General features: G+C 50.3%; 63 protein-coding genes and 3 pseudogenes. 36 read left to right on the forward strand and 30 right to left on the reverse strand.

Features of this window, described 5'->3' with window-relative positions:
* Positions 1 to 59: 59 nt before the first annotated feature.
* The 24 genes and pseudogenes from DW922_RS15060 to DW922_RS15180 form a co-directional block, all read left to right on the forward strand.
* A pseudogene (locus DW922_RS15060) lies at positions 60 to 143 on the forward strand (Maff2 family protein); the annotation flags it as partial.
* A 39-nt stretch (positions 144 to 182) separates the two neighbouring features.
* Positions 183 to 1,049, forward strand: a complete 867-nt coding sequence (locus DW922_RS15065) for a VirB6/TrbL-like conjugal transfer protein, CD1112 family (RefSeq protein ID WP_009901636.1) — start codon at positions 183 to 185, stop codon at positions 1,047 to 1,049.
* 41 nt (positions 1,050 to 1,090) lie between these two features.
* The gene (locus DW922_RS15070; protein WP_107001180.1) at positions 1,091 to 1,630 is read left to right on the forward strand and encodes an MT-A70 family methyltransferase; all 540 of its coding nucleotides are present in this window, start codon (positions 1,091 to 1,093) and stop codon (positions 1,628 to 1,630) included.
* Between the two features lie 42 nt (positions 1,631 to 1,672).
* The gene (locus DW922_RS15075; RefSeq protein ID WP_227589684.1) at positions 1,673 to 2,095 is read left to right on the forward strand and encodes a SpoVG family protein; all 423 of its coding nucleotides are present in this window, start codon (positions 1,673 to 1,675) and stop codon (positions 2,093 to 2,095) included.
* 9 nt (positions 2,096 to 2,104) lie between these two features.
* Positions 2,105 to 2,758, forward strand: coding sequence for a hypothetical protein (locus DW922_RS15080; protein ID WP_107001178.1), 654 nt, complete (start codon positions 2,105 to 2,107; stop codon positions 2,756 to 2,758).
* 44 nt (positions 2,759 to 2,802) lie between these two features.
* Positions 2,803 to 3,189, forward strand: a complete 387-nt coding sequence (locus tag DW922_RS15085) for a PrgI family protein (protein WP_016306500.1) — start codon at positions 2,803 to 2,805, stop codon at positions 3,187 to 3,189.
* A gap of 79 nt (positions 3,190 to 3,268) precedes the next feature.
* Positions 3,269 to 5,536, forward strand: a complete 2,268-nt coding sequence (locus DW922_RS15090; protein ID WP_107001296.1) for a VirB4-like conjugal transfer ATPase, CD1110 family — start codon at positions 3,269 to 3,271, stop codon at positions 5,534 to 5,536.
* Between the two features lie 279 nt (positions 5,537 to 5,815).
* Positions 5,816 to 7,483 carry a C40 family peptidase gene (locus DW922_RS15100; RefSeq protein ID WP_107001176.1) on the forward strand — a complete coding sequence of 556 codons (1,668 nt, stop codon included), beginning with the start codon at positions 5,816 to 5,818 and terminating at the stop codon, positions 7,481 to 7,483.
* A 22-nt stretch (positions 7,484 to 7,505) separates the two neighbouring features.
* Positions 7,506 to 7,772: a DUF4315 family protein gene (locus DW922_RS15105; RefSeq protein WP_005927622.1), complete on the forward strand. Its 267-nt coding sequence runs from the start codon at positions 7,506 to 7,508 to the stop codon at positions 7,770 to 7,772.
* Positions 7,759 to 8,406, forward strand: a complete 648-nt coding sequence (locus DW922_RS15110; protein WP_107001175.1) for a DUF4366 domain-containing protein — start codon at positions 7,759 to 7,761, stop codon at positions 8,404 to 8,406. The genes DW922_RS15105 and DW922_RS15110 overlap by 14 nt, the downstream gene beginning before the upstream one ends.
* Positions 8,403 to 8,600 (forward strand): hypothetical protein, encoded by a 198-nt coding sequence (locus DW922_RS15115; protein ID WP_005927616.1) that lies wholly within the window; start codon positions 8,403 to 8,405, stop codon positions 8,598 to 8,600. Before DW922_RS15110 ends, DW922_RS15115 begins: the two co-directional genes overlap by 4 nt.
* Positions 8,601 to 9,002, forward strand: coding sequence for a cysteine-rich VLP protein (locus DW922_RS15120; protein WP_050005650.1), 402 nt, complete (start codon positions 8,601 to 8,603; stop codon positions 9,000 to 9,002).
* Between the two features lie 132 nt (positions 9,003 to 9,134).
* The gene (locus DW922_RS15125; protein WP_227589686.1) at positions 9,135 to 9,725 is read left to right on the forward strand and encodes a hypothetical protein; all 591 of its coding nucleotides are present in this window, start codon (positions 9,135 to 9,137) and stop codon (positions 9,723 to 9,725) included.
* Between the two features lie 12 nt (positions 9,726 to 9,737).
* Entirely contained in the window at positions 9,738 to 9,920 is a 183-nt protein-coding gene (locus DW922_RS15130; protein WP_107001173.1) for a DUF4316 domain-containing protein, read from the forward strand.
* Positions 9,920 to 10,261 carry a plasmid mobilization relaxosome protein MobC gene (gene mobC, locus DW922_RS15135; protein WP_015553878.1) on the forward strand — a complete coding sequence of 114 codons (342 nt, stop codon included), beginning with the start codon at positions 9,920 to 9,922 and terminating at the stop codon, positions 10,259 to 10,261. The genes DW922_RS15130 and mobC overlap by 1 nt, the downstream gene beginning before the upstream one ends.
* 160 nt (positions 10,262 to 10,421) lie before the next feature.
* Entirely contained in the window at positions 10,422 to 10,760 is a 339-nt protein-coding gene (locus DW922_RS15140) for a hypothetical protein (RefSeq protein WP_016306492.1), read from the forward strand.
* Between the two features lie 3 nt (positions 10,761 to 10,763).
* On the forward strand, positions 10,764 to 11,132 hold the full coding sequence (gene vapD, locus DW922_RS15145) for a VapD family protein (RefSeq protein ID WP_016306491.1): 369 nt from the start codon (positions 10,764 to 10,766) through the stop codon (positions 11,130 to 11,132).
* Between the two features lie 161 nt (positions 11,133 to 11,293).
* Positions 11,294 to 11,584, forward strand: a complete 291-nt coding sequence (locus DW922_RS15150; protein ID WP_023042378.1) for a CD1845 family protein — start codon at positions 11,294 to 11,296, stop codon at positions 11,582 to 11,584.
* Positions 11,585 to 11,663: 79 nt separating this feature from the next.
* Positions 11,664 to 13,079 (forward strand): relaxase/mobilization nuclease domain-containing protein, encoded by a 1,416-nt coding sequence (locus tag DW922_RS15155; protein WP_107001172.1) that lies wholly within the window; start codon positions 11,664 to 11,666, stop codon positions 13,077 to 13,079.
* A gap of 635 nt (positions 13,080 to 13,714) precedes the next feature.
* Positions 13,715 to 14,251 carry a hypothetical protein gene (locus DW922_RS15160; RefSeq protein WP_107001171.1) on the forward strand — a complete coding sequence of 179 codons (537 nt, stop codon included), beginning with the start codon at positions 13,715 to 13,717 and terminating at the stop codon, positions 14,249 to 14,251.
* A gap of 808 nt (positions 14,252 to 15,059) precedes the next feature.
* Entirely contained in the window at positions 15,060 to 15,482 is a 423-nt protein-coding gene (locus DW922_RS15165; RefSeq protein WP_107001170.1) for a sigma factor-like helix-turn-helix DNA-binding protein, read from the forward strand.
* 490 nt (positions 15,483 to 15,972) lie between these two features.
* Positions 15,973 to 16,173: a hypothetical protein gene (locus tag DW922_RS15170; protein WP_107001169.1), complete on the forward strand. Its 201-nt coding sequence runs from the start codon at positions 15,973 to 15,975 to the stop codon at positions 16,171 to 16,173.
* Between the two features lie 400 nt (positions 16,174 to 16,573).
* The gene (locus DW922_RS15175; RefSeq protein WP_107001168.1) at positions 16,574 to 18,082 is read left to right on the forward strand and encodes a recombinase family protein; all 1,509 of its coding nucleotides are present in this window, start codon (positions 16,574 to 16,576) and stop codon (positions 18,080 to 18,082) included.
* 278 nt (positions 18,083 to 18,360) lie between these two features.
* Positions 18,361 to 18,564, forward strand: coding sequence for a hypothetical protein (locus DW922_RS15180; protein WP_118727016.1), 204 nt, complete (start codon positions 18,361 to 18,363; stop codon positions 18,562 to 18,564).
* 57 nt (positions 18,565 to 18,621) lie between these two features.
* Here the strand turns inward: DW922_RS15180 and DW922_RS17825 are convergent, their stop codons facing one another.
* The gene (locus DW922_RS17825; RefSeq protein WP_147353387.1) at positions 18,622 to 18,813 is read right to left on the reverse strand and encodes a hypothetical protein; all 192 of its coding nucleotides are present in this window, start codon (positions 18,811 to 18,813) and stop codon (positions 18,622 to 18,624) included.
* 268 nt (positions 18,814 to 19,081) lie between these two features.
* Here DW922_RS17825 and DW922_RS15190 point away from each other — a divergent pair, with 268 nt between their 5' ends.
* The 5 genes and pseudogenes from DW922_RS15190 (at position 19,082) to DW922_RS15205 (ending at position 20,489) form a co-directional block, all read left to right on the forward strand.
* Positions 19,082 to 19,315, forward strand: a complete 234-nt coding sequence (locus tag DW922_RS15190; RefSeq protein ID WP_118727018.1) for a hypothetical protein — start codon at positions 19,082 to 19,084, stop codon at positions 19,313 to 19,315.
* A pseudogene (locus DW922_RS15195) lies at positions 19,293 to 19,660 on the forward strand (hypothetical protein). Before DW922_RS15190 ends, DW922_RS15195 begins: the two are co-directional and overlap by 23 nt.
* Entirely contained in the window at positions 19,657 to 19,824 is a 168-nt protein-coding gene (locus tag DW922_RS17750) for a hypothetical protein (protein WP_182436853.1), read from the forward strand. Before DW922_RS15195 ends, DW922_RS17750 begins: the two are co-directional and overlap by 4 nt.
* Positions 19,825 to 19,917: 93 nt before the next feature.
* The gene (locus DW922_RS15200) at positions 19,918 to 20,178 is read left to right on the forward strand and encodes a type II toxin-antitoxin system RelB/DinJ family antitoxin (protein WP_118727019.1); all 261 of its coding nucleotides are present in this window, start codon (positions 19,918 to 19,920) and stop codon (positions 20,176 to 20,178) included.
* Positions 20,179 to 20,285: 107 nt separating this feature from the next.
* A complete protein-coding gene (locus tag DW922_RS15205; RefSeq protein ID WP_118727020.1) occupies positions 20,286 to 20,489 on the forward strand; it encodes a hypothetical protein in 204 nt (67 codons plus the stop codon).
* 34 nt (positions 20,490 to 20,523) lie between these two features.
* Here DW922_RS15205 and DW922_RS15210 read toward each other — a convergent pair whose 3' ends face one another.
* From DW922_RS15210 to DW922_RS15245, 7 genes are all read right to left on the reverse strand, one after another.
* Positions 20,524 to 22,206, reverse strand: a complete 1,683-nt coding sequence (locus DW922_RS15210) for a recombinase family protein (protein WP_046438251.1) — start codon at positions 22,204 to 22,206, stop codon at positions 20,524 to 20,526.
* 118 nt (positions 22,207 to 22,324) lie between these two features.
* Positions 22,325 to 22,591: a DUF6870 family protein gene (locus DW922_RS15215; protein ID WP_007884026.1), complete on the reverse strand. Its 267-nt coding sequence runs from the start codon at positions 22,589 to 22,591 to the stop codon at positions 22,325 to 22,327.
* A 469-nt stretch (positions 22,592 to 23,060) separates the two neighbouring features.
* Positions 23,061 to 23,471, reverse strand: a complete 411-nt coding sequence (locus DW922_RS15220) for a sigma-70 family RNA polymerase sigma factor (protein ID WP_118727021.1) — start codon at positions 23,469 to 23,471, stop codon at positions 23,061 to 23,063.
* A 580-nt stretch (positions 23,472 to 24,051) separates the two neighbouring features.
* Complete coding sequence (locus DW922_RS15230; RefSeq protein WP_117536013.1) at positions 24,052 to 26,562, reverse strand: ABC transporter permease; 2,511 nt, start codon at positions 26,560 to 26,562, stop codon at positions 24,052 to 24,054.
* Between the two features lie 15 nt (positions 26,563 to 26,577).
* On the reverse strand, positions 26,578 to 27,243 hold the full coding sequence (locus DW922_RS15235) for an ABC transporter ATP-binding protein (RefSeq protein ID WP_005335790.1): 666 nt from the start codon (positions 27,241 to 27,243) through the stop codon (positions 26,578 to 26,580).
* 141 nt (positions 27,244 to 27,384) lie between these two features.
* Positions 27,385 to 28,416, reverse strand: coding sequence for a HAMP domain-containing sensor histidine kinase (locus tag DW922_RS15240; protein ID WP_117461331.1), 1,032 nt, complete (start codon positions 28,414 to 28,416; stop codon positions 27,385 to 27,387).
* Positions 28,413 to 29,096 (reverse strand): response regulator transcription factor, encoded by a 684-nt coding sequence (locus DW922_RS15245; RefSeq protein ID WP_117461330.1) that lies wholly within the window; start codon positions 29,094 to 29,096, stop codon positions 28,413 to 28,415. The genes DW922_RS15240 and DW922_RS15245 overlap by 4 nt, the downstream gene beginning before the upstream one ends.
* Before the next feature lie 246 nt (positions 29,097 to 29,342).
* Here DW922_RS15245 and DW922_RS15250 point away from each other — a divergent pair, with 246 nt between their 5' ends.
* Positions 29,343 to 29,702 carry a helix-turn-helix domain-containing protein gene (locus DW922_RS15250; protein ID WP_054754179.1) on the forward strand — a complete coding sequence of 120 codons (360 nt, stop codon included), beginning with the start codon at positions 29,343 to 29,345 and terminating at the stop codon, positions 29,700 to 29,702.
* Between the two features lie 201 nt (positions 29,703 to 29,903).
* On the opposite strand, the gene DW922_RS15255 is transcribed toward DW922_RS15250, so the two are convergent.
* From DW922_RS15255 to DW922_RS15350, 22 genes are all read right to left on the reverse strand, one after another.
* A complete protein-coding gene (locus DW922_RS15255) occupies positions 29,904 to 31,250 on the reverse strand; it encodes a relaxase/mobilization nuclease domain-containing protein (protein WP_195715088.1) in 1,347 nt (448 codons plus the stop codon).
* Between the two features lie 158 nt (positions 31,251 to 31,408).
* Complete coding sequence (locus tag DW922_RS15260; protein WP_003020363.1) at positions 31,409 to 31,756, reverse strand: plasmid mobilization relaxosome protein MobC; 348 nt, start codon at positions 31,754 to 31,756, stop codon at positions 31,409 to 31,411.
* Positions 31,753 to 31,917: a hypothetical protein gene (locus DW922_RS17755; protein ID WP_172749917.1), complete on the reverse strand. Its 165-nt coding sequence runs from the start codon at positions 31,915 to 31,917 to the stop codon at positions 31,753 to 31,755. Before DW922_RS17755 ends, DW922_RS15260 begins: the two co-directional genes overlap by 4 nt.
* Before the next feature lie 12 nt (positions 31,918 to 31,929).
* Entirely contained in the window at positions 31,930 to 32,514 is a 585-nt protein-coding gene (locus DW922_RS15265) for a hypothetical protein (RefSeq protein ID WP_118727023.1), read from the reverse strand.
* Positions 32,515 to 32,527: 13 nt separating this feature from the next.
* On the reverse strand, positions 32,528 to 33,487 hold the full coding sequence (locus DW922_RS15270) for a hypothetical protein (protein ID WP_118727024.1): 960 nt from the start codon (positions 33,485 to 33,487) through the stop codon (positions 32,528 to 32,530).
* A 179-nt stretch (positions 33,488 to 33,666) separates the two neighbouring features.
* Positions 33,667 to 34,020, reverse strand: a complete 354-nt coding sequence (locus DW922_RS15275) for a cysteine-rich VLP domain-containing protein (RefSeq protein WP_110104219.1) — start codon at positions 34,018 to 34,020, stop codon at positions 33,667 to 33,669.
* A 4-nt stretch (positions 34,021 to 34,024) separates the two neighbouring features.
* A complete protein-coding gene (locus tag DW922_RS17760; protein WP_014080211.1) occupies positions 34,025 to 34,201 on the reverse strand; it encodes a hypothetical protein in 177 nt (58 codons plus the stop codon).
* The gene (locus DW922_RS15280) at positions 34,198 to 34,947 is read right to left on the reverse strand and encodes a DUF4366 domain-containing protein (RefSeq protein ID WP_118727025.1); all 750 of its coding nucleotides are present in this window, start codon (positions 34,945 to 34,947) and stop codon (positions 34,198 to 34,200) included. The genes DW922_RS17760 and DW922_RS15280 overlap by 4 nt, the downstream gene beginning before the upstream one ends.
* A 2-nt stretch (positions 34,948 to 34,949) precedes the next feature.
* Positions 34,950 to 35,201 (reverse strand): DUF4315 family protein, encoded by a 252-nt coding sequence (locus DW922_RS15285; protein ID WP_015563850.1) that lies wholly within the window; start codon positions 35,199 to 35,201, stop codon positions 34,950 to 34,952.
* A 14-nt stretch (positions 35,202 to 35,215) separates the two neighbouring features.
* On the reverse strand, positions 35,216 to 36,934 hold the full coding sequence (locus tag DW922_RS15290) for a C40 family peptidase (RefSeq protein ID WP_118727026.1): 1,719 nt from the start codon (positions 36,932 to 36,934) through the stop codon (positions 35,216 to 35,218).
* A complete protein-coding gene (locus DW922_RS15295) occupies positions 36,915 to 39,185 on the reverse strand; it encodes a VirB4-like conjugal transfer ATPase, CD1110 family (RefSeq protein ID WP_003020346.1) in 2,271 nt (756 codons plus the stop codon). The genes DW922_RS15290 and DW922_RS15295 overlap by 20 nt, the downstream gene beginning before the upstream one ends.
* A 46-nt stretch (positions 39,186 to 39,231) precedes the next feature.
* Positions 39,232 to 39,621 (reverse strand): PrgI family protein, encoded by a 390-nt coding sequence (locus tag DW922_RS15300; RefSeq protein ID WP_097786401.1) that lies wholly within the window; start codon positions 39,619 to 39,621, stop codon positions 39,232 to 39,234.
* 3 nt (positions 39,622 to 39,624) lie between these two features.
* A complete protein-coding gene (locus tag DW922_RS15305) occupies positions 39,625 to 40,194 on the reverse strand; it encodes an MT-A70 family methyltransferase (protein ID WP_257319276.1) in 570 nt (189 codons plus the stop codon).
* Positions 40,195 to 40,196: 2 nt separating this feature from the next.
* Positions 40,197 to 40,976 (reverse strand): site-specific DNA-methyltransferase, encoded by a 780-nt coding sequence (locus DW922_RS15310; RefSeq protein WP_118727027.1) that lies wholly within the window; start codon positions 40,974 to 40,976, stop codon positions 40,197 to 40,199.
* Complete coding sequence (locus tag DW922_RS15315; RefSeq protein ID WP_087989533.1) at positions 40,966 to 41,697, reverse strand: septation protein SpoVG family protein; 732 nt, start codon at positions 41,695 to 41,697, stop codon at positions 40,966 to 40,968. Before DW922_RS15315 ends, DW922_RS15310 begins: the two co-directional genes overlap by 11 nt.
* A gap of 15 nt (positions 41,698 to 41,712) precedes the next feature.
* On the reverse strand, positions 41,713 to 42,579 hold the full coding sequence (locus tag DW922_RS15320) for a VirB6/TrbL-like conjugal transfer protein, CD1112 family (RefSeq protein ID WP_055228200.1): 867 nt from the start codon (positions 42,577 to 42,579) through the stop codon (positions 41,713 to 41,715).
* 11 nt (positions 42,580 to 42,590) lie between these two features.
* The gene (locus tag DW922_RS15325; protein WP_044963257.1) at positions 42,591 to 42,803 is read right to left on the reverse strand and encodes a Maff2 family mobile element protein; all 213 of its coding nucleotides are present in this window, start codon (positions 42,801 to 42,803) and stop codon (positions 42,591 to 42,593) included.
* A 95-nt stretch (positions 42,804 to 42,898) separates the two neighbouring features.
* Complete coding sequence (locus DW922_RS15330; RefSeq protein ID WP_118727028.1) at positions 42,899 to 44,734, reverse strand: VirD4-like conjugal transfer protein, CD1115 family; 1,836 nt, start codon at positions 44,732 to 44,734, stop codon at positions 42,899 to 42,901.
* On the reverse strand, positions 44,721 to 45,143 hold the full coding sequence (locus DW922_RS15335; RefSeq protein WP_347560328.1) for a PcfB family protein: 423 nt from the start codon (positions 45,141 to 45,143) through the stop codon (positions 44,721 to 44,723). The genes DW922_RS15330 and DW922_RS15335 overlap by 14 nt, the downstream gene beginning before the upstream one ends.
* Positions 45,144 to 45,243: 100 nt before the next feature.
* Positions 45,244 to 45,957, reverse strand: a complete 714-nt coding sequence (locus DW922_RS15340) for an antirestriction protein ArdA (RefSeq protein ID WP_118727030.1) — start codon at positions 45,955 to 45,957, stop codon at positions 45,244 to 45,246.
* Positions 45,957 to 46,298, reverse strand: a complete 342-nt coding sequence (locus DW922_RS15345) for a hypothetical protein (RefSeq protein WP_003020223.1) — start codon at positions 46,296 to 46,298, stop codon at positions 45,957 to 45,959. Before DW922_RS15345 ends, DW922_RS15340 begins: the two co-directional genes overlap by 1 nt.
* Positions 46,299 to 46,580: 282 nt before the next feature.
* Positions 46,581 to 48,026, reverse strand: coding sequence for a ParB/RepB/Spo0J family partition protein (locus DW922_RS15350; protein WP_118727031.1), 1,446 nt, complete (start codon positions 48,024 to 48,026; stop codon positions 46,581 to 46,583).
* A 215-nt stretch (positions 48,027 to 48,241) separates the two neighbouring features.
* Here DW922_RS15350 and DW922_RS15355 point away from each other — a divergent pair, with 215 nt between their 5' ends.
* From DW922_RS15355 to DW922_RS15380, 6 genes and pseudogenes are all read left to right on the forward strand, one after another.
* Entirely contained in the window at positions 48,242 to 49,990 is a 1,749-nt protein-coding gene (locus tag DW922_RS15355) for an ATP-binding protein (RefSeq protein ID WP_118727032.1), read from the forward strand.
* A gap of 96 nt (positions 49,991 to 50,086) precedes the next feature.
* A pseudogene (locus tag DW922_RS15360) lies at positions 50,087 to 50,350 on the forward strand (hypothetical protein); the annotation flags it as partial.
* A 409-nt stretch (positions 50,351 to 50,759) separates the two neighbouring features.
* Positions 50,760 to 51,497 carry a hypothetical protein gene (locus DW922_RS15365; RefSeq protein WP_118727033.1) on the forward strand — a complete coding sequence of 246 codons (738 nt, stop codon included), beginning with the start codon at positions 50,760 to 50,762 and terminating at the stop codon, positions 51,495 to 51,497.
* 23 nt (positions 51,498 to 51,520) lie between these two features.
* On the forward strand, positions 51,521 to 51,742 hold the full coding sequence (locus DW922_RS15370; protein WP_118727034.1) for a hypothetical protein: 222 nt from the start codon (positions 51,521 to 51,523) through the stop codon (positions 51,740 to 51,742).
* A gap of 41 nt (positions 51,743 to 51,783) precedes the next feature.
* Positions 51,784 to 52,014, forward strand: coding sequence for a hypothetical protein (locus DW922_RS15375; RefSeq protein ID WP_118727035.1), 231 nt, complete (start codon positions 51,784 to 51,786; stop codon positions 52,012 to 52,014).
* Between the two features lie 132 nt (positions 52,015 to 52,146).
* A complete protein-coding gene (locus tag DW922_RS15380) occupies positions 52,147 to 52,467 on the forward strand; it encodes an ATP-binding protein (RefSeq protein WP_279221154.1) in 321 nt (106 codons plus the stop codon).
* Positions 52,468 to 52,502: the final 35 nt, after the last annotated feature.

Here is a 52,502-nt window from a genome sequence, read left to right on the forward strand (position 1 = left end):
CCATATAGATTTTTTGTACGCCGCCGCCCGCCATCGAGCAGAGTTTTTACACCTAATTGGGGATGAAACAGCTCATGGCTGGCGGCGGTGTCGTTCTGATCGGCCTTCAGCTTATCCCTCTGCTGTCCGGTCTGTTCAGCTAAGTGTCACCCGTTGTCCCTTTTTCCAGAAGGAGCTGATGTATGGACTTTATCATCGACGCAATCGTTGAATGGCTGAAAGGTCTGCTCGTCGATGGTATCATGGGAAATCTGGACGGCCTTTTCGATAACGTCAATCAGAGCGTTGGCGAGATCGCCACACAGGTCGGCACGACCCCGGCGGACTGGAACGCCGGGGTCTTTTCCATGATACGACAGATCTCTGAAACTGCCATCCTGCCAATCGCCGGGGTCATCCTCACTTTTGTAATGACCTATGAGCTGATACAGATGCTCATAGAACGCAACAACCTCCATGAAGTTGACACATGGATGTTTTTTAAGTGGGTGTTCAAAACCTTTGTGGCTGTGATGATCCTGACGAATACCTTCAATATCGTGCTGGCGGTCTTTGATGTGAGCCAGCATGTGATACAGCAGTCAGCGGGCATTATCCAGAACGGGACAGAGATCACGCCGGATGTGCTGGACAGTCTACGGACAGAACTTGAAGCGATGGAGTTGGGTCCTCTGTTCGGACTCTGGCTACAATCCTTCCTGATCCAGCTTACCATGATTGCCTTAAATATCGTGATCTTCGTCATCGTATATGGCCGTATGACTGAAATCTATTTACTCACAAGTTTAGCGCCTATCCCGTTTGCCACAGTCCCCAACAGGGAAACCGGACACATGGGGCAGAACTATTTCCGCTCCCTCTTTGCGGTGGGCTTTCAAGGTCTGTTGATCTTAGTCTGTGTCGCAATCTATGCGGTGCTGATCCAGAGTATCGCCACCGACGGCGACCCCATCGGGGCGATCTGGGGCTGCGTGGGATATACGGTGCTGCTGTGTTTTACCTTATTCAAAACAGGCAGTCTTGCAAAATCCATCTTCGGCTGCCATTAAGAGACTTCGGGCCATGCTGACCCGAAGCGGAAAGGAGGATCATGCCGAAAGAAAAATTTTCGATAATCTATGCAGATCCACCGTGGCGGTATGAGCAGAAAAACAGGCAGGGATCAGCAGAGCTTCATTATCCCACTATGAGTATTGAAGAAATTTGTTCCCTTCCAGTGGCCGACTTGGCTGCAAAAGACAGCGTTTTGTTTCTGTGGGCAACATTCCCACAACTGCCGGAAGCCTTAAAGGTCATTAAAGCATGGGGCTTTTCTTATCGTTCTGTGGCTTTTGTATGGATAAAGAGGAACCGGCGCTCCTACTCATGGTTTTACGGTCTGGGGTATTGGACCAGAGGCAATGCAGAAATTTGTCTTTTAGCAGTAAAAGGACATCCGAAGCGTAAGTCTACCGGTGTTCACCAGCTTATTGTTTCCCCGATAGAGCGCCACAGTAAAAAGCCGGACGAGGCCAGGCGGAAAATTGTAGAACTGATGGGCGATATACCACGAGTGGAATTGTTCGCCAGAGAAAAAAAGCCCGGATGGGACGTGTGGGGAAACGAAGTTGAAAGCACTGTAAACTTGTAACAGCTTCGGGTCATGCTGACCCGAAGCGGAAAGGAGAAATCCATGCAGGAAAAAAATGCGGGCGGAACACCAGCTGCCCCTATAAAGCTGGATGTAAGCGTGCGGGTCATCGAACCTGTGAAAAACCTCATGGGCTTTGCCAGCGTGAAATTCAATGACTGCTTTGTGGTGGAAAATCTGAAAATCGTACAGGGCAGCAAGGGGCTCTTTCTTGGGATGCCCAGCCAGCCAGACGGCAAAGGCGGCTACCGGGATATGGCCTACCCTGTCACAAAGGAGTTCCGGGAACAGCTCAACACCGCTGTTCTGCAAGCCTATGAGGCAAAGCTGGAACAGATGGCGGAGCGTGGCTCTGTGGGGCGTGCATCCATCAGCGACCAGCTCAAAGCCGGAAAAGCGGCTGCCGAACAGGCAAAGGCAGAACGGCCTCCGAAGGAAAAGCCCAGCCGCAGCGCAGAGCGTTGACCTCGGGCCATGCTGGCCCGAAGCAGAAAGGAGGCGGGAACCATGCCACGCAAACGGACGGGCTATGACGCGGCCTGCTATTACGACGGAAAACTGCTGGGCCGCTGTACCAAAGCGGACAGCGATGCCTATACCCTGTTGATGAACGCCTGCGGCGGGGAGGCCGCCCGTGTCCTGCGGGAATACGCCTACTTTTCCCCGGAACTTCGCGCCATATTGGAAAAGGCGGCGCTCATGCAGGCGGACCGGAGCCGGACGGGCGGAATGTTCCATGCGCCGAAAAGTTCCCCGTGGGGTGATGTGCAGAGCTGTGAAACCCTCTGTCCAGGGGTGTTTCTGGTATCTACCGCCAGCCACGGCGGAACGATGGTGGCAAACGAGGTAGCCGCCGTCCTCTCCCCAGCAGCGAAAAAGTGCGGCTTCAAGGATAAGGGCTATATCTGCTATGAGGAGGACGCGCAGGAAAGTGTGGTGCTCCGGGAACTGTTGGACAAAAAGCTGTGGAACATACCTGACCGCATTAAGGACAAAGGGCAGTTTGAAGAAAACCTCAACCAGTCCATCCGGCAGTATAATCCCGAATACTGGCGGGCAAGGCAGAGCGGACGTAAGGCCGCCGAAGCCGCCCGCAGTACAGCCCCGGCCAAAGAGGCCGCAAGATGACCTCGGGCCATGCTGGCCCGAAGCAGTAAAGGAGGTGTACCCAAATGGCCTATGTGCCAGTACCAAAAGACCTTTCCAAAATTAAGACAAAGCTGGCCTTCAATCTGACGAAGCGCCAGCTTGTTTGTTTTTCCGGCGCAGCGGCGGTGGGGCTCCCGGCCTACCTGCTTTCCCGTGACAGTATCGGGAACAGCGCCGCCATGTTCCTAATGATCGGCCTCATGCTCCCGTTCTTCTTTCTGGCTATGTATGAGCGGGACGGCCTGCCATTGGAAAAAGTGCTGAAAAACATCATCCGCACCCGGTTCCTCTATCCCCGGGTGCGGCCTTACAAAACCGAAAACTTCTATGCGCTGCTTAGCGCCAGAAAGGAGGCGCAGCCGATTGCAAAACAGCAGAAGGGCCGGAAAGCCCGCAGGCAGAAAGCCTGAAAAGCAGGGCCTTACCGGCCTGTTCACAAAGGGAAAGAACATTCCCACCACCGCCCAGCAGACCCTCCCTTACCGGGAAATGTACCGGGATGGGGTGTGCCGGGTAACGGACCGCTATTACACCAAAACCATTGAATACGAGGACATCAACTACCAGCTCGCACAGTCCGAAGATCAGGCGGCCATCTTTGACGGGTGGAGCGCCTGCCTCAACTACTTTGACAGCAGCCTTCCGTTCCAGCTTTCCTTCCTCAACCACCGAAGCCGCCCGGGCAGCCGGTACAGCGTGAACATCCCCATGCAGGATGACGATTACAACAGCGTCCGGTGTGAGTATGTGGAAATGCTGGAAAACCAGATCGCCAAAAGCAACAACGGCATTGTCCGCACAAAGCTCCTGACCTTCGGCGTGAACGTGGACGACCTTTCCACCGCCAGGGCAAGGCTGGAACGTGTAGAGGCGGACATTTGCGGGAACTTCAAAAAGCTGGGCGTCAAGTGCCGCTCCCTTTCAGGGCTGGAACGGCTGGAGCTTCTTCACGGGCAGCTCCACCCCGGCAGCGGCTCCCCCTTCCGGTTTTCATGGGATATGATCCCCAAAACCGGGCTTTCCACCAAAGACTTTATCGCCCCGGACAGTTTCGATTTTCGTTTCAGCCGACTGTTCCGGGTGGGGACGACTTGGGGCGCTGCCTCCTACTTGCAGATTTTGGCCTCGGAGCTCTCGGACAAGCTGCTGGCGGAGCTTTTGGAAATGGATGCGGAAATGACCATCACCCTCCATATCCAGACCGTTGATCAGGCCGCCGCCGTAAAATCCATCAAGGCCAAAGTCTCCGACATTGACAAGATGAAGGTGGAGGAACAAAAGAAGGCAGCCCGGTCAGGGTACGACATGGACATACTTCCGCCCGACCTCGTAACATACAGCAACGACGCAAAGACCCTTCTGGAAGATTTACAGAGCCGGAATGAAAGAATGTTCCTGCTGACCTTCCTTGTGGTAAACATGGCTCCGACCCGCCGGGAGCTGGACAATGACCTGTTCACGGTGTCCGGTATCGTCCAGAAATACAACTGCACCTTGAAGCGGCTGGACTTCCAGCAGGAGGACGGTTTTCTTTCCAGCCTTCCGCTGGGCCATAACGGCATTGAGATCAAGCGCGGCATGACGACCAGCTCCACGGCCATTTTCGTTCCCTTTATGACGCAGGAGCTCCGCATGGATGGCGAAGCCGTCTATTACGGGCTCAACGCACTTTCCCATAACGTCATCATGGCGAACCGGAAAAAGCTCAAAAACCCCAACGGCCTGTTCCTCGGCGTGCCTGGCTCCGGCAAATCCTTTGCCGCAAAGCGGGAGCTTGTGAATGTGTTCCTTGCCACAAAAGACCGCATTATCGTGGTGGACCCGATGGGCGAATATTCGCCCCTTATCAGGCGGCTGGGCGGACAGGTCATCGAGATCGCCCCGGACAGCCCCCACCACATCAATCCGATGGACATTGATTTGAGCTTCGACGAGGAAAACCCGATGGCGCTGAAAGCCGACTTTATCCTGTCGCTGATGGAGCTGATCGTTGGCGGCAAGGACGGCTTGCAGCCGGTGGAGCGTACCGTCATTGACCGCTGTGTGCGCCAGATGTACCGGGAACACTTGCAGGACCCGGAAACAAGCAAAATGCCGACCCTCCAAACCCTGTATGACCTGCTCTGTTCCCAGCCGGAGGGCGAGGCGGTGCGGCTGGCGACGGCTCTTGAAATCTATGTGTCCGGTTCCCTTAACGTGTTCAACCATGAAACCAACGTGGACTTAAACCGCCGTCTGGTATGCCTTGACTTAAAAAAGCTGGGAGCCGGGCTTCGGACGATTGCCATGCTCATTATGCAGGACTTGGTAAACTCGCAGGTGTCCATGAATTTCCTCCGCGGTATCGCTACATGGTGCTACTTTGACGAATTTCATGTGCTGCTCCGTGACCGTCTGACGGCAAGCTATTGTGTAGCGATCTGGAAAATGCTGCGGAAAAAAGGGTGCGTTCCGAGTGCTTTAACGCAGAACGTAAAGGATTTTCTGGCAAGCCCGGAGATCGAGAACATCTTTGAAAACTCGGACTTCCTTGTGCTGCTCTCGCAGGCACAGGGGGACCGGCAGATTTTAGCCAAACAGCTTGGGATCAGCCCCCACCAGCTTTCCTATGTGACCCATACCAATTCCGGCGAAGGGCTGCTGTTCTTCGGGAACACCACCATCCCGTTTGTTGACCGCTTCCCGCAGAACACCGAGCTGTACGCCATTATGACCACCCGCCCGGAGGACAAAAAACAGGAAATGAACCGGGCATAACACACTTCGGGCCATGCTGGCCCGAGGTTTGGAAAGGAGGGATACATCATCGGAAAGAAACCGGACAAACGGAGTTTTCAAAGGCCGGGGCCGACGGAGGATACCGGGGGCAATCGCCCCGGACCGGCGGAACGGGAAGGGCCTTCCCCTGCACCATCCCGACGCCTGCGGTTTGAGGACGAGGATACCGGGCAGGACAGCCCTTCGGGCCACGATGGCCCGAAGTCCAAAAGCGGCAAGTTTCAAGAGGACAGCCGCAAAAGCCGTCCCTCTGACCGCATGAGGCAGGAGGATGAAGCGGGCGGGCCGCAGGATACCAGCAAGGCACAGGAGCCGGAGGGCTCCGCAGAGAATGCCGGGAGCAAAAAGGACAAGTACCAGAAAGCACAGGCAAAAGCGGAACACGCCGGGAAAAAGCTGGGAAAGGCTCGGGAGAAACTGGACAAGACCGAGGCAAAACGGGCAGCGAAGAAACCGCCGGGGCTTGCAAAAAAGGCAGTCCGGGGAGCCCGTACAGAAGCATGGTTCTATGTCCACAACAAGATCCACGAAGTCGAGCATGAAAATGTGGGTGTGGAAGGAGCCCATAAGTCGGAACTTGTGGCCGAGGCCGGAGCCCGGAAACTGACCCGGTATGCCAAACGCCGCTGGCAGGAACACCCGGCCCGGAAGGTGGCAAAGTGGGAACGGAAGGACATAAAAGCCCGGGCCAATATGGATTTTCAGAAGATGGCCTCCGAGCACCCGGAGCTTGCCAGCAATCCGCTTTCCCGTGTGCAGCAGAAATGGAAACTGAAACGCCGGTATTCCAAAGAAGCAAAGGCGGCTGCAAAACAGGGCGCAAAGGCCGCAAAGAAAACCGCTGCCGCTTCGGGAACTGCGACCCGGCGGGCGGCGCAGTTTGTGACCCGTCATCCCGTGGCGGTGCTGGTCCTGCTCCTGCTGTTGCTGCTCTGTTTTCTTGTGTCGGCGGTAAGCTCCATCTTCCCCACGCTTGGCAGCGGCCTTGCCAATGCGTTATCCGGCACCTCCTACGCCTCGGAGGATACGGACCTGCTGGGCGTAGACGAGGACTACACGGCGCTGGAAAACGAGCTGGCGCAGACGGTGGCAAACATCGAAAGCACCCATCCCGGCTATGACGAGTACCGCTATTCCGTGGACGAGATCGGCCATAACCCCTATGAGCTGGCGTCCTATCTCTCGGCAAAGTACCATGTGTATTTCCGGGAACAGGTGCAGGACGAGCTGCGGGAGATCTTTGAGGCACAGTATGAACTGACCTTGACGGAGGAAGTCGAGATACGCTACCGCACCGAAACCAGCACCGACCCGGAGACAGGGGAAACCACCACCGAGGAAGTCCCCTATGAGTATTACATCTTAAATGTGACCCTCACAAACAAGACGCTGCCTGCCGTGATCCTGCCGAGGCTTAACGAACAGCAGCGGGAAATCTACACCGTTATGCAGCAGCTCAAAGGCAACAAGCCCTATCTGTGGGAAGGGATTTACAACGGCGGCGAAGATACCGGCCCCAGCTATGAGATACCCGGCGAGGCGCTGGATGACCCGGCTTTTGCGGCGCTCATGGAAGAAGCCACAAAGTATATCGGCTGGCCCTATGTGTGGGGCGGCTCCAGCCCGTCCACCTCCTTTGACTGTTCGGGCTTTGTCTGCTGGGTGTACACGGCCAGCGGCGTCCACAACCTGCCCCGTACCACGGCGCAGGGCATTTACAACCAGTGCGCTATCATTTCTCCCTCCGAGGCAAAGCCCGGCGACATTATCTTTTTCACGGGAACCTATGACAGCCCCGGCCCTGTGTCCCATGTGGGGATTTATGTGGGCGACGGGATGATGCTTCATTGTGGTTCGCCCATCCAATACGCAAACATCAATTCAAGCTACTGGCAGACACATTTCTATGCCTTCGGGCGTTTGTGAGCCAGAGGAAAGGAGTCCTTGCATGAACAAGATCGACAAGCTCGATAAGGAACTGGAAAAAGCCCGGGAGAAGGCAGCCGAGTGGCAGGCCAAAATCCGGGAGCTGGAAAAGCAGAAACAGGAGGAAGAAAACAGCCAGATCGTGCAGGCGGTGCGCTCGCTCAAACTGACCCCCGCCCAGCTTATGGCTTTTTTGAATGACCCCAAAAACAGCCTTACCGCTTCGGGCCATACTGACCCGAAGCCGGAGGCACCCGAAAAGGAGGACACAGCCCATGAAGAAAACTAAATACCGCAGGCTGGCGGCGATGGCTGCCAGCCTTTTGTGTTGCCTGATCTTTACGGTCCCGGCCTACGCCCAGAGCAGCGAGCCGCAGCCGGAGACAGCTCCCGCCCCGGTGGAAACCGAAGCGGAGCCGGAAACCCAGAACCCCTTTACCCCGGACGGGACGGGAACCGTGGTGGACAACGCCACCGACGAGGACGGTAAAGAGTTCTACACCATCACCACCGCAGACGAGAGCGTGTTTTATCTGGTGATCGACAAACAGAAAACCAGCGAGAACGTCTATTTCCTCAATACCGTTACCACAGACGACCTTCTGCCTCTTGCCGAACAGGGTAAGGAACCGCCCCAAGAAGTGACCCCGGAGCCAGAGCCAAAGCCCACCGAACCTGTGGAGGAAGTACCGGAACCCGAGCCGGAGAAAAAGGACAGCCCCCTTCTCTCTCTGCTCCTGATCGGTGCGGTGGTGCTGGCCGGCGGTGGGATTGGTTACTATTTCAAGATTTACAAGCCGAAGCATGAGGCCCCGGATTTGGAGGATGATTACTGCGAATATGAGGACGGGGAGCTGGAGGAGATCGCAGAGGAACCCGAGGACGAAGATACCCCGCCGTGGGAGGAAGATACGGAGGAATGAGAATGAATTTTACAAGCAGCCCTTTTGAACGAATGATGAAGGAAGTACCGCACCCCGGCTGGGACAATGACGATCCTTGTAAGGGATGCCGTTACTACAAGGAGTGCAAAGGAAAGAAAAAACAGTGCCGGAAGAAGTTCCGGGCGCTGATCGTGGAGCCCCGCCCTTCGGGCCATCGTGGCCCGAAGTCATAAATGGACGCCCGGGAGCTGACCCGTGACGAGAAGAAGAAAATCCGCACTCTGGTCACGGGGATGTGCGCCAACTATGACCGGGAAAGCGGCCTGTGCCTTCCTCTTGACTGTGCCTGCTATATGCTGCACAAGTGCTGGACAGGGGCGTACTGCCGTTATTTCCGTGAGGCTGTCCTGCCTCTTAACCCGGAGCTTCAAGCGTCGCTGACAACGGAAGGCATCTCCCCGGAGCTGCGGGCCTGTGCGGTCTGCGGAAAGGCGTTTTTGCCCGAGGGGCGTCAAGCCTACTGTTCCGACGCCTGCAAGGCCGAAGGGAACCGCCGGAAAAGCCGGGAACGCATGAGGAAAATGCGGGAGAAAAGGCCGGGCGGCTGTTACGATTTGCCGCCTCCAAAGGCTTGACATTCCGGGCTTTTTTGAGGGTGTTTCCGGGGTGGGAATATCTTATTACATTCCTCCCCGGTCTGCCCTCTTATTTCGTAACATCCAGCACTTCGGGTCATGTTGGCCCGAGGCACAGAAAGGAGGGATCTCTTGGAGACAGTACAAGGATATGTGATTTTGAAAGCTGCCACCTTTGAAACTGGACACGGCTTTGCGCTTGGGCATAATCCGGGAGCGCCGAGCCCCTTTGTGACCTGGCAGTTTACCGAGGGGGAAAACGGCCATCGGGATTACTACTGGGGCCGCTATGGAAACAGCCAGGCATGGGCGCAGCGGGATTTTGACCGCCGGGTGGACGATTATCAGCAGCTTTACCATGCGGCGGTCAAGCATACCGAGCTGGGACCGGAAGGCGTTTACCGCTATTATTCCACCCAGCGGCCCGTGGACATAGGAACTTACCCGAAGCCGCCGGATAACCAGCCTCTTTCCATTGTCAACTACGACGATGACAGGCGGCGTCCTGTGGCAGACGGCAGGCTGATGGCATGGGGCGAACTGACCTACACAAAGCCGCTGACCGAAAAGCAAATGGAGGATTATGAACTGAAACCAGCACCGGGCAATCCTGACCGGGTGCGCTCATCCATTACCGCCCGGCTCAAAGAAGGAACCAGAGGGCAGGAACCCCCGAAGGAGCCCGGCCAGAAGCGGAGCCATAAAAACCATGAGGAACGATAAAGGAGGATCGCCATGCACGAAAAAGACAACTATCTGAAAACCGCCGAGCTCTCCACGGAGCAGAACTGCAACATGATTGACGGCGTACCCAACAACACGCCCATCCAACCCACGCCCCCGGAGCTGGACGCAAAACCGCTGGATAAGGTAAAGGAACCCAAAAAGCGCCGGAAAGGCCGGGAGCTGGAACGATGATGGAGAACCGCAAGCGGAATGTCCATCTGCACGTCATGGTAACGCCGGACGAGCTGGCAGCCATCCATGAACGGATGGCCGAGGCGGGCATTTCCAACGCCGGGGCCTATGTACGGAAAATGGCTCTGAACGGGTATATCCTGCACATCGACCTTGCGCCCGTAAAAGAATTGATCTCTCTGCAACGGCGCTGTTCCAACAATCTCAATCAGGTCGCCGTACACGCACACACCTATGGCGTGTACCCGGAGGAAATCGACGGATTGAAGCGGGACTATGAAAAGCTGTGGGGCGAGGTGTCAAAAGTGCTGCGGGAGCTTTCCGAGCTGGTGGCAAAGTAAGACGAGGGCGGCAGGCTTCCGTTGTGGGGCTTGCCGCCCTGCTCTTTTTTTACCACTTCGGGCCAGCATGACCCGAAGCCCGTCATAAAAAATTCAGATTTTCAAGATTGTAGAACCAGCTCTATAATGATATAATAATTCAAGAAGGGAGGCTGATACCATGCTGAAAATGGTTATTCGCATGAATGATGATAAAATCACAGCCGAAAATAAGTACCGGCTGGATGGCATTTACAACACAATCAATCATACATTCCAAACCGTGGGCCTTCCCCGTATGGAGGATGGTTCCGGCGCTTTGGTATTCCGTGACTGCGGCAGAGCGAGGGATTTTAGTCTGTTCGGCCGGATCGTCAATACCTTGAAGCGGCAGACATGGTTCATGGATAATGTTTCTGTGTGGCGTCTTTGTGACAGTGACGATTCTGACAGTCCAGATGATTTCAATGAAGAAGATCTGTTGACCCACTATCAGGAAAAAACAGCAATGAGGGCTTGAGTTTTGGAGAGAAAATATTTCAAAGCCTTAAATTTTGATCTGGACACCCATCAATTAAAAGAGCATTACCCCGGAGCCAATTACCGGCAGGCGTATGACGACTTGCGCCGGTTCTTCAAACGGCATCGTTTTTCTCACCGTCAAGGCTCCGGCTACATATCGGATGATAAGCTGGCAACTGCTGATATATACGACTTGATGGATGAATTAAGCAGACAGTTTCCGTGGATTGGAATATGCGTGAATAAAATTGATGTGACCAACGTGGGACGGCAGCACGATTTGACAGAGCTCTTGAAACCAGCAGAGGATATTGTTATCGACACTTCGCTGCTGACAGTTCCCGATTGCCCGCAGCAGGAAACAGAATAGCAGAAATTTGGCAGGACATGAATGTGTCCTGCTTTTTCTGTTTTCGGGCCATCATGGCCCGAAGGTTTGGGACAGGATTCACTAATCTTTCGCAACATTTATGTCCCCGGGCAGGCATGATAAAATAGAGGTAGGAAGGATAGATAAAGGAGGTTTTGGAGATGAAGATACTGCTGAAAATATTGGTTGCTCCCTTTGCTTTAGCGTTGTCCCTTCTGGCGGCTCTGCTGGTATTCCTGTTTGATATTTGTGCCGTCCTGCTGACGATTGCCTCTGTGATTCTGGTGGTGCTGGGTGTCGCTCTCTTTTTCACGCCGACGCCCATAGGCGGGATTGTATTTCTGTTTCTCGCTTTCCTTCTTTCGCCGTATGGACTGCAAGCGGCGGCGGGCTCCCTTCTTTGGGCGCTGGACGGAGGCAAATCCGCTCTGTACCGGTTTCTGGCAAGTTAAACAGCCTCGGGCCATGTTGGCCCGAAGTCGGGGCGGTCTGGATGGGCCGCCCTTTTCTCATGGAAAGGAGGGATGATTTCTGGCTACCACAACTTTGTTGCAGCGCCATGCGGGCGAAGGCGAAACGATTGCCGAGGCAATCCGGGATTGTCTGGACTATGGCAAGGACCCGGAGAAAACAGAAAGAGGAAAGTATATCTCCGCTTATGAATGTGATCCGGCCACCGTGGCGGACGAGTTCCTTTTGGCAAAAGCCAGCTATGCCGCTATGACGGGCCGGGAACAGAAAAAAGAAAATGATGTGCTGTGCTATCAGATACGACAATCCTTCTATCCGGGCGAGATCACCCCGAAGGAGGCGAACCGTATCGGCTATGAGCTGGCTATGCGCTGGACAAAGGGGCGGCACGCTTTTATCGTTACCACGCACACCGATAAGCAGCACATCCATTGTCACATTTATTACAACTCCACCACCCTTGACTGCACCCGGAAATTCCGAAACTTTTGGGGCTCCAGCTTCGCCCTCCGGCGGCTCTCTGACAGGCTGTGCCTTGAAAACGGGCTGTCCATTGTAGAGAACCCGAAGCCCCGGAGCAAGGGCAAGTATCGGAATTATGGAGAATGGCAGAAAGAACGAAAAGGGCCGCTTTCCTATCAGGACAGACTGCGCCTTGCCATTGATACTGCGCTGGCGGAACGCCCCGCTGATCTGGACGAATTTCTCAATCTGATGAAGCGGGCCGGATATGAGGTCAAGACGGTTCGGGGCGGCGGTATCAGTTTCCGGCTGACCGGGCAGGGACAGGAACGCTTTACCCGTCTGCGGGCTTCCACGCTGGGAGACGGCTACGACTTGCAAGATGTTCTGTCTGCCATTGAGGGCAAAGAAAAACGCCCCGGGCGCTCGGAACGGAAAATCAGTCTGGCGGTGGATATTCAAGCAAAGCTGGCTGCCGGTAAGGGGCCTGGATATGAACGCTGGGCGAAGGTATTTAACATTAAGCAGATGGCCGCCGCTCTTGCCTATATACAGGACAATAACCTGACCGATTATGAGCAGTTGGCGCAGAAAGCCACCGAGGCGGCAGACCGTTTCCATGCTATTTCCGAGCAGGTCAAGCAGACGGAACAGGCTATGAAAACCAATGCCGGGCTAAAGGCTGCAACGGTTCAGTATGCCAAAACCCGCCCAGTCTTTGAGCAGTATAAGGCGACGAAGTACAGCAGGAAATTCCTTGCGGAGCATGAGGCCGACCTTGAACTGTACCGGGTTGCACAAGCGGAAATGCGCTCTCTGCTGGGCGGGGCAAAGCTCCCCAAAATGGATGTGCTGAAGGAAGAAGGCCGTAAGCTCACAGCAAAGAAAAAACAGCTCTATGGAGAATACCAGAAGGCACGACGGGATATGCAGGAGATCGTCACAATCAAGGCGAACATTGACACTCTGATGGGCTACACCGAGCCGGGAAGAAAGCAGGAAAAGGAGCGTTAAGGTTATGAAAATAAGGAGCAAAGCGACGCTGACACTTCGGGCCATGTTGGCCCGAAGATATGGGTTTGGGGCGAGCCCCAACAAGCAGCCTTTGTGCCACTTGTGGCCACAGAGGCATTGCTTGCCATTTAGCTATTTAGCAATATACTGCAAAAAAGATTATTGAGTTTATACAACATCTATTGTTTTACGCAATACCTCCTTAAAATATCTATATTAAGAAAATTCGCCACAAATTTTCGGTGATTTATCAATCGCTTTTCGAGTTTTTATATGTTTATGCAAAAAGAATGATATTTTTTTTATATCAACAAGTTCTCTTTCTTTTTATCGTTTTAACTCAAACATCAAAACACAAAACTTGAATACCCGGTTTTTATATCAGAAAAATATACGATATATGTTGATAATTAACAATTTATTAAGTTTTATTTACCATTTTTAGATTATATTGCATATATAGGGATTCTGTGGTATACTACAGTTAGTTATAAAAAGCTCATAACCGATTAGTAAAGGGAGGGATACCATTGGGGCTATAGAGGAGGAGAATTTGAGAGAATAGTGCCTTACATAATGGTGGGCGCTAAAAAATCTGAGTTTGTTACTATGGTAAAGTCTCAAGGAGGTCATTTATGAAGAAAGGTTTGAAAAAGGCATTGGGTCTGTTGGTAGCGCTGAGTCTCATGGTAGTTGGTAGCGCATTTAGTGCTCTTGCTGCTGATTCTCCAGAACAGAGACAAACATTCAGTGTCGATCTGAATAATTTTGACGAAAGCCAGCCCTATTCGGAAACATTACATTTCGAGAAGGACGGTCAGCCGGTAACAGTGACACTTAGCTATACGCCTCCTTTAACTCGTGATCCTGCTACTGAAGGAACGTGGAAATCGGATGCATTTTGGGGTGTCGCAGGTATGGATTACAGATTTGACTTATCAAAGAGTGGTAGCCAGTGGAAAATTTCTAATGCACGTGATTTAAATACCTACTGTGTTGGCGGAACGGTTGAAGATGAAAGTTTAGCCATTGGCCGTGCAACATCTACCTCAAGCAAAGCGGCCGAAGTGACTGGCTCTATGAGAGCAAATGTAGTCGGCGGAGTAGGAACACTTTCTTTCGCTTTAAGAACGGAAGTTTTTAATGGAGAAGTTTCTACCGTATTAAATTAAGAATAATATAAGTAGAGTCCTATTCAAAAAGGTGTTGATGTAAATATGTCGGCAATGTCTATATTTTTTCTAGTTGTATGCTCCGTCCTTGGACTTGGTGTTTTATACTGTATAGCTCGAATTATAGGATGGCTATTCAATCAGATAAAAAATAATGCTGATTAAGTGAAAGCAATTATACAATTTAAAAGGGTTGTTGCAAAGAGAAAAGTAATGTTCTGTATATGGTAGATTTAATAATTGACATATACTATATATAGTAAATTGAGTCTGTTTTGTAACAACCTTTTTAAAAGAAAATTTTTAGTAACAATTAGATAGAGTAGAGGTACGTTAACCATTAACATATCCTCTACTCTATTTTTTTATTTTTGCCTCCTATCTACGACAAATTTTGCAAAAAATACATTATATGATAATAAAAGAACTACGAGATTTTTACGCGGAGGTTGCTAATAACATGAGTTAGATTATTGAGAAAAAATAGATGAAGCAACGCCCCTTTTGCTTTACCTCCTCCTAGATGGGAGGAGTTTTATTCCAATTTAAACTTTTTTAAGGCTCAAACAAGCTGTTATTTGTTTGAGCTTTTTTTATGTTCGACACCTTATTTCAGGATTTGCTATCGAAACAGAGCCAGTCTTGAGATAAGCTGTCGAGGCTTTTTTAGAACGAGTAGCCATCTTTACTATTTTATAGATTTTTCACTGTTATTTTTTGAAAATTTCAGAAATTTCAGCCTACATATACGCTCCCCGCCGCTTCTGTTTTGTTGTCCATCCATCACAAAACAAAGCGGAGGTTCAATATGGCTATTATAAATTTACGGGACTATTACCCTTTTTATACGTCAGACTACTTTATGGAAGTACCAGAAGATGTTGTTGAAATGTTCAAGGAGTTTGACCGGAAGGAAGCCGCTTACCGTCTGCGTACATACCGGCACAAAGCCTATTACTCCCTGGATCGGAATGATGGAATTGAGCATGAGGCGCTTTTCGTTGCGTTCTCTCCCTATGAACTGTATGAGCGTAAAGTGACGATACAAGAACTCTATACCGCCATCTCACGACTGCCCGACAAACAGGCAAAGCGCATTTACGCTCATTTCATTCTCGGCTTGACGAAACAAGACATTGCCCGGGCCGAGGGTGTGGATGAAAAGGTCGTGCGGCTCGCCATTGAGCGCGGCCTTCGGAACTTGGAAAAAATTTTAAAAAAATTTTTATAAGGTGTACCGATTTCGCCTCAAAAATGAAATGGCTTATGAGAGGCAGTCAAAGCCTCGGGCCACATTGGCCCGAAGCGGGACACGCCTCACGCAGATTGAAAACTGAATAAAAGATAGACGGATACGAAGGGTGCTTGTGTCCAGTGACAGGCCCGCCATGACCTCTATTTTTACACTAGAGAGAGCGACCAGGCCCATGCCGTAGGCAGACTGTGGCAGGTCTGCCGGACAAAACACAAAACCCGGATACTTGCGATTAGTCACAATCCGAGCGTGCAGCGGTGTTGCGAACCGTGAGCCGTCGCAGGTAATGAGATCGCCTTGCCATCAGAATGGGGAGAGCTGAAATGCTATGGGACAAAAAGCCAACTGTCCGTCCGGTCTATCTGAAAAAACTTTCTAACCTGTGGGGCCCTTCCTCTATTACTGTCTGATGATAGGGCAACCGTTCTGGCTGGGCCCCATATTTTTCTATGAACAGGAGAATTTTATGAAGGAAAATATATCTAGTCCAGAATTAACGCTGAATATATGGAGTAATGACGCCTGCCGGGGCTATGTGATTATGGCCATGCAGGACTGTGGATTCACCCATAAAGATATTAGCCGTGTAGTAAATCAGCTTTATGGAGTGTTTGACTTATACACACTCAACGAGGCTGAACAGAAATATTATAACGGCGATTATTAGCTTCGGGCCAACGTGGCCCGAGGCTGGGGAAAGCTCAAAGGGCAGTTCCTTCCAGGGAGCCGCTTTTTTAGGTTTCCCCAGCAGACAAGAGGGAAGCTGGCCGCTGTTCATCCGTACTGAAAAGTGGAGGTTTTCGATGGTTCAATCTGTTACATACCAAAGCGAAAAACAATCCGTATATTTTCAAGGGAAACTTATCGTATTGGAAAATCTAATTCCGGTACTATCCCCGGATGAAAAGAACAAGCGAAAAAGAGAAATCGAAAATCACTTATATGATGTGTTCAGTAAATACACGGACAGATTTTACTAATCAACCGCAACATTGTTGTCCGGGGCTGCCTATGGTATAATATAATTGTAAGGTTGGTAGCTCCATTCCATACGGAAGGAGCCCAATATGGACATTATCAGAGAAGATTGTATATACGCGAGACAGTCGGTAGACCGTAAGGACAGTATCAGCATTGAAAGCCAGATTGATTTTTGTAAGTATGAGCTGAAAGGCGGAAGCTGTAAAGTATTCAAGGATAAAGGCTATTCCGGGAAGAATACGGACAGGCCGGAGTTTCAAAAGCTGTTAGGAGAAATCCGAAAGGGCCGGGTGCGGCGGGTAATCGTTTATAAGCTGGACAGAATCAGCCGTTCCATTCTGGACTTTGCAAACATGATGGAGCTGTTCCAGGAATATGACGTGGAGTTTGTTTCGTCCACAGAAAAGTTCGACACCTCAACCCCAATGGGGCGGGCCATGCTGAATATTTGTATCGTATTCGCACAGCTTGAACGTGAGACAATCCAGAAACGCGTCACGGACGCTTACTACTCCCGGTGCCTGAAAGGTTTTCACATGAGCGGACAGGCCCCCTATGGTTATCAGTTGGAGCCGACAGTGGTTGAAGGTATCCGCACAAAAAAGATGGTGGCAGACCCCGAAACTTCCCAATATGTAAAGCTCATGTTTGAAATGTATTCCGAGCCGGAAACGTCTTTTGGTGACATTACACGGTACTTTGAGGAACAGAACATCAAAGTTTACGGTAAATCGCTATTCCGTACCTTTATTTCACAGCTTTTAAGAAATCCTGTTTACGCACAAGCAGATTTAGAACTCTACGAATTTTTTAAAAGCCAGGGGGCGGCTATTGTCAATGACGCTTCCGATTTTGCCGGAACCAATGGCTGTTATCTCTATCAGGGCCGGGACGTGAAGGAGGATAAAGACAGGAGCCTGAAAGACCAGATACTTGTAATCGCTCCACATGAAGCGCTCATACCGTCTGATGTATGGCTGAAATGCAGGAAGAAGCTAATGACAAATAAGAGTTTTCAACAAGGACGTAAGCCGAAAAATACATGGCTTGCCGGAAAAGTTAAATGCGGGTGTTGCGGATATGCCTTAAAGGCAACACACGTTCCGAACAGCGAAGGCTATTTTCGCTGTAGTAAACGGACTGAAAATAAAGGCTGCCCGGGCTGTGGTAAAATCCGTAAATCTGAATTTGAGGAATTTATTTTCAGTGCTATGCGGGCGAGATTTAAAAATTTTCAAGTCCGCCATAGCCGGGAGGAAAAAGTCAATCCCAAACTGACCGCCCATCAAATTGAACTGGCGCAAGTTGAAGCCGAGATTGAAAAACTACTTGATACGCTAACCGGAGCCAACGCAACACTTCTTGCCTATGCTAACAAAAAAATTGAAGAACTGGACACTCGCCGCCAGACCATTTCAAAGGAGATTGCGGAAATGTCCATTGAAACAATGTCACCCCAAAAGGAGCAGGAACTCTCTTATTACCTCGACCATTGGGACAGCATTGAATTTGACGACAAAAGGAAAGCCGTTGACGGCCTGATTATTTCAATCAGCGCAACTAGCGACCACGTTCAAGTAGAGTGGAAAATCTAAGCTCTAACTTCTGGATTATCCCACTCTACTTACTTTCAAATCTATCTTTTCTTTTTAATCTTGTTTGTACCCCTTGTACACCGTTGCTTCTGAAAGCTTATACACAAAAGATTATCTTTCAGGCATATTTTTTAACGGATATCATCTGATTATGTCTGCTTTTTTATTGTAAAACTGGTACCTTATCCACAGTCAGATTGACGAAAGTATCCTTTCCGGCAATTCGCTTTTTTTCTGTTGTTTCTGCTATACTTTTGTCAGGAAAGAGAGGACGGCTTATGAGTTACAGTTCAGGAACGACGGTAGATTCTGTAACCGCGTCTGACAGAGAAGCAGATGCAGCGGTGTCCGTATCAGAGGAAGATTCCGCTTCTGTAAAAGGTGATGTAGACGCGAGCGCCATAGATGGAGTAGGTGTCTCTGCTGACAATGGAAAAGCAGAGCAAGATAGTATATATTCATACAAAAATCAAGGAGTCTGAGAAATCTCTCAAGCTCCTTTTCATATTAAAAACGAACTGAGTTCGTTTTTCAGTTTCTTATCCAAATGTTCCCTCTACCGCTGTAATAATCACTTCAGTTCGCGGATTATCTTTATCCCAGTACACGCGGCTCCCATCGGTGGAAACGATAATCTTTGCATTGTCATCGGATAAAACCCCATAATGGACCAGAATATCGTGCAGGGCTTCATTGAGATTGGTCAGATCCACACGCCGTCGGGTGGGCATATAGAACTTGGCAGCTACATTAACCGGTTGATTAATGCCAAGTACTTTCAGAAAAACGGAACAATCTTTCTCATAATGTCCGTATTGCGAAGAAGGCCGCACAAAAGGTGTTTTCTTGTCATCAGTAGTTTTTTTCCAGCAGATTTGCTGATGATTTTTAAACTGAGGGTTCATTTATTACATGGACAAGGTATGGTAAGGTAGAGATAGGCGCCATAGAAGATATTTTCACTATATTAATAGAAATCGCTGAAAGGGGAGAATATAAATGCTTACAGACAAAACATATTTGGGAATTATGCGAGCTGCAATCAATGTGAAGACTGGAGAACCACATACAGACTGGCGCTTGTCACATGTAGGACAGAAAGGTCTAATAGTTGCTCAGCCAGATGATGAGCCTGGAAAATATGTGGTGTACCTTTTTATGAAAAACTACAATTATTTCCATTCTTCCAGGGGTGAAGGAGTGATAAATCATGAGTATGATTCAGAAAATTGAAATTGACGGAAAGCAGGCGCCGTTCAAGGCATCTACGGCGATTCCCCGCATTTACCGTATCAAGTTTCACAGGGACATTTACAAAGACCTGGATGCGCTCGGCAAAGCGGTGGGGAACGGCGATGCGGAAAACTCCCACCTGGATATGAAATGTTCGAGAACATCGCCTATGTGATGGCAAAGCACGCAGACCCGTCTATTCCTGACTCTCCGGAGAAATGACTGGATGAATTCAGTACCTTTTCCATTTACCAGGTGCTGCCGAAGATCATCGAACTGTTGGGACTGAATGTGCAGACGGATGTTTCTTCTAAAAAAAACTTCGCCCAACTGACCGCCAAATGACAACACCGTTATTGCTGCTGCGCTGCGTACAGCTTGGCATTTCTATTCGTGACCTCGATTTGCTCACGATAGGAATGGTCAACGATATGTACGCAGAAAGCGGAAATAATGAGTATAAAGGCTATTCGCAGATGGCTACGCAATCTGACATGGATGCCTTTTAACAGAAAGTTCACAGCTCACAGCTCATATAATGACACTATATTGACATGACACGAGTATGTGAGTATACTGTAAACCATGTGGAGGTTTTGCGTATGCCAGCAACAAATCTGAACATCCGAACGGATAAGGAAATCAAAAATCAGGCTGAGGAGATTTTTAATGAACTCGGTCTGAATATGACAACTGCGATCAATATGTTTCTGAGAACTGTGGTTCGTGAATACGGCATTCCATTTGAATTAAAACTGGACGTGCCGCAAGAAACAGCGGCAGAAGCAGCTTTAGAGAGCAAGAAAATGTTGTCTGACCTTTCAGAATGTAAATCCTCGAATGAGGAAACAATGAAAGGATAAATCTGAAAAACGAATCAGCTGATGGAAAAATGCACGCTCTGCAGATGCGGTATTTACATCAGTCCCTTCCACATATTTCTATGAAATAAAAAGTGGAGTCAAATTGAATGAAAACACAAGCAGACAAGAAGTCAGTCAAAGACATTCAGGAGTTAAAGCAGAGATTTACTAAGTTTTCCATAGGTTTATTTGCAATTTTGACGCTTTCAATCACATTGTTGGCATCAGCATATACATATATTCTGCAAAAATCGTATACAGATATCGCCCTTGAAACGGAACTCAAACGTGATATGATTAGCGCCTATTAGGAAAACACACTGTCAAAGGGGTTTGTAGCGGGGGTTAGCCCGCTACTGCGGTATCTTCCGTAGTGTTGATTTCAATGTACTCGGCAATCTTGCGGAGCTCGTCAGCAAATTTGAATTTCACGCTGATATTGCCGTTTTCATAGACCTTGATATAGTCCACAAGTTCAACCAAGATTTCACGGTTGAGGGCTTCAATGTTCTGATACTTCATAAAGGCTACCAGTGCAGGATGCTCATTGTCCACACCGTTTGCCAGTTCTGCGCGTTCAGCGTTCAGCCGGGTAAGCACCGCGGAAATATCAGAAGTCTGCCGTTCATAGTCAGCCTTCATATCCCGGTATTCCTGCTGGGTGATTTCACCGTCTTTCCAGTCCTGATAAAGAGATTGCTTGTAGCGTGTTATCTTTATCAGTTCCCGCTCTTTTGCAGCTATCAGATCATCCAGTCGGTAAGACTGGCTTTTTTTGATTGGAGCGGAATTGATCTGCGTTACGATTTCTGAGTAGGAAACAGCTAAATGTACCTGATGCTGTACGGCGAACAGAACAGCAGCCTCCAGCCGTTCATGCTTGATTGAGTGCATGGTGCAGGCTGTCCGGGAACGGTTCTTGTAGGTTGAGCAAGAATAATATACATTGTTGTTCTTGCTAACGCATCGGGTAATGGCCCGCCCGCAATCGGCACATTTCAGAAAGCCGCTGAATAAATGTACCTCACGGCCTTTCGGGGAAGTACGGGTATCACGCTGTAAGAGAGCCTGTACCTTATCGAAAGTTTCATAGTCGATAATGGCCTCATGTGTTCCAGCCACTTCCACCCATTCCTCGCGGGGAACAGCTTCAATCTGGTGTACCTTGTAGCTTTTCACCCGGCTCCGGCCTTGGGCTAAGTCCCCGGTGTAGGTCGGATTGGTAAGAATGGAGTGGATCATGCGGGCTCCCCACATAGGATCGTCATACCCTCTTGTCGAAACAGGCAAGCCCTTTTGTACCTTGTAAGCCGAGGGGCTCGGTACGCCGTGTTCGTTCAGGTACAACGCGATAGCACGTTTTGATGACCCTTGAATAAGCATTGTGAAAATGAGTTTGACATTTTCAGCAGCATCGGGATCAACAATCAGCCTGTGCTTGTCCTTTGGGTGCTTTACATAGCCGTAAGGAGCAAATGCTCCGATATACTGGCCGTTGCGCCGTTTGTAATCAAATACCTGCCGGATCTTTTTGGAAGTCTGATAGCAGTAATTATCGTTCATCACGTTTGTAATGGGAACGATGATATTTGAAACGCTGTCGGGGTTCTTGTAGCTGTCCACATTCTCAGCAAGGCTGATAAAGCGAACACCCATTTGAACAAACAGGTTGTCGATCAAACTTCCGGCATCGCTATAATTTCGTGCGAAGCGGGACAGGTCTTTTACTATAACGCAGTTGATTTTACCACTCATGACATCCGCCAAGAGCCGTTGAAAATCTTCACGGTTAGCGTCCGTTCCAGTATGTCCGTCATCTACATATTCCGTGATACTTTCAAACTCGTCAATGTTGCGTCGGTAAAAATCGTTCAGTAGGTCACGCTGGTTCTTTACGCTGTTGCTATCGTCTTTTCCTTTTTTCAAATCTTCCTTTGAAAGCCGGATATAGATGCCCAGCCGCCAGCGGCGGATTGTGTAAGAGGGAGAGAAACTCTGCTGATACCCTCTGTTTTTTGCTCGTGCCATTGTTCCTCCTTCCCTATCACATTACACTTATATTATAACTCTGTCCGGGGAGGACAACAAGGATGCCTCCGCTTCGGGACACTTTGTCTCGAAGAAGCAAAACGAGCTGTAACCGAAGTTACAGCCCGCTTCTTTGCCGCAGCAGGAAATCCGTCAGCTTATCTTGGAGAGATGGCCCGCTTTCAGCAAATTCAATTTTCACGCCAACACCACCGATGCAAAAGCAGTATGGATTTTTGACAGTCTGCAAAAATCGAGAGATGCGCTCCTTTCGGGAAAGCGCATTGTCAAAGGTCATACCGCTCACATCAGGCAGGGACTCGGCAGCCACCGCGCCAATGTCAACGCTTCTCATTTGTTCAAGTTCCTGTGTAGTTAATTTCACGGTAAACCTCCTTCGCAGATTGATAGAACGCCTCCCGCTGTTTGGTGGGGAAACGCAACAGGCCAGCACCACCGGGATGCTGGCCTGTTGCCTTACTCCACCTTGGGACACTTTGTCTCGAGGTTTATTATAGTTTTTGAATATTAGAGAGCGCCGCACATATTTACTTGGCCTGTCCAAAGACAATCGTTATTTTCTGTGCGGCGCTCTCAACGCAAGTAAAGCGACAAGCCCGGAGGAACAGGCAGCCAACCTGTTCAGCGCCGGATCATGGCCTTGGGATGGCCGGGCCCATTTACAGTGTTGGTGTTGTTCGCTCAATCTCTTTTGGGAAATGTCACCGCGCACCCACCGTCTGGCTCCACGTACTTACTCAGGGTTGCCGTTATTCCCTCGCGTTAGGAAGAAAACCTCCTCTCATAAACCGAGACATTTTTTCATCAATTCCAAGTGGGTTAAGAAGAAAAAATCAAAAAGTTTTTTTCATGCGTTCAAGGCCACGCTTGATCGACTGGCGAATAGACTCCTCATGTACGCCCTCGGCCTCGGCAATTTCCTTAATCGACTTGCCAAGAATGATATGTGCGTCAATTCTGCGGCCCTGGATCTCCGGCAGAGAATTGAGAGCGTTCCACAGATGAAGAAAGGTTTCCATCCGTTCAAGGAGCTCCTGCGGGGTCGGCTCATGCAGGCAAGCGGAATATTCAATCCCGTCATCGCAGTCCAGAGAATACTGCGCCTTGTGCCGGGAGAGCCGCCGCTGGTAGGCCATTTCATAGCGGGCATCGGCCTTGAATACCTCGGCCACCTCGTCAGAAACTTCGATAAGCTGATCCTGCGTGTACCAATAATAAAAATCTTTCAAATTGATAGTAGTCATCGTAAAATCCTCCATTTCAGTTTGTTCGGGGTTGGTCGGAAACGAAATGGAGCAACGGCGGAGAACGGCACCGCACCTCGGGACACTTTGTCTCGAAGTCTGGAAAGCAAAATGCGCCTGTGCGACACAAGGCCGCACAAGCGCACGAAAAAGTATTATCGGTTATGTACTGTTTAATTTCATGTTCAAAACCGGACTGCTCCGACGGAGGGGCTACGCTTTTTTTAGCTGGTGCAGATCACGCGAACAATGAAATAATAAAATGAACACGGCAAAATAACCTCCCATCGGCTACCGTGTCCCTACAAGTCGTCATTGGTTTGTGTAGACGCAAAGAAACGGCGGCTCTGAAAATCAAAGCCGCCGTTTCAAATGGGCGTGTTGATAGGCTGCTGTACGACGGCTTTTTTTCTTTTGCCGTCGTGCGGCAGCTTGTTCCTTTTGCGCTTATCTTAACAAGCAATCCTCACAGAAATGTCACTGACACACGCTGTTTCGACAGAATAATGGGCTGAAATCTCACGAACCTGTGAGATTTGAAAAACCGGGAGAATAATCTCCCGGTTTTCATCGCAAATATTTAATTCTGCCGCAGTCTCTCTACAACGCTTTGCTTAACATTTTGCATGAAAGTTATGACGGGGGTTGCCAAGCAGACCAGCAAAACAATAGCTGCGACAACCAACAGAGAAATTACAGGATAGTGAAAAGCTGCATAAGGAACCATTCTTCTAAAGGCTGAGTATATTGGAATATATATCGCTGTTCCCAGTGTGGCAAGCAGTAGGAAAGAAATACTCCAATAATACCCGCCTTCCCAAAGCAATACATTTCTAATTTGCTTTTTCGTCATTCCTATACTTTCAAGTGTTGCAAATTCATGTTTCCGAGTATTTACACTAACAACCATTGTGTTAATGAAATTCATAATTCCTATCAGCAAAAATACAGCGGACAACCCTGCGGCTATAATCCTTGAGGTCAGCAAATATCCGGCCATTTCTTGCTGCTTTTCATATCGTGACAGAATCGTAATGCCCGGTGACGAAGCAGTAATGGATTGAAGCTGCTCCATAATCCCTTTGTCATAACTGCTATCAATCGTATCAAAAGCAATCCGAAAGATTTTGGTTTCTCCAGACAACTTCTCTATTGCCTGCTCACTGATATACAAATCAGGGGCAGTACCTCTCTCATTTCCTCGACCACTCTGAAAATCAGCGTCCAGAAAGCCAGTTGCCACTGTAAAGACCTGTTCCCCGGACTCACCGACAACGGTGATTGCTTGCCCTGGCTGAATCAATAGGTTTCCCTCATCATCCGTCATAGCGGACAAAACCACCAACTCTCCCTTTTCAAAGGCGGTTAAGTCAATAGGCTTATCAAGCGTTTTATTAAGTTCTTCGATATATCTGGAATCTATTCCGTAAACGCCGCTCCAAAAATTATCTGTATAGTTTTTTCGTGTTTCCGCATTTGAAAAATCAAGACCTGATACGCCATCCAAGGAATCAATATATTTCCCGAATACATTTTCGTCGTAAATGACATCCATAGTGGGCCACGGTGAAGCAGAATAAGTGACGCGCAGATTTTCAATTCCCTGCATTGTTTCAATTTGCTGCAACATTTCATCAGAGAGCAGGTTTCCTTCTTCGGAAATGCTGTAAGTCAATGCGAAATCACTTTCTCCCCATTGATTTACAAAATTGTCGGGACTTAGGCTTGATAGTAGACCAGCAGAAACCAAAAACAATATTAAGCCTAAAAATAAGGACGCAAAAGTAAGGAAAGCGCTTTTAGGGTTTCTAAAAATATTATCTCGTGCCATCCGAGATAATTTTGTTCTATGGCTCTTATGATCTCGGTAACTCCTTGTATTTGCCTCCGTATAGCGTGAAGCCGCAACAGGAGAAATACTTGCAGCTATTTTCGCTGGTTTCATGCTGCCGATGATTGCAGTAAAAAATGTGAAGATTGCGGCACCCGCAAAAATAATGGGGGAAAAGGACACTATCTCCCCAAGGTCTGTATCGCTTGAGTACATCATATTCATGGCAAACGGAACAAGTCCAAGCGAAACAATACCACCGACAATCAGGCCGCTGGGAATACCGATCACCGCCGTTCTGAATATTTGAGAACGCACGATCCGCTTGATTTGTCTTTTTGTCGTGCCTATCGTTTTAAGCTGTCCATAGAATTGTGTATCTCTTGAAATTGAGATATACAGAATGTTATAAATCAGCAAATAGCCGCTGATAATGATAAATACGATAATAGCAGCCAGTGGAAGAACAATGGTGGTGGAATTGCTCTGAGCAATAGGTACAATTTCAAAGGACTGACTTTCTGTAAACGAAATCTTCCGTTTTAGTTTTTCACAGGATCGCAGGGCATTACTGTCATCAGAAAAAGAAATCATTGCGGTAGACACACTATCAAAGGGAAGCCCTGTTTGTGTTGCAAAAAGCTCCGAAACATAAGCGGCACCACGGTTGCCTGCACGTGAAGCCGAATAATCTGTGTAATAGCCCGACAAAACAAATTCATCGGAGATATATTGATAATCTGTTCCGAGTTGATAGGAAAGGGAAATATTCATCCCTATCTGTGGATCATCAATCCCCATTGCACGCAAAGCCCATGTAGGGAGCATAATTTCATTTTTTGCTTGCGGATAATCTCCGTGTATATCCGAAATTGTTGGTACACGGTGTTCTTGCCATTCTGTTTCGTCTATCCAAGTAATACTCAGCAGGGCATCGTCCATTCCAGATGTATCAATGCTGCCCAATCTCTGACTGACACCAACTACGGATACCAAGCTGGATCGGCTCAATTCTTCATATTGTTCTTCTGAGAGGCTTGTAATTGCCACATCCGCAGTCGTGCCCATCGCACGAATTTGCTGCATTTGATAGGTTTCAAAATAACTGCACCCCAAACTAAATACAGATGTAATCATAAAGGCGGTCAAGAATAATGCGATGGTAACGAAAACATTTCTCTGCTTATTAGCGCGGTAGCTTCTTTTGGCAAGACGATTGATTGTTGCCTGATTATTGTTCCCAAATAAAATATCATCCATCAATGTCACCCCCTGTCACTGTGCGATTTTTCCGTCCTCAATACGGATAATTCGGTCGGCAAGCTGGGCAATTTCATTGTTATGGGTAATCATTACAAGCGTTTGATGGAACTTCTGACTTGTAACTTTCAGCAAACCAAGAACATCACTACTTGTCCGGCTATCCAAATTGCCTGTCGGTTCATCTGCAAGTATAATAGCTGGTTTGGAAACAAGGGCGCGGGCAATCGCTACACGCTGCTGCTGGCCGCCGGACAGATTGTTAGGCATACTGTTCAGCTTCCCATCGAGAGCCAACATTTTCACGACTTCATCCATAAACCGCTTGTCCACGGTATCACCATCCAGCTCCACCGGCAGGACAATATTTTCATAGACATTCAGCACAGGAACAAGATTGTAATTCTGAAAGATAAACCCGATGTTACGTCTGCGGAAGATGGTAAGCTGTTCATCCTTGAGTTTCGATAATTCTTTCCCTTTTACTTTAATACTGCCGGAAGTTGGCGTATCTAACCCGCCCATCATGTTCAGCAAAGTAGACTTACCGCTGCCGGAAGTACCAACAATGGCAACAAATTCACCTTCCTCAATGGATAGGGTCACGCCATCCAATGCTTTTGTAATGTTCGGTTCGGTGCCGTAATATTTCTTCAAATCTGTCGTTTGTAATATGTTCATATAGAACACCACCCTTTCTTTTTGATGGCTCTATCATAAAAGGTAAACCTCACAGAAATGTCACGGGAAACAAAATACCTCTGTTTAATTAAATCTCAAATGTCATAGGCCTGTGACATTTTGTTTTTTAGCGTACTTATTTTATTGTCGAGGCAGAAAGACGGAAAAAGTTGAACCCCTCCCAACCTCGGATGTTACCCGGATATAACCGCCTTGCAAGGTTACGATCTCACGAGCCAGATATAGACCAATACCAATTCCATCTACATCATGTACGATGTCCTCTCGATAGAAACGCTTGAAAATTGCTCCCTGATGCTGTTCTGAAATGCCAATGCCTGTATCTGCAATGTCGATTTTCACATACATTTCCCAACTTTCAACCGAAACACGGATTTGACCGCCCTCCGGCGTATATTTCACTGCATTGTCCAAAATATTGAACAGTGCTTCGCTTGTCCATTTTCTGTCATGGGAAACGACCAAGTTCTCCGGGCAGTCCACTTGAACATTGATCTGTTTTTTCTCGGCGTTCAGAAGAATACCTCCCAATGCGGCGGCAAGCGTGTCATAAAGCGGCTGGCTTTTCTTTTCCAGAGAAATAACACCTGTTTCCAAACGAGAGGTTTTAATCATAGCCTGCATGAGAAAATCCAGTTTATCAAGCTGGCTGGCCTGTGCCGTTAGAAACTCTTTTTGTTTTTGCACAGGGACTTCATTTTCAAGCAGAGTGCTGTTAATCATTTTCAAGTTCGCAATCGGGGTCTTGACCTGATGGGAGATGTCGGAAATCAGTTCTTGCAGGTCAGCCCGTTCTTGTGCAATGCCGTTCTTGTTTTCCTGCATGACTTCATATAAACGGTTCAGCCGATATTCAATTTTATAGAAAAGACTTTCTTCTTCCACAGTCTGTTTCGGCTGCATATTCCCGGATAACATATCATCCATTAAACTGCAAAAAGCATCGGAGAACATTGCCAGTTTGCGGCGAACCAGCACCATAAAACAAACAGCGCAAACCAGCACAAAAATGCCGAACAATAATACATACCAGACAGCGGTTATATTTTGGGTCAGCCCATACAAAGCTGCTGAAACCGTCCCCATTGCCACCAGCAGGAGAACAGCAAAAAAGATACAGGCTTTGTTGACGGAAAGTTTTCGCACATTCATTTCAGCACTCCTCCGATCCACATATAGCCCATACCATATACCGTTTTGATATACTGACGGTCAGGTGTTTCGATTTTGTTTCGTACCCGGCTGATCGCCGCAGTCAGAGCGTGTTCATCCACAAAATTTCCGTCTGCGTCCCACAGCTTTTCCAACAAGACTTGCCGGGTCAAAACAATCTGCGGATTTTTCATCAGGATTTTCAAAAGTCGATATTCCAGTGGGGTGAATGTAAGTGGCTTTCCTGATAGAGTAGCACTCATTTCTGAAAAATTGATGGTCAGTGTGCCATCCTCATAAGTATCACCACCATATTGTTTTGTCAGCCTACCCAGCACTACCGCTAATTTCTTTTGAAAGACGCTCATAGGGAAAGGTTTTGTCACATAATCCTCTGCGCCCAGTTCATACCCTTTGAGCATATCGCTTTCCATATCATTTGCGGTCAGAAAAATAATAACGGTATCAGGGCGACGCTCTTTTATTTCCCGGCAGAAGTCAAAACCGTTCCCGTCCGGCAAATTTACATCCAGCACAATCAGGTCATAGTCCTGCTTTGTCAAGAAACTACTGGCCACTGATTTTGTCAGTGCAGAATCAACCGTATAGCCCGCAGTATTCAAGTTATAGCATAAAGTATTATTCAAAAGCCGATCATCCTCGACTACTAAAATTCGCATGGTATCACACTCCTTCATTTTCAGTATAGCACCCAAATGTCACAGAAACCTCACAATATTTCTGATTTTATTTTAGATACCAACCTCTGATCTTCGGGACAAATTGTCCCAAAGTTATAGGTATATTGTACCTCACATTTCCGCGATCATCAATTTTGCGTATGTGAAATTAAATAGTCAGTAGTATGAAATACACAGTCGTTCAAATAATATCACATGAAATGTAAAATCATATCAGGTGATGTTATGAAGATAGAACGAGATGAAAGACGCTTTGATTTTCACGATATAGGGCTCGCCATCAAGCGTGCAAGAGAAGCCAGCGGCATGACACAGGAGCAACTGGCCTATATTGTTGACCGCGCTCCGCGTACCATTATGTATAATGAAAATGATGGTCAGCATCCAAGCTTCAACACCTTTTATCAGATGGTTACAATGTTTGATATATCGGTGGATCAATACTTTTACCCGTCCCAGAATAGCGGGAGCGAGTGCAGGAAGCGGATTGATGCCATGTTGAACGCCTTGGACGAAAGAGAATTGAAAATCGTTGAAGCTACAATCCAAGCGATGAAAGCATCGAAAGAAACGGAGGAAACGTAAAAGAAAGCGTAACCTCCGTTTTTTGCGCCATGTTGCGGGTTGCGCGTTTTGGCAAGCAATTCGGGTGTGGCCACACTCCGAAATTTTTGCAGGGCGCAGGGCCCGCAAAAATGCTTGTTGGGGAGCTCCCCAAACCCGCTGTACTTCGGGACAAATTGTCCCAAAGTCCCGGTGCGCTGCACCGTAGTCTGCGGCCCGTCACTATCGTTCCTGTGCCTTATTCTCACGCTCGTCTGTTATGCCGAGCAGATGATCAATGTTCGCTTTTATTGCCACGGCCTCCCGCATTTGCCGCTGGGCATCCCGGTATTCTGCATAAAGCTCTTTCTTTTGTCCCGCCAGCTCACGGCGGGATTTTTTTAGTGCTTCAATCTTAGGGAGCTTTGCGCCGTTCAGTATGGTGTTCATGGTATCCTTTGCCGCCCGGTAAGTGGCAAGCTCCACTTCATGCTGGGCCAGATACTTTTTGCTGTACCGCGCAGCCTTGTACCCATCGAACACCGGGCGGGTCTTGGCATAGTCCACCGTGGCAGCCATCAGCTCCGAGGTTTTGGAAAGGGCCTCCTCCGTTGTGCGGAGCTCGTCAGACAGCTTGTGAAAGTGATCCACAGCAGCCTCGGTGCGGGCCGTCAGCGCCGCATAGTCTGTCAGATGATGCTCCTGCAAATACTGGAGCGCGGCAGCCATCTGTTTTAGGTTGTAGACCTTGGCCCATCGTTCATAGGCCGGGCCTTTGCCCTGGGCCATACGCTCTTGAATGTCGATGATAAGATTAACTCGCCGTGGCGGAACCGTGGGCTCCTCTGGTAGTTCAGGGAGCGGACGTTCCCCAGCAATTACCGCCTTGATGTCCTCCGGGTCAAATCTGGCTCCCAGTGTAGAAGCCCGGAGCCGGGTTGGTTTTTCCTGTCCGGGCGCAAGGAATGAGATGACACCGCCGCGCCCCTGTTTTACGGCAAAGCCGGACTCCTCCATGAGACGAAGAAAGTCGGCAAAGTCCGTGGGCTTTTTCTCCAAAGCGGCGAGAACAGCCAGCCGCACCCGCTGCTTGGCAGAGGGCGGCTTTTCCCCGATCCACTGGCCATAGTGAAGAAAGCGGCCCTTGCTGTGCTGGCGCGGATTTTGAATGACAGACAATTCATGTTCGATGCACACGCGGTCAGAGAGCCGCCGCAGGGCAAAGGACGAACCAATGAAATTATGAAATTTCCGGGAGCGGTCAAAGGCCGTCGCATTGAAATAAATATGATTGTGGATATGGGCCTTGTCGGTATGCGTACAGACGAAGAACTGATACTTTCCCTTTGTCCAGCGCATCGCCGTTTCATAGCCGATACGGTTTGCTTCTTCCGCCGTAACCTCCCCGGGCTGAAACGCCTGCCGGATCTGAAAGAACAGGGCCCCGCGAGATACGGCCCGGCCTGTCTCTGCAAGGTATTGACTTTTTACCAGAAGAAACTCGGCGGGGGCCGTGTTCGGATCGCAAAGATAGGAAGATACGGCTCCCAGCTTTTCCGGGTTCAGGCCATAGGTGAAACGATCCTCCATCGTTTGAATTGCACTTTTTCCCGCCGCTGTTTTATAAGGGCGGATATAGGTGGTCGCCGTAGAAATCCCTCCTTCCGGCAAATAGTATTTTTACTTTGGGACACTTTGTCCCGAAGTAGAAAAAGCCGGGGAGCGGTATCAACCACTCCCCGGATGGGTCAAAGCTCTACCAGCGCGGAGAGCTGTTTCAAGAGATCAGACAGCGGCCCCCACAAAGCGGCATAGTCCCGCTGTAAGGCTGCGAGTTCTTCGGGATAAATTGCGCCGTAGGTGTTGGCCTGAATTGCCACTTGGTTCAGATTGTTGGAGCATCGCCGCTGGAGCGAAACCAGCTCACGAACAGGCGAAAGGTCAACATGAAGCACATACCCACTCAGGGCCATTTTCCGCATATAGGCTCCCATGTTACGGATGCCAGCCTCCGCCATACGTTCTTGAATCAGGGCCTGCTCCGCCTCCGACACCATCACATGAAGATGGATCGGACGGCGGCGTTTCTTTGTCATCGCTCCTCACGCTCCCGGCTGCGGCAGGCGCGGGGCGGCTCCTTTACTTTATCCAGCGGCTTTTCCTGTTCGTCTACCGGAACAGGGCGCGGCAAATGAAATTCACGGTGCAGGCGCAGCACCTCCAGTACAGACAATTCCTGTTCACGTTTCTTTTCCATATACGCACCTCCTTATCTATCGCCACGGTCAGGCTGCCTGCGCTGGGGAGCCGGAGCCTCCGAGCCGCGATCTGCCTCCGCCAACTTTGCCGCGTTTTTCATCTGCTCGGCAATCGGACGGGGCCTGTCGGGATTATCAGGTGCAGGACGCAGCTCATAGTCGGATGCCTGCTTTTCCGTCAGCGGACGGGTATAGGTAAGATAGCCCCAAGCCAAGAACGAGCCATTTTCCACCGGGATGCGCTGATCGTAATTGAAAATTTCATCCGGCTTGTTATAGGACGGCTTCGGGAATGTCCCGATGTCCACAGGCCGCTGGGTAGAATAATACTTGTAAAGACCGGGAGCCTCGGTCTGCCTGATCCCCACGTTATAAATACGCTGATAGTCCTGCACCCGGTCTGCAAAATCCTGTTCCATCGCGGCACGGTCATTTCCATAGTGACCCCATTCGTACTGCCGCTGGCCGTCCTTGTCATCATAGCAGGCCCATGTGACATAGCGGGATGGCGCGGTGGGATGTTCGCCCAATGCAAATCCACGTCCATTTTCCAGCATAACAGCCTTCAGAATCGAATAGCCTTGATTTTTGTCCATAGTACACCTCCCATCATCGAGACATTTCTTTGTTTTCTCTTTTCACAAACGGCTGGCGCTGATAGGGGCTTGTACCGTCCTCGGGCCGCAGAAAGTCTATCCGGGCCGCAGCACGGATAGCGTTCTGGTTAAGCAGGCGCTGCCATGCCCCTTGGCTGGGAGCCCACTTAAAGCCGTTGCTTTTCAGTTCCTGCCGCTGATCGGCATCGGGCTTTTCCTCGAAAATAAGCTGCAAACGGTTTTCAGCCTCGTTGATTTTTGCCTCGCCTCCGGGGAATGTCCATCCTGCAAACTCGGAGCGGTTGCTCAGTTCCTCAATTCGCTGGCGTACACGGCGGATGTTGGCGTTGTTGTTGGAAAGCAGATAGGCGGGATACGGCTTGCTTTTGTCCAAGTGCCATGACTGCGCCATATCTGCTTTGAGCTTTTCTGCCTGCTCCGGCGTAAGCTCCGGGCAGCCATCCAGCGTTTTGTGTTTCCGAAAATACGCATTGACCGCCTTCATGGTGGCCTGCTGGGACTCCAGCCCCTCCAGCTTTTTTGTCAGCTTTTCCACGGCCAGATCATCGTCTGCGCTGATCCCGCCCATACCAACAGAGCGGATTTTATCAAGCAGCTTTGAAATCTCCGCATACTCTCCATAGTTGCGATCCCGGGCGGCGTTCTGCTTGTGCTTTTTTGCCACAGGGAAATTGCCGCCCCCGGAGATCAGAATAGAGGGCACCCGGGCATCAATCACATTGCGTTCATTCAGATTTTCCGCAAGTTTCCGGGCATAGCGATCCACCAGCGCGTCAATCTTATCATGGTACATTGGATCGACACGGGCTTTCTGGCGTTCCGCTGCTGCATACGCTTCATCGACCATTGCCCGGTAGCCCGCCGTAGCGGAGCCCGGCTGATAGTCGGAAAAGCTGTTCATATCTTTTGCCCGCTTTGCGGCTTCTTCGTTGATCGGATAATATTTCGGCATAGTACCTCCTTCCACAAAAGCCGGAACTTTGGGACAAATTGTCCCAAAGCTCCGGCAGCTAAAATGTTGACAGCATCTCACGGAAACAGGGCCGGACATAGAAACATACACCTCCCGCAGAAAAGGGCCTTAAAAAGCCTTGTCATAAGCGGGTTTGAGGTGGCCTAATTGTCAACACATCAGCCCCGTTTTTTCCGCATATATTCCCGCTGCTGTCTGCGATGTGCCGCTTTTGCACAGGCCGCCGAACAATAGGTTTGCCGTCCATCAGGAGCCACGGCTCTGCCGCATACCGGGCAAGCCTTGAAATCCGGCCTTGGCCCTTCTGTCAGCAGCGCAATCTCCAGCGCCGGATCAAGGGGCAGAACTGCCTCGCGGAAGTAGCGGCAATAAGCCCCTGTCCAGCATTTCCCAAACATATAGCACTCGCAATCCAGCGGCAGGCAGCCGCAGTCCCGGTCATAGTTGGCACACCATTTTGACACCAGCCTGCGGATTGCCGCTTTTTCTGTCCGGGTCAGTTCTCGGCCCACAGTATCACCTCCCGTTGCCCGGTGGTTTGAGCTGCTCCCGGTAGCAGAACACGCAGCCGATCCCGCGCCAGTAAGGGCAGCCGTCACAACGGGAGCCCTTCGGCGGCAGGCTTGGCGGCACACCCTTAAAGTAGCTTTTTTCTTTCATAAATCCCTCATAGGGGTTGTTGGTAAATCTCATTCATTATCCTCGCTTTCGGTATCGTCCTCGTCCCAAGGCGGCCCATCGTCCTCGGAATCGTCATAATCAGCCAGTTCCTCACTATAATCTTCTTCGGGTACAGCAGCTTTTTCATGCTTCGGGCGGTAAATTTTGAAGTACCAGCCTGCACCGCCGCCCAGAACAGCCACTGCCAAAATCAGCAGAAGCATCCCGGTATTGCTTTTCTGCTGGGGCTCGGGTTCCGGCTCCTCCGCAGGTTCCGTCACCGGGGCGGGTTCGGGAGCTGTGCCAGCACACTCGGTCATGTTGACCGCGCAGACCTCGCAATCCGTATGGATGGCTCCGGGCGCACATTTTTCTGTGCAGGAGCAGGCCGGAAGTTCTCCGCCAGCGGCCTCCAGTGCCGCCAGCAGATCGGCTTCATCCACCATGTTCAAAAAGTAGGTGTGATACTGTTCGCCGTCCTCGTCCACAGGCTTGTCATAGTCAATGACAATGTAAAAGGTGTTGCCGCCGCTGGTTTCCACCGTGATGAACTGTTTGTTGGTTGCGGCATCGTAGAGCAGATCGCGGGTCACAAGGTTTCCATCCTCCGAAAAGCCCTCGCCCGGGGTAATGGTAGGCGCTGGCTCCGGGGCCGGAGTTTCTTCCACAACAGGCGGTTCCTCATTTCCGCCGTCCGAATAGGCATAGGCCGGAATCGCAAAGCCGCATAAAAGAACGGCGGAGCAAAGCCCCGCCGCCAACATACGAAAGTGTTTCATATTCAGTTTTCCTCCTTTTCTTCTTCGGACTTCGGGACACTTTGTCCCAAAGTACCTCCGTCCTTCAGCTTTTCAAACAGCAGCGGGAGCTCCGTAAGGGAAATGCTCATACCGCGCACAATGTCCACGATCTCGCTGTTTTCCGCCTCCAGCTTTTTCTGCTCCAGCTCCTTGAGCCGGGCCTGCTGTTCACTGATTTTGGCCTTGACCTTATCAATCTCGGCCTGAATTTTCATGCTTTTGGTAGTTGCCATTTCAAAACCTCCTGTCACGGTAAACGCCCGTAGGCGTAAAAATGAGATTGCCAGTAGCTTGTATTCAAATTTGCGTAGCCGATGGGATCTCCGCAATGCAGCATTTTTCCATCACAGACATAAATCCCGCAATGGCTCACGCCCGGCGTGTCATAGGTGCCTTTGAAGAACACCAGATCACCGGGTTTGGGAGAACTGGTCGGCGTACAGATGTTATAGAGCCCCTGGGCTCCCAGCCTGCCCACATTCCAGCCGGAGTGATTGATGACCCACGAAACGTACCCCGAGCAATCAAAGGAAGTGGCAGGAGAACTGCCGCCCCACACATAGGGATAGCCGATATATTTCTGCGCCTCGGCAAGCATCGCGGCAAAGGTTTCATCGTCCAGATATTCTCCGGGCACTTCGTAATCACCGGGTTTCCCGGTAATGTACTTGTTCACATAGGGAGAATCCGGAAACAGGTCAGGACGGTTTCCCAGCGTTGCCATATAGATGGCATACCGGGAAAGCTGATCCTCACCCATAACGTATACAGGCACATGGGACAAATCAAAATTTTCCAGCGTGACCGTACAGATGTAATAATCGTAAGGCACCTGATAGGTGTCCGTATGGGAGTTGCCATCCTCGTCCGTCCATGTGTCGGTTTCCGTGCGATACCGGGTTTCCACCACTACATCCTCCGTGAGAATATACTGGCGGTCAAACAGCATTTGCAGCGTTCCCTGTACTTCGTCTATTGTCCATTGCCCCTCATGGAGCGCACACAAAAGAGAAAGCAGCACATAGGGGTCATGTTCGATTTCGTCCAGATCGAAGTGGTATTCGTCATAGTCATGGGTGCTTTCATAGGTGTCCAGATAATGCTGCAAATCATCTTCCAGCGCACAGTAGGCAGCTTCGGCGGCCAGCATATCCCGATCCTCGCAAGGATAGGTGCTGGCCCCTAATGCACCGGCCCCGGCGTTCCCCAGCATAAGCATGGTAGAGGAACAGGACTGCATAGCAAACAGGAGTAACACACAGAGCACCGCAACCACGGCACCTGCGGGATGACTTTTGACAAATTCCACTGCCCGGGCGGTCAGGCGTTCTGTGGCTGTGGCAGTTTTCCCAGCCGCAGCCGCGCCCTGCTTTGCAGCCTCCTTTGCCTGCTTGCGGTATTGCCTGCGAAGCCGTTGCTTTTGCCAGTAGCGGGTAAGGGCATTTTTCGTCAGCTCCGGGTGCTCCTGTGCGGCGGTGTGAAAATGGTAGTCCGCCGTGTATTTGGTATAGCGGGCCTCGGCCTTGCGTACCACTTTTGCCGGATGTTCCCGGACTTTACGGCGCACAAAGCGGGAGCCGTGCCGCAGCGCGGTTTCTCCCACAAGCTCAGAACGGTGTGCGCCTTCCGTGCCGACATTTTCCTGTTCCACTTCAAAAATCTTGCCATGCACGAAGCTGTGAACGGAACCGCTGGCAACACGGCCTATGCGTTTTACCGGGCCGGGCTTTTTCGGCGGCTTTTGCTTTGCCAGCTTCTCCCGGGCCTGTTCCAGTTTTTCGCCTTGGGACTCCATGTGGAGCTTTGCCGCCGCAGCCTGTTCCTGCTGGCTCTTTTTGCGGAACTTGGACTTCGGGACACTTTGTCCCGAAGTGTCGGAAGCCTCCGGCCCAGGCTGTTCCCCGTCAGGGGCGTGGGCGGTCTGCGACCAAGCCTCCTCCTTGGTCTTATTCGTTTTTCGTTTCATTCTTCATATCCTCCGGGCGGGTAGTCAGCAGGTCATAGATTTCTCCGCGAGGGAACCGATCCACAAACGGAATGGTTACATTTCCATAGAACAACAGCCCCTCGCCGGAATTGCTGTGTGTGATATAGGAAAGCTGATGCTCGGAAATACCGAGCTGTTTTGCCAGAATGGTACGGTCACTCTGCGCCTGCGAAAGTAGAATCATAAAATCCGTGTTGTCCAGAATGTTCTCGATTTCCCGGCTGGCCAAAAGGTCTTTGACGTTCTGCGTCAAAGCAGACGGCACACATCCTTTTTTACGCAGCATTTTCCAGACTGCCACAAAGTAGCTGGCTGTCAGCGGATCACGGAGCAGGATATGAAACTCGTCAAAGTAGCACCAAGTCGCCGCACCCTCGTGGAAGTTCTGATCCACCGCCTGCGAAACAAACTCATTTGTGATGTGCATTGCAATCTTTCTAAGGTTTTCGCCCATGTTTTTCAGAACGATGCACACCACACGGCTGTCCGTCTTGACGTTGGTAGGATGGTTAAAGAGATTGAGGGAGCCTGTGCAATAAAGCTCTAAGGCAGTTGCCACGCGCCGGGCTTCGGGCTCCGGCTGGCGTAAGAGCTCTTCGTACAAATCCTGCAACAGCGGTGTTTTTGCAGTTTCCAGTCCGAGCGCCTGTTCCCGGTACACCAAACGCACACAGCGGTCAATGACCGTCTTTTCAATGGGCTGCAAGCCTTCCTTGCCGCCGACCACCAGCTCGCATAGGGACAAAAGAAAATCCGCCTTCATGGAAAGCGGGCTTTCTCCGGCGGCCATATTGAGCTCCACATCCATCGGATTGAGGTGGTGCGGGCTGTCCGGGGCAATCTCGATCACCTGGCCGCCCAGCCTTCGCACCAGTGGAGCGTATTCGCCCATCGGGTCAACCACGATGATCCGATCCTGCGGGATGGTGAGAAACACATTCAAGAGCTCGCGCTTTGCGGCAAAGCTCTTGCCGGAGCCCGTAGAGCCCAAATACATCCCGTTTGCCGATTTCAGCTTTTTGCGGTCAGCCATGATGACATTGTGAGAAAGTGCGTTCATGCCATAGTAGAGGGCCTGCCCAGCCATGCGGAGCTCCCTTGTCATAAAAGGAATAAAGATGGCTGTGGAGCTGGTGGTCATACCGCGCTGGATTTCTACCTCGTTGTAACCAAGGGCCAACGAGGAAACAAAGCCCTGTTCCTGTTGCCAGTCCAGACGGCGCAGAGCGCAGTTGTATTTCTGCGCGATACCGCCCACGGTAAACACATCGTTTTCCAGCCGCTGGCGGTTAGGAGCAAGGTTTACCACCGTAAAGGTCAGCAGAAACATTCGCTCATTGCGGGATTGCAAATCAGCCAGAAGTTCCGCTGCGTCCTTGCTGAATGTAATCAGGTCAGGGGGAAGAATATCCGGGTCATAGCCGGAGCGCACAGCCTTTCTCTGTTCCTCCACTTTCATTTTTCCGATGTCCGAGATTTTCCCCTTGATGGTCTTAATTGCCTTGAGCTGATCCACGGTCTGAATGTGCATGGTCACGGTCATTTCAGCATCCAGCTCCAAGATTTCCGCCAGCAGCTTATCCGAAAGCTCCGATGCCATAATCTGCAAGTAGGACACCGCGCCCCAATACTGGCCAATACGGAATGTGCGGGACTGGCGGAAGTCGAGGCTGTCCGGGGCAATAAAGTCTTTTGTGCCGAGCCCGGTCTGCGGGATGTCTTTCCACGAAAAGCGAAACGCCTCGCGGCTCCCCGGATGCATCTGGCTATGAAGCAGCGCAAGGCGGGCCCGCCCGTCCATCGGCTCCGAGGGAACGCCCAGCCGCTTAAAGTTTCCCATGACATCAGCCTCCACACGCTCCAGACGGGGCCGTGCCTCCGCAATCCCCTCGGCGGGTATGCCAAAGGTAATGTATTTTGAGCGTTCAATGCCGTTATTGCTTTTGGCAATCTGATTTTTCAGCATCCCGGTAAACTCATCCCGGACGCTGTTATAGTTGTCATCCGCTTTCGGGATATTGACCTGATAGCGGCTGCGGGAATGGGAACGGCGGTTGATAAAGGAAAGCTGGAACGGCAGCGAACTGTCAAAGTAGTTGAGAAATGAGCTCCATCCGCTGAATATGGCAGTCTGATCCTCGGTGGATGCCACGGAGTAATTGATGTCCTCATATTCCACGGTTTTTGTATAGAGCCCGCCCGGGAGCTTGCACACACCGTCCGGGTGCATGGACAGATACGGGATTGTCTGTTGGGCAGACAGGGTCGCCCGGCCTTTACCCTTGGCGGCGGCTCCGTTTTTTTTCTTTGTGTTTTTCAATCACATCCTCCTTTCCAGCGCCCGGCCCGGCAAAGGGCGCATAAATGTTTTCGGTTCGGTAGGCCCTGATCCCCGGCCTTAGAAACTTGGCCCGGATGATATTCCGCACCACCTTTTCAAAGGGTAAGCCGTCCTTTTCATACATGGCCAGCAGGAACGCCGGGAGCATAATTCCCAGCATGAGAAACATCGCCCCGGTATTGCCGAGGGTGCCACGGGTCAGCAGATAGGCCGGAATCCCCACTGCGCCCGCGCTGCCGAAGCAGACAAGCTGGCGTTTGGTGAGGTTGAAAGCCATCTTTGTTTTGATTTTGGATAAATCGTTTGGTACGTTTACATAGGGCATAGATCACACTCCTTTCTGTACTTCGGGACAATGTGTCCCAAAGTCCGGGATGGTTGGTGTTACTTCATTTCCCCATACAGCCCAGCCGGGCGGGGTCTGCCTGGCAAAGAGCTCCACGCGGGGCAGATCGCCCATCAGGGAAATGATTTTGGCGCGGGCCTCGTCCGGCTTTTTGCTATGGGCTTCAATCGGGGAAATGATGAATTGATGAATGTTGGCAGCCTGCCGCTTTGGATGTCCCTTGGTTGCCAGCAGGCAGATTTCTGCATTGCCCCTTGTCCAGAAGCCAAGGCCGTAAAACCAGCTATCCGCCTTCTTGTTCTTTTTCAGCCAGACGAAAGCAACGCTTTTGTAGGTGAAGCCCCAAGCCTCGATCAGCCGGAGCGCCTCCGGGAGCTGCGGGAAAGTAGCCCATAAAAAGAGTGCGCTGTCCGGGGCTGCAAGATCAGCCACAGGCAACGCACATAAATCCTCAATGCTCATAGTGGGATAATGATTTTCCGCCGCGCCCTGCACTTTCTTAGCCGAGTAGCGCCAAGGGGGATCGGCGTAAATGATAGAATACTGCTGGATAATTACACTCCTTTCTCGCCGGAGCTTTTTACTGCCTGCGCCGCACGGATGCGCTCACTGGCGGCGGCATAAAAGGCCGGGGCCGTTTCAAAGCATACAAAGCGGCGTTCTGTGTTGATAGCTGCAATCGCGGTTGTGCCGGAGCCCGCGCAAATGTCCGCGACCAATTCGCCGGGGTGGGTATAGGTGCGGATCAGATACTCGCAGAGCTCCACGGGCTTCTGCGTGGGGTGAATGCCGCCGGACACCGTAGGCACAAAAAGTACATTTCCGGGATAGCGGCGGCCATCGTTGGACTCCGATCCCTGCCGTTCAAATTTCCCATAGTTGGAGCTTGTACCGCTTCGGGAATGAACGCGGGCATAAGGCTTGCCATAAGTAAACTGCGGATTGTAGACCGGGGACTTCTGGTAAAACACCAAGATATTCTCGGACTTTTTCAGTGGAGCCCGGTTTGCATTGAGAAAGCCCGTTCCGCGCTCCTTGTACCAAATCCACTCATAGCGGAGCATGGCGAGGTTGGATGCGCCCAGCACCTTGTCAAAGGGGCACTGTGCGAAAAACAGCACTGCGCCATTCGGCTTGACCGCCCATTTCACCGCCTCCCACAGCTCCGGGAGCGGCAGGGGCACATCCCAATAATTCCGGGTTGTGCCGTAGGGCGGATCAGTCAGCAGCATATCCACGCTATGTTTTGGCAAAGAACGCAGGCCCTCGATGCCGTCCATGAGAAACAAGCCCTCCTTCGGGACACTTTGTCCCAAAGTGCGGCTATCGGTCATTGCGGGCCTCCTTTGCCTTGGCAGGCGCAGGACGGGCGGCATTTTCTTTTCCAGCTTGTTTCGCGGCCTCGGCCATCTGCTCCTTGATCGGGGCAGGCCGTACCGCCTGGGCCCGTGCAACAAGCTGTTCCACCGCCGCATGATACGCCTCCACACCAGCCGCATTGATCCGTTCCTGTATGGCACGGTCAGGAATCCGAACCGTAGCCCGGTATCCCGTCCGGCTGGCAGGATCAGGTTTAGAGGGAGCGCCGAGGAAAATCCCATTTTTCCCGTCCACAACCTTAAAATCGTCGATGACCACACCGCCAAAATTGACGCTGGCGAAGCCGATCAGTTTTCCCTGCGGCTCAATCGGGCGGACAGATACCGTGATCGGAACAACCGCCTCCTGCAAGACAGCATCTGTCCGCATTTTTACTGCCTCATCAATGCTAACGCCCTTGACTTCTGCAAGCTCCGCGATGGGAGCATCAAACAGCCAGCGCCGTTCCTCCGCAGCAATCTGCTCCGGGGTCAGCAATACATCGTCTTTCTTACTCAGATAAAATTCCTCCTTTCCGCTTGCCGGAGCGGGCTGGGCGGGGTCGTCCATCAACTCTTTTCTTTGCAGGACGGCCTCTGTTTCCGCCATAAAGCGGTAAGCGTCTGCCTCAGTAAACTCCTCCGGCGTTTTTCCATTCCATAAGCGCGTTCCGTCTGCCCCGTATCTTCTCGGCATAAGCACCACCTCCTGTTAATGAGCGCCAAAGATACGCTGGGCAATGCTCCCGGTCTTAAAGAGCATGAAGCAAAGCAGAACCGTGTAGCCCACAGTTCCCCAAATCGCCCCAATGGGATCGCCGCCTGTTGCGATGCCTTGAATGAGCACTGCGTAAATTGCAACACATACAAGGATCAGCAGCCCTTGAAAGCCCACGGCAAACAGGGACTTGATGTAGTTCTGCCCGGTGCCGCCAAGCTCCCGGTTGGAAAGCGTAGCAACGGGGATGGGGGCCAGACTGGTCAGCAGATAGATTTCCAGCATCCTGCCATACACCAAAACGAAAATGATAATTCCCATCGCCTTCATCGTGAAGCCAATGAGCGCAGACTGCAGCCACAGCCCCAAAAGCGGCCCCAAGTCCATCGCCTCCAGCGAGGTTTCCAGTTCAGCAAGCATATCCGCCGAAACATCGGTAGAGCCTTGAATGAGCCCGCCTGCCTGCGCGATGACGCTCTGCGAGACATCGAACACGGCCATGACGATATTGAATGTATTTGACAGGATCAGGATTGCACAGGCTGTTTTGAACATCCATTTATAGAGGTTCGCAACGTCAACCTCGTGCATATTGTTCTTTTCCAAAAGCATCTGTATGAGCTCATAAGTGGCAACAAAGGTCAGCACCATTCCGGCAATCGGCAGGATCACCGTTTCGGAAAGCTGTCGGATCAGGGAGAAAACCCCGGCGTGCCACGCCGCCGGGGTAGTCCCTACCTGTGCCGCAATCTCTCCGACTTGGGTATTGACAGTATCAAAAAGCCCTTCGAGGTTCCCCATGATCCCGCCAATCAGAAGCTCTTTGAGCCAGTTTGTGAGCCAGTCGGTGAGAAAATCCATAAGCGCCTACCTTAAAACAGGCCAGACAGCAGAGGGATCAGTGTGGTGCCAATGACGATGATGCCGCCGCCCGCCATGAGCTGCTTCATGCCCTGGGACTTGGAGCCCGGGTTATCCGAGCCGTAGCCCTCCAGCAGATTAACCACGCCCCACACGCCAAGGCCAGCACCGAGAGCAATAACGAGGGTCTGTAAAGTGTCGATTGCAGATGAGAAAAATGCCATATAAGCCTCCATTTCTCCGGGATTTTCCCGGTAACAAAAAAGCCGCCCTTGCAGGCGGCAGGTTACAAACTTCGGGACACTTTGTCTCGAAGCGTTTATGCAAAGGCGTCTGGATCGTCGATGTCATCATAGTTGAGGATGTCCTCGTCCTCTTCCGTGAGCGCATCGTCCGGCACAGTCACCTCATACATCGTGCACGCCTCGTTCAGCCGGGGCCGCCTGCGGCGGTTAATGAGCCTGTCGAGGTCAAAAGCGTTTTTCTGTTTATCGGCCTCCGCCGTATAACGGTAGTTCGGATGCCGTTTCAGATCATACTTGGGAGAGAAAAACGGGGGCAGGCCCCGAAGCTGCAAAATACATTTGTCTCCCGGCATGGTTGCAAGTTCGGCTGGGGTCATCAGTTCCCGGCCCAGCCGCTGGGTATTTTGACTGTAGCTTTCCGACTGACCACGGGAGCGGCTGTCAGTCTGCATACTGATTGTGGCTTTTCCCAGCCAGTTCTCGGATATTTCCTTGATGGTGCTGGCTTCGCGGCCACCGAGGAACACCACGCTATCCATGTTGCCGAGGATTGTCTCGGCGTGTTTATCGTAAATGGCCTTGCACTGTGCCAACTGTTGATACAGCAGGCAAAGACTCACCTCGCGGGAGCGGATAACCGCGACCAGCTTTTCGAGCTGGGGCACCTGTCCCGTGTTGGCTGCCTCGTCCCACAGCACTCGTACATGGTGCGGCAGGCGGCCACCGTGAACATTGTCCGCCCGTTCACACAGGAGGTTGAACATCTGCGAAAAAGCAAGCGCCACTAAAAAGTTGTAGGTCTGCGTGGTATCGGAAATGATGAAGAATACCGCCGTTTTCCGATCTCCGATGCGGTCAAGTTCCAATTCGTCATAGGCCATGACTTCACGAAGCTGCGGGATGTCAAAGGGAGCCAGCCGCGCACCGCAGGAAATCAAAATGCTTTTTGCCGTCTTGCCGCTGGCCAATTTGTACTTTTTATACTGTTTGACCGCGAAGCAATCCGGCTTGCGCTTTTCGAGCCCGGCAAACATATAGTCCACCGCGTTCATAAAGTCCTCGTCATCCTCCTTGACCTCCATGCCGGAAATCATATCCACAAGGGTATTCATGTTCCGATCCCCGGCAGGCCCCTCGAAAATGATGTAGGCAATCAGGGCACAGTACAAAAGCGTTTCCGATTTCGTCCAGAATGGATCGCCTTCCTTGCCTTCGCCCTTGGTGTTGGAAATCAGGGCATCCACGAATTTCAGAATATCGGCCTCGTTGCGGATATACGCCAACGGGTTATAGTGCATGGATTTTGAGAAATCTATGCTGTTGAATACCTTGATTTTGTACCCGCGTTTTTGCAGGAAAGCTCCGACCTGTCCCAGCACACCGCCTTTGGGATCGACCACCACATAAGAGGAATGAGCCTGTAAAAGCTGGGGCGTGAGCCAGAAGCGGGTTTTGCCGGAGCCGGACGAGCCGATGATGCAGCAATTCAGGTTTCGGGCATTTGCGGGGATTTTCGGGCGGGTGTTCATCGTGAGAAACTCCGTCCCGGTCAAAATCACGTTGTTTTCAAACTTCGGATCGACAAACGGTTTGATGTCTTTTTCCGTTCCCCACCGGGCGCTGCCGTATTCTGCATCCCGCCGGAACTTCTTAGCGTTCTTGCTTTTGAAATAGATCAGCAGCCGGAAACCAACTGCGCCTACAATACCAACAAGCCAATCCAGCGGGGCAAGACCGGGTGCAAAGTCAGCAAAGGCCGGGCCAATCGTCTGGCCCAGCCCGATGAGCTTATGTGCAAAATCGTTCCCCGCCGCCAGCCGGTAGGCCGTTCCCAGCTTGAGGAACGCCCACAGGATGAACAGATAGGGAATGTTCGGAATGAGATATTTTCTGATCTTATCTGTCCTCATGGGTCACCTCCTTTGCACGTTCTTTCTGCTTCGGCTTTTCTTTGGAAAGCTGATCTGCCGCCTGTTGCAGTTGTTCCCGGATGGGAACACGGTTCGATTTTGCTTTGCTTAACACCTTCCGGGAATACTCAGAAAAGCAGGCGGTCATTGCGTCTGCCTGTCCAGCCTTGAAAAACAGCAGGTATTTGTCCGGCCCGGTTTTATAGAACGCATAGTCCACATTCCATTTCCGGGCCACGCGGTCAAAGGACTTGGCATCCCCGGATAGCTCAATGCTGTTGGTGGCTGTACCGTGGGCCATGAGCTTTCGCACACTTTGTTTTCCATGCGGTACTTGCCGCCCACGGTATGCCTTGCGGATCTTCCGGCCCACCATGCCCAGCACATACGCCAGTCCCCGCGCCGTCAGCTTGGTTGTTTTTACGGATATGGCTATCGTGCGCCGGGAAATATCTTCATCAATCAGTTACACCGCCTCCTTCCTTGGGACAATTTGTCTCGAAGTGCCATCACCGATCCCCACGGTCTTTTTTCTGCATTTGACGGTAGCCCTCCAAAGAAGAACCGTCTATGATTTCCTGATAAGCGGCCATTTGCTCCCGGATAGAGAGCTTCGGGAAAGAGAATACCTTATGCTCCTTGGGAATATCCTGCAAGCCGTGATACACTTCCACGAAATGATCGCTTTCTTTGACAACATAGCCGCCCGGGGCAAAATGGCCGTTTTCGTGGATGCAGGCATCCCGGCCATACGCCTCATAATCGAAATACGGTTTTACCTGATCCGGCACATCCAACATTTCCAGATCGTCCACATAAATATGCCCCAGCGTTTCCTCATCGGATACGCCGGGGTAAAAGCCGTAACAGTCCAGATTTTGTGTCAGATTGATGATGTCCCGCACCGAAGAACAGTGATCGCCGCTATCGAGGACGGCCTCCAGTGTTTCCAGCTCCGATGAGGTAAGCTCGGAAAGCAGGCAGGCCAGATGATTAAGCTCGTCCAGATTTTCATACTCGCTCAAATGGTCATAGAGCCCCAGCACATCCCCATCGAAAGAGGTAATAAAAATTTCCTGATAGCGGACGCCATCCACGCCGATCCGTTTCAAGAGAGCCTCCACCTCCTGGGCGGTTGTGGGAAATTTCAGTGTTTCACCCACAAGCTGGCCCTCGCTGTACTTTCCGGCGTTGGTAACGTAAGCTTCAAACAGGGTTGCCATTAGCGGCGGCCCTGTCCCTTGACGGTCAGGATGCCCTCAAGGGTTGTTGCCGTAATTCCCAGCCGCTGGGCCACGGCAATATCATTTTTCATGGCTTCGGTCATACTGTGCCCGCAAACAACCAGCACATGAGAACGGCGGAGCAGGTCACGGCTCATGTCGATGCCGCTTTTATGCTCCTCGGGAACAGCATCATTGAGAAACAGGGGCAAGTACAGGGGCGGGCAAATAGGAGAAAAGCCTGCCTCATACACGGTGCGGCAATACTGCGCCGCCAGTTCTGCGTTTTCGCTATCGCCGCCGAGCCATGCAGCGGTGATATAAGCAAGGGGTCGTTTCATCGTTCATACCTCCGATATTTTAATAAGAAAGTTCAACCCAAACCCCACGCCCTTTCCCAGTCTTGGGAAAGGGGCGGCTCTGGAGGATATATCCCCGCCGCTTGCCGGGGAAATAGCACAGCCGGGGCAGACCGTCAAGGGCGAGCCGCCGAAAACGGCGGTGCGCTGCACCCTTGACGGCCCACTCCCGGCTGTACTAAAAAACAGGCGGCGACGGGGGATATATACCACCAGAGCCTCTGCGCGAGGGCGGGGCCCTCGGGACAAAGTGTCTCGAAGTTGTTACTTGTCAAGTTCCTGCTTTTTCGGGGCTTTTGCCAGCTCCGGCGGCTGTTTTTCTTTCCAGTCATCCAGCAGGGACATAATCTGTTCTTTCATTTTGGCGGGAGTGACCTCCTTGCCAAAATACTTTTCCAGTTCCGCAGTAGAAATAATCACGCCTCGATCCTCCTTTTTCTGTTCTGATAAGATACCGTCAATGACATCGCCGTTGAGCTTGCCTTCCTTATCCAGCTCCCGGAGCCGTTTAGCCTGGGCCAGCGAGGGCGAAGCCTGCTCCCCGTCAATGGAAACAGCGATAAGCCTCTGATTTTTCGGTTTGATGTAGGAAAGCTCCACGGCAGGCATGAAGCCCATCTTTTTATCGTCTACCTTATCCAGAAGCTCCGGCACAAGGGAGTTGAGCCGCAAGTAGCGCATGACTTTTTTATAGTTCATTTCATGCGCCTCGCCTACAATCTCAACCGAGCGTTTCCCGACATCGCCTTCCGCAACACCTTTCAGCCGCCCGCCCTGATGCTTGATGTCCTCAACCTCGAGTTCCAGCAGCGCGGCCAATTCGCTGGGGAGCATCCCGTCACGCTGCTTGTTGCTGTCCTTCATGGCCTGTACCGCTTCGTGGTCGGTCATTTCACGGACGATAAAGGGCATTTCCTCCAGTCCAGCCAGCTCACTGCCGTGAGTACGGCGATGGCCCGCTACAATTTCATAGCCGTTTCCGTCTTTCTCCGGGCGGGCAAGACCGGGAACCATTACACCGTTTACGCGGATAGAAGCAACGATTTCCTGCATCTTCGCATCGTCCCGTACCTTAAAGGGGTGCGGACGGAATGTGTGAAACGGATGAACCTCGGAAAGTTTCAGATAAACCAGCTTGCCTTCCTCAACCGGGCGGGGAGGTGTGGTCGGCGCGGGAGCCGTCTGTTCCACAGCAGCTTCCTTCGGTGCCGTATCCTGTGTGGGCTTTACGGGCTCCTTGGCATCCGGGGCCTTTCCATCGCTTCGGGACACTTTGTCTCGTTTGGACGGCTTGGGCTTGTCAGGGGCCGCCTTATCCGCCTTGGGTGGGCGGCCTTTGCGGGCCCCAGCCGATTTCTCCGCTTTCTGATTTTCAGTCGCGGCCTTTTCCGCTTTCGGCGGACGGCCACGGCGCGACTTTTTCGGCTCCTCCGTATTGGCGGGCTGCGGTGTTTCTCCGGGGGCTGCCGCCTCCGGCGTTTCGGGCGTTTCCGCCTTTTCGACTTCGGCGCGGGCGTTCTGCCTCTTTTCCGCCATAAGTTCATTGATTTTGGCAAAGGACACAACCACATCGCCGGACTCAGGTATGGCAGGCCCGGTCTGTTCCTGCTGGGGCTCAGACGCTGCGGCCTGTTCGGGTGTAATGATAGGCTCGGCGGCCTCCGGGGAAATATTCTCCGCAGGGCCAGTATTCAATTTTTCATCGGCCATTTACGATCCTCCTTTTCGTTAAAGTTGCACAAATTTGAACGCTAAAATTTTGTAGTTATTTTTGCGCCTCCTTTCCGTCTATCCACGCAAAAAAGCCGCCCGTTTTTCATGCCGGACGGCTTTTTGCGTAATGTGATAGATCAAATATTATTTTTTCTGGTTTGTAGGCTCCGAAAAGCCTTGTATTTACAGTGTTCCTAATAGGAAGTAATCATATGGAAAATGCAGATGCAATCCATAAATTGGTAAATGAAAAAATCGGAAGAGAAGAATTTGCCACGCTCCGCCATCAATCTGATGAAAATACAGAAATGTATCACCAGGTTTCCTCGTTTCTAAATGAAATTCGAACGTTGAATTCAACCAGATATTTATACACCGCCACCCGAAATGAAGAAAACAGGCTGATCTATGTGGTGGACGGTCTGGATCCCAGCGCAGGAGATGTCAGACATCCGGGAGACTATATTGAGGAAGAAATGATTCCGTATATTAACAAGGCTCTTTCAGGAGAGACGGTGTATTCGCAGAACATTGTTGATACGACATGGGGTCCTATTTTCACAGCCTGTTATCCTGTAACGGGCGATTTAACGGGCGATTCGGATGAAATAGTTGGTGCTTTATGCATTGAAATGGATATGCAGTCTGTGAATGGGCTGGTAAAGCGAACAAGAAGAGTATCCGTTTATGTTGGAGCTATGGCAGGATGCGTGTTGTTTTTGCTTTGTGCTGTCTGCTTTATCGGCTACAAAAGAAAAAGAGAAGATGAAATTGAACAGACGCTTTTGTTGCGCGAGGCTGCGGAAAAAGCAGAGACCGCAAACAGAGCAAAATCATCCTTCTTACTTAACATGTCACATGATATTCGATCACCTATGAATGCTATTATCGGATTTACGGACATTGCACTGAACCAGACAAATGTATCTGAAATTCACGATAGTCTGCAAAAGGTAAAAATAAGTTCAGAGCATCTGCTGTTGTTATTGAATAATGTACTGGATCTTAGCCGTATCGAGAACGGAAAGGTAAGCTTCTCACCTAAGCCGGAGAATTTGCCTGTACTAATAGATAATGTGATTGCTATCGTGGATGGACTCCTGCTGAATCGGGATTTAACATTTGAGATACATCGCAACATCCCCAAAGAACTTTATGTTCTGACGGATGCGATAAAAATTCGTGAGATATTGACGAATCTTCTGAGTAATTCGGTCAAGTTTACAAAAGATGGCGGAACGATTACTTTTGAAATTAGTATCAAACCGGGCATAGACGAACGGCATATTGTAAGCAGTTATGCGGTAAAAGACAATGGCATTGGTATGAGTGAAGAATTTCAGAAAAGGCTGTTTGAACCCTTTTCACAGGAGGATAACGGCGCACGAACACACTATGCCGGAACGGGGCTTGGAATGGCAATTTCCAAGCAATATGTAGAACTGATGGGCGGTACAATTACGGTTCACAGCAAGAAAGAGTGTGGTTCGTCTTTTACAGTAGAAATTCCTATGGAACTTGCAGACCCCAAAAAGATACCTGAGCTGAATCTGGTACAGGATGTCAGCCTTAATGGAGTAAAGGTTCTTCTCGCAGAAGATAATGAGCTGAATGCGGAATTGGCAACCACGCTGCTCGAAGAAGCAGGTATGCATGTAACTCGTGCAGTAGACGGACAGGACGCAGTTGCTTGTTTTGCCAACAATCCAGCAGACACATATGATGTGATTCTAATGGATGTCCTGATGCCTAAAATGAATGGGCATCAGGCGGCAAGGGCAATTCGTGCAATGAGCAAGGAGCGCCCAGACGCTGCGAAAATTCCAATCATCGCACAATCTGCAAATGCATTCAAGGAAGATGTACAGGCATCCTTGGATTCTGGAATGAACGGACACATTTCAAAGCCATTCAATATAGATGCAGTGACCACTGCAATAAAACAAAATATAAAGAGATAGAAGATTGAGCAACAATCCGATAACTATCAGAGCATCGTTCAAGGTTTATTTGGACGGTGCTTTTTCTATACCCATTTTTCAGAGAGGAGGTGCGCTATGGCGGCAAGCAGAATAAAGGGGATCACCGTTGAAATCGGCGGCGATACCACCAAACTATAGACAGCCCTAAAGGGTGTCTATTCGGAAATTAAGAATACGCAGGCACAGCTGAAGGATGTCGAAAAGCTGTTGAAGCTTGATCCCAGTAATACGGATCTGCTTGCACAGAAGCAGAAGCTCCTCTCTGATGCGGTATCCGAAACCAATGATAAGCTGACCACACTGAAGACGGCGGCAGAGCAGGCAAACACAGCACTTGCTTTTTCGTGCTCCTTTTATTATTTTATTTTTTGAAAAATGATATGAGGGTCTTTTTTAAATTGCCGGTAGGTAAGCGACAGCAGGTGCTATTTCTTCTTTTTAGGCACTCCTGGTTTGTTCTGGTTTCTGTGATTTTCATAAATCCGTCTGCCAATAAATCCGATGCAGAGGGCTACAAATAATATCGTGATATTTGCGATCATTGGTTAATGCTCCTTGTATGGTTTATGAAGCTATTGTAGCACGCATGACGGTTTCTGTATATGAAAGGCATTGGAAATTTGTTATTTATTGTTCCTGGTGCCTTTTCTTTTCTAACCACATCGCATCCGTTTTTATTTTCCGCAGCTGTCACCATATTAATATAAGAAGAAACTCATTCATTCGAACACAGAAAGGAGACTATCCCATGAAACATATTAAGCTATGCACCGCCTTGCTTCTCACCGCACTTCTTAGTACCGCGGCATCCCCGGCTTACGCCGCAACAGATTCTTTCGGAAACGAGGTCGACTGGGAGGAAGGCTATGGCTACGAAGATGGTGCAGGATTGGAAAAATTAGAGGAAAAAGAACAGAAATCAGAAGAGGGTAGCACAGAGTACAGCTTTTCAGAGCAGGTCAAGGTTTTAGAACAAATGCAACAGTATGCAACATCCGCCCCGGAAGAGACCGGGTACATATCTGCAGCACTTACCATTCCAGACAAGGAGTGGAGCGAAAGCAACATCCGCGTCACGCTGTATGAGGGCGGTAGAAAAGAGGAGTTGTGGCTGTATCGGCAGAGTGGTTGGAGCGGTCGTGCAGAAATTCCTGTCGGACACGATACGATTGGTAAGGCGGAATCCGCTGATGAAAATTATGAATTTACCGTGAGTCCGTCTACGTTTGATTTGGTGGAAAATGGAACGGTTGCTTTAGATCTGACTTTGGGCACATCAAAGCCGCAGGTCGTAATTCCGGACGGCCTTGCAACGGCGGCAGATGCCGAAAACCCCGCACCGCCACAGGAAGATGCAAAGGCGGCGATTCCATACGCAGTCGTTATCGTGGCGGTGGTTTTAGTTCTGCTGATTGTAGCTGTTGTCAGTGTCATTAAGGTCCGCAAGGAAAGAAAAGACGGATATCGTAACAATCTGTTTGACTAAGTAAGGGAAGGGGAGATTTTTGTATGGCAGAGATTAAAAAAACTATCACTGGTGATTTGTTCAAGTATTTTTGTGAGCATGAAGTAAAAGGCACCGAGGAAGAGATTTTTTCCGCTTGGGTAAGCCAGTCAACAGAAATGCCAGAAGCCGAAGATCTTCCTATCTGCTTTCAAATGATCCGGAATATGAAGAAATCCAAAGTGGATAAGGATATTTTGGAAAAGTATGGAAAGCTATTCTATTAAGCGATATACTTAGAGAAAATACACTACGGAGGACATCCTATATGGAAGCTTTAGAACGATTTTACAAAGAGTATCTGATTGATTATGCCCAGGATAGCAACTGGGAACGCTATGATGCAGATGCACAGATGACGCGAAACCGCGTAGAGGACATATTGGAAACCGGTTATATTTCGGAGGATGATCTTGACTTTCTTCGATCCCTACTGCCGGATATAGAGAACGATGGTATCAGAGAGGACTTAGAAGATTTCTTGAACCTCTGTGAATAGTAGAATATGATTGCGGATAAAAACTCGACAAAATTCTATGAAAACACGTCAAACAAGTAAAAGCAATTGACATAATTTTTCAAAAAATAGTATAATTTCTGTAAAAAAGTAGGCAAAGCATTTCTGGAGAAGATATTCCTCCCATTTGAACGGGAAAACACAGCTACGATCAGCGGACATACCGGTACAGGACTGGGACTTGCCGTTACGAAGCGCTATATTGATGCCATGGGTGGGGAAATCCATGTTTCCTCTGAGGTTGGAAAAGGAACTGAAATCATTGTATCATTGCATCAGAAGCTGTCAGAAAAGCCGGAAAAAGATGCAGAAGCCGTATCCTTGGAAGAAGCTAAGAAAACCTTCTATGGAAAGCGTCTTCTGATCGTAGAAGACAATGACTTAAACCGTGAGATTGAAGCTGCGATCCTGGAAGATGCGGGATTTTTAGGATAACAAGCGGGAATCCTCGGTTATTCAATTGCCGAGAT

Source organism: Clostridium sp. AM42-4, from assembly GCF_003480105.1.
In the GTDB taxonomy this organism is placed as follows: domain Bacteria; phylum Bacillota; class Clostridia; order Lachnospirales; family Lachnospiraceae; genus Brotaphodocola.

Bases quoted from the DNA above. Each gene is read 5' to 3' on its own strand.
- DW922_RS15245 (WP_117461330.1), bottom strand. From the start codon at position 29,096: ATGCGAATTTTAGTAGTCGAGGATGATCGGCTTTTGAATAATACTTTA.
- DW922_RS15285 (WP_015563850.1), bottom strand. From the start codon at position 35,201: ATGGCAACTACCAAAAGCATGAAAATTCAGGCCGAGATTGATAAGGTC.
- DW922_RS15220 (WP_118727021.1), bottom strand. From the start codon at position 23,471: ATGACTACTATCAATTTGAAAGATTTTTATTATTGGTACACGCAGGAT.
- DW922_RS15230 (WP_117536013.1), bottom strand. From the start codon at position 26,562: ATGGATGATATTTTATTTGGGAACAATAATCAGGCAACAATCAATCGT.
- DW922_RS15375 (WP_118727035.1), top strand. From the start codon at position 51,784: ATGGAAGCTTTAGAACGATTTTACAAAGAGTATCTGATTGATTATGCC.
- DW922_RS15180 (WP_118727016.1), top strand. From the start codon at position 18,361: ATGAGTTACAGTTCAGGAACGACGGTAGATTCTGTAACCGCGTCTGAC.
- DW922_RS15150 (WP_023042378.1), top strand. From the start codon at position 11,294: ATGAAGATACTGCTGAAAATATTGGTTGCTCCCTTTGCTTTAGCGTTG.
- DW922_RS15280 (WP_118727025.1), bottom strand. From the start codon at position 34,947: ATGAAACACTTTCGTATGTTGGCGGCGGGGCTTTGCTCCGCCGTTCTT.
- DW922_RS15355 (WP_118727032.1), top strand. From the start codon at position 48,242: ATGGAAAATGCAGATGCAATCCATAAATTGGTAAATGAAAAAATCGGA.
- DW922_RS15350 (WP_118727031.1), bottom strand. From the start codon at position 48,026: ATGGCCGATGAAAAATTGAATACTGGCCCTGCGGAGAATATTTCCCCG.
- DW922_RS17760 (WP_014080211.1), bottom strand. From the start codon at position 34,201: ATGAGATTTACCAACAACCCCTATGAGGGATTTATGAAAGAAAAAAGC.
- DW922_RS15340 (WP_118727030.1), bottom strand. From the start codon at position 45,957: ATGGCAACCCTGTTTGAAGCTTACGTTACCAACGCCGGAAAGTACAGC.
- DW922_RS15295 (WP_003020346.1), bottom strand. From the start codon at position 39,185: ATGCACCCGGACGGTGTGTGCAAGCTCCCGGGCGGGCTCTATACAAAA.
- DW922_RS15100 (WP_107001176.1), top strand. From the start codon at position 5,816: ATGAGGCAGGAGGATGAAGCGGGCGGGCCGCAGGATACCAGCAAGGCA.
- DW922_RS15175 (WP_107001168.1), top strand. From the start codon at position 16,574: ATGGACATTATCAGAGAAGATTGTATATACGCGAGACAGTCGGTAGAC.
- DW922_RS15115 (WP_005927616.1), top strand. From the start codon at position 8,403: ATGAGAATGAATTTTACAAGCAGCCCTTTTGAACGAATGATGAAGGAA.
- DW922_RS15330 (WP_118727028.1), bottom strand. From the start codon at position 44,734: ATGAGGACAGATAAGATCAGAAAATATCTCATTCCGAACATTCCCTAT.
- DW922_RS15370 (WP_118727034.1), top strand. From the start codon at position 51,521: ATGGCAGAGATTAAAAAAACTATCACTGGTGATTTGTTCAAGTATTTT.
- DW922_RS15090 (WP_107001296.1), top strand. From the start codon at position 3,269: ATGTACCGGGATGGGGTGTGCCGGGTAACGGACCGCTATTACACCAAA.
- DW922_RS15160 (WP_107001171.1), top strand. From the start codon at position 13,715: ATGAAGAAAGGTTTGAAAAAGGCATTGGGTCTGTTGGTAGCGCTGAGT.
- DW922_RS15200 (WP_118727019.1), top strand. From the start codon at position 19,918: ATGCCAGCAACAAATCTGAACATCCGAACGGATAAGGAAATCAAAAAT.
- DW922_RS15320 (WP_055228200.1), bottom strand. From the start codon at position 42,579: ATGGATTTTCTCACCGACTGGCTCACAAACTGGCTCAAAGAGCTTCTG.
- DW922_RS17755 (WP_172749917.1), bottom strand. From the start codon at position 31,917: ATGGAAAAGAAACGTGAACAGGAATTGTCTGTACTGGAGGTGCTGCGC.
- DW922_RS15110 (WP_107001175.1), top strand. From the start codon at position 7,759: ATGAAGAAAACTAAATACCGCAGGCTGGCGGCGATGGCTGCCAGCCTT.
- DW922_RS15210 (WP_046438251.1), bottom strand. From the start codon at position 22,206: ATGGCACGAGCAAAAAACAGAGGGTATCAGCAGAGTTTCTCTCCCTCT.
- DW922_RS15265 (WP_118727023.1), bottom strand. From the start codon at position 32,514: ATGGACAAAAATCAAGGCTATTCGATTCTGAAGGCTGTTATGCTGGAA.
- DW922_RS15205 (WP_118727020.1), top strand. From the start codon at position 20,286: ATGAAAACACAAGCAGACAAGAAGTCAGTCAAAGACATTCAGGAGTTA.
- DW922_RS15365 (WP_118727033.1), top strand. From the start codon at position 50,760: ATGAAACATATTAAGCTATGCACCGCCTTGCTTCTCACCGCACTTCTT.
- DW922_RS15260 (WP_003020363.1), bottom strand. From the start codon at position 31,756: ATGACAAAGAAACGCCGCCGTCCGATCCATCTTCATGTGATGGTGTCG.
- DW922_RS15190 (WP_118727018.1), top strand. From the start codon at position 19,082: ATGCTTACAGACAAAACATATTTGGGAATTATGCGAGCTGCAATCAAT.
- DW922_RS15165 (WP_107001170.1), top strand. From the start codon at position 15,060: ATGGCTATTATAAATTTACGGGACTATTACCCTTTTTATACGTCAGAC.
- DW922_RS15310 (WP_118727027.1), bottom strand. From the start codon at position 40,976: ATGACCGATAGCCGCACTTTGGGACAAAGTGTCCCGAAGGAGGGCTTG.
- DW922_RS15080 (WP_107001178.1), top strand. From the start codon at position 2,105: ATGCTGGCCCGAAGCAGAAAGGAGGCGGGAACCATGCCACGCAAACGG.
- DW922_RS15240 (WP_117461331.1), bottom strand. From the start codon at position 28,416: ATGAATGTGCGAAAACTTTCCGTCAACAAAGCCTGTATCTTTTTTGCT.
- DW922_RS15070 (WP_107001180.1), top strand. From the start codon at position 1,091: ATGCCGAAAGAAAAATTTTCGATAATCTATGCAGATCCACCGTGGCGG.
- DW922_RS15065 (WP_009901636.1), top strand. From the start codon at position 183: ATGGACTTTATCATCGACGCAATCGTTGAATGGCTGAAAGGTCTGCTC.
- DW922_RS15120 (WP_050005650.1), top strand. From the start codon at position 8,601: ATGGACGCCCGGGAGCTGACCCGTGACGAGAAGAAGAAAATCCGCACT.
- DW922_RS15290 (WP_118727026.1), bottom strand. From the start codon at position 36,934: ATGAAACGAAAAACGAATAAGACCAAGGAGGAGGCTTGGTCGCAGACC.
- DW922_RS15105 (WP_005927622.1), top strand. From the start codon at position 7,506: ATGAACAAGATCGACAAGCTCGATAAGGAACTGGAAAAAGCCCGGGAG.
- DW922_RS15345 (WP_003020223.1), bottom strand. From the start codon at position 46,298: ATGAAACGACCCCTTGCTTATATCACCGCTGCATGGCTCGGCGGCGAT.
- DW922_RS15300 (WP_097786401.1), bottom strand. From the start codon at position 39,621: ATGCCCTATGTAAACGTACCAAACGATTTATCCAAAATCAAAACAAAG.
- DW922_RS15270 (WP_118727024.1), bottom strand. From the start codon at position 33,487: ATGCCGAAATATTATCCGATCAACGAAGAAGCCGCAAAGCGGGCAAAA.
- DW922_RS17750 (WP_182436853.1), top strand. From the start codon at position 19,657: ATGACAACACCGTTATTGCTGCTGCGCTGCGTACAGCTTGGCATTTCT.
- DW922_RS15235 (WP_005335790.1), bottom strand. From the start codon at position 27,243: ATGAACATATTACAAACGACAGATTTGAAGAAATATTACGGCACCGAA.
- DW922_RS15075 (WP_227589684.1), top strand. From the start codon at position 1,673: ATGCAGGAAAAAAATGCGGGCGGAACACCAGCTGCCCCTATAAAGCTG.
- DW922_RS15130 (WP_107001173.1), top strand. From the start codon at position 9,738: ATGCACGAAAAAGACAACTATCTGAAAACCGCCGAGCTCTCCACGGAG.
- DW922_RS15140 (WP_016306492.1), top strand. From the start codon at position 10,422: ATGCTGAAAATGGTTATTCGCATGAATGATGATAAAATCACAGCCGAA.
- DW922_RS17825 (WP_147353387.1), bottom strand. From the start codon at position 18,813: ATGCCCACCCGACGGCGTGTGGATCTGACCAATCTCAATGAAGCCCTG.
- DW922_RS15250 (WP_054754179.1), top strand. From the start codon at position 29,343: ATGAAGATAGAACGAGATGAAAGACGCTTTGATTTTCACGATATAGGG.
- DW922_RS15315 (WP_087989533.1), bottom strand. From the start codon at position 41,697: ATGCCGAGAAGATACGGGGCAGACGGAACGCGCTTATGGAATGGAAAA.
- DW922_RS15325 (WP_044963257.1), bottom strand. From the start codon at position 42,803: ATGGCATTTTTCTCATCTGCAATCGACACTTTACAGACCCTCGTTATT.
- DW922_RS15085 (WP_016306500.1), top strand. From the start codon at position 2,803: ATGGCCTATGTGCCAGTACCAAAAGACCTTTCCAAAATTAAGACAAAG.
- mobC (WP_015553878.1), top strand. From the start codon at position 9,920: ATGGAGAACCGCAAGCGGAATGTCCATCTGCACGTCATGGTAACGCCG.
- DW922_RS15170 (WP_107001169.1), top strand. From the start codon at position 15,973: ATGAAGGAAAATATATCTAGTCCAGAATTAACGCTGAATATATGGAGT.
- DW922_RS15255 (WP_195715088.1), bottom strand. From the start codon at position 31,250: ATGGAGGATCGTTTCACCTATGGCCTGAACCCGGAAAAGCTGGGAGCC.